The sequence below is a fragment of the Clostridium lamae genome (assembly GCF_033043255.1).
Lineage (GTDB): Bacteria > Bacillota > Clostridia > Clostridiales > Clostridiaceae > Clostridium > Clostridium lamae.
This window is the reverse complement of record NZ_JASCQJ010000003.1, coordinates 115,343-173,013: the sequence shown is the minus strand read 5'-3', so window position 1 is coordinate 173,013 and position 57,671 is coordinate 115,343. Positions and strand designations below refer to the sequence as shown.

Genomic DNA, 57,671 nt, shown 5'->3' with positions numbered 1-57,671 from the left:
GAGGGGTAAAATTAACAGGATTATTTTATGGTAATTCCAGTAAAGCTCAAGAAATATTAAAACCACTGATAGATATAACTGAAAAGATTGAAGTAAATATTGAAGATAAAAGCATTTTAGAATGTAATAGATGGATTCAAGATAGTCATCCAGATTATGAAAAATATAAGTCAACTGGTAGATTTTTAAATAAAGATTTTAGCAAAGAAGAAATAGAAAAACTTATAGGGATAATAAGTAAACCTGCAGATGGATTTTATTATACTGCAGTATCTTTTTATGGAGCAGGTGGAGCTATTTCTGACATAGACAAGTCATCTACAGCTTATTATTATAGAGATGCAAAATTCATTATAGGAATTCAATCTGTCTGGGAAGAAGATATTTATGCAGAAAATAATAAAGAGTGGGTAAAAGATAATTTTATTACGATAAAGAATATTACGGAAGGCTCTTTTGTTAATTTTCCAATAGATGAATTGGATGATTTTGAAAAGGAGTATTATGGAGATAACTTAAAAAAATTAAGGGGAATAAAAGCTAAATATGATCCTTATAATATTTTTGATTATCCACAAGCTATAAAAGTTAAGAGACAGGAATAAGATTAAAGACATTCTGAATAAATGGTGATATAATTGATAAAGATTATTAAATGAGGTGATAAATTGATTAATATAGCAGGTAAAGGCTGTGAAAGACTTGTTCCTACTGAAGAAAAAAAGCCTTTAGAGGAAATAGAACGTAGCCTTGTTAAGAAATATAGAAAGCATATATGGACTAAGTTCGTTAGAGCTGTTAAGGATTATAATCTTGTAGAAGAAGGAGACAAAATAGCTGTAGCTATTTCTGGAGGAAAGGATTCATTATTAATGGCTAAGTGTTTCCAAGAATTAAAGAAGCATGGTCAAATGAATTTTGAATTAGAGTTTATTGCAATGGATCCAGGATACCATCCGCAAATAAAAGAATTACTTATAGAAAATTGTGAACATCTAGGAATACCAGTACATATCTATGAAGGGAAGGTATTTGAGGTTGTTGATAAGATGGCAAGAGATTATCCATGTTATCTTTGTGCAAGAATGAGAAGAGGATCTTTATATAATAAGGCAAAGGAGCTTGGATGTAATAAGTTAGCCTTAGGTCATCATTATAATGATGTTATAGAAACTACTCTTTTAAATGTTCTTTATGCTGGTAACTTTAAAACTATGTTACCTAAGTTTAAATCAGCGAATTTTACTGAAATGGAACTTATAAGACCATTATATTATATAGAAGAAGATTATATAAAGAGATTCACAAATAACGCAGGTATTTGGCCATTAAATTGTGCATGCATGGTAGCAGCAGAAAAAATTGGGAATAAGAGATATGAAATTAAAGAACTTATTAAGGAACTTAAAAAGAACTTTGATGGTGTAGAAAAGTCTATATTTAAAGCTGCTGAAAATGTTAATTTAGATTCTATTCTAGGGTGGGAAAAGGATGGAATTAAAACAAAATATTTAGAAGTTTACGACGAGGAATAAATAACGCTATATTATTTATACTAATGGTATAGCGGAGGTGATTTTATGGCTAAAAAAGGTCAAGAGGCAACTTGGGAAAATAAGAGATATAAATCTCCTAAAAAAAGCGAAGCTTCTAAAGTACCAGAAGTTAAATAAATAGTGTTTTATATAAAACTGCTTAAAAGATGAATCTTATAAGCAGTTTTTATCAATACTCAGATTTTACCACTTTATTATGATATTTTACTTTTTTTATTAAAAAATATATGTTATATTTTATTTGAGATAAAAGTTATATTTATGCAAAAAGGAGAAATATTATGGATAAGGAACAATATAAATCTATGGATCCTAATATTTTATTTAGTATTGTAAATATGAAGCTTAGGGACTTCTATTCTAATTTAGATTCTTTATGTGATGATATGGAAATTAGTAAAGAAGAACTAATAGAAAAAATGAATAAAATTGGATATAAATACGACGAAACTATTAATCAGTTTAGATAAGTATGTTAGGAGGAATAAAAGTGAAACTAAAAAATTTTGGGAAGTTAGCAGTAGCACTTGCAGCAGGAGCAGCTTTAGTAGCAACTTTGATTAATGATAAGAAGGAAAATGGTAAAGAGGACGAAGAAATAATAGAGGAAAAGCAAAATTAGCTTTAAAGAGGATTTTTATTATGATTAGGGAAAATGATTATAACAAGGATGTTGGTTCCCTTAAGAGAAAAACAAACAATTTTTTTAGTGAGGATAAAGAGGAATTCTTATTAAAATTTAAGAATTCCTTTATAAATTCTATAAAAGGCCTTTTTATTTATGCAAATAAAAAAGAAGACTTAATTATATTTTATGGGAACAATAAAGAGATTATTGGGTACGAAGATAAATTTATAATATTTAATTTTGATGAAGTAAAAAGATTTATACATAAGGACTATTTAGACAATTTTCTTTATGAATTAAAGAATAGTACTGAAGATATAGAGTTAAAGATTATAAATATCTTTAAAGAAGAGGTTTGGATCAAAATAAGTGGGTTTTCTAAAGAAGATAAGGACGGAAATATTTTAGAGTTTGAAGGTTATATACATAATATTACTAATGAAAAGGATTCAAAATTAAAACTAGAGTATATTAGCTTATATGATGAATTGACCGGATTAAATAATAGAAAACATTTTAAGAGTATAATTGAAAATCAACTGAAAGAGCATACTTTACTAGAAAGTAGAGGAGCTTTAATAATAATTGATATAGATAATTTTAAATATATAAATGATTCATATGGTCATAATTGTGGAGATAAGTTTCTTAAAAAGTTTTCGGAGGATTTAAAAAAATATTTAAATTCTAGGGAATTATTATGTAGATTTGGCGGAGATGAATTCATAATATTTATCCCTCATATTTCTAATTTTCGAGATATAAAGGAAGTAGTAAAAAAAATTACTGAAATTTTAAAATCCCCATATAGTATAAATAATAATGAAGTTTTTGCTTCTGCAAGTATAGGAATTGCTGTTTTTCCTGATGATGGGGAAGAATTCGAGGGATTACTTAAAAATGCTGATGCAGCTATGTATGCGGCTAAAAGCAACGGAAAAAACCAATGGGAGATGTTTAACAGCAATATATCAAAAGAAATAAATAGAATATATTCTATTCAAAGAGGTCTTCGTACAGCCTTGGATAATAATGAAATGTTTGTAGTTTTTCAACCAAAGGTTAGATTAACAGATAATGAAATTGATGGTTTTGAAGCTTTACTTAGATGGGAAAGTTCAGAAATTGGTTTCGTAGGTCCTGCAGAGTTTATTCCTGTAGCCGAGAGTACAAGATTAATTATTCCTATAGGGAAATTTGTATTAAGAGAAGTATTTATGAAAATAAAGTATTTGCTATCTCAAGGATATGATGATTTTAAAATTGCAGTTAATCTGTCAGAAATACAGTTAAGAGAAGGGGATTTGCTAGAATACCTAAAACAATTAATTGAAGAATTTGAAGTTTCACCTGAATACATAGAAATCGAGATTACCGAAAGTATGATAATGAAGTCTATAGATAGGAATATAGATTATTTAATGAAAATAAAGGAGTTAGGAGCATCTATTGCATTAGATGACTTCGGAACTGGATATTCATCATTAAACCATTTAACAAAATTGCCTATCGATGTTTTAAAGATAGATAGAAGTTTTGTTGTTGATATGATCAAAAATGATAAAAGTAAGTATATAGTCGAAAAAATTATTCAATTATCACATAAACTAGGGATTACTGTTGTTGCAGAAGGTGTCGAGGAAAAAGAACAAGTAGATTATTTAAAAAGTATAGAATGCGATACTGTGCAAGGATATTATTATAGTAGACCTGAGAATTTTGAAAATGTAATAACGATGTTAAATAAATATATTAATAAATAAAAAGACAAAATTACTTCTTAATTTGAAAAAAAGATTACAGCTATAATATAAATCTTCTAATTATACTGTAACTTTAACTTTCTTGTTTTGAAGTTTTTTTATGATATTTTTAGGGGGTGTAGTATGAAAAAATCAGTAGATTTAGTGTCAGGAAATATAGCTAGTACGTTAATTAAATTGTCACTTCCTATTTTAGGAACTTCATTTATACAGATGGCATATAACATGATAGACATGATTTGGGTAGGAAGAATAGGAAGTAATGCAGTAGCGGCGGTTGGAACTGCTGGATTTTTTACGTGGTTTGGGAGTGCCTTGGTATATATTTCGAGGATAGGAGCAGAAATAGGAGTATCTCAAGCTATAGGAAAAAAAGATATAAAGGAAAAGAATAAATTTATTTATAATAGTTTGTTGATAAATATATCGATAGCTTTATTTTATACAATAATTTTAATAATATTTAGAAATCAATTAGTAGGATTTTTTAATTTAGGAAATTCTGAAATTATTAATATGGCAATAAGCTATTTAATTGTAGTTTCTATTGGAATGATATTTAGTTTCTTAAATTCATTATTCACAGGTATTTTTAATGCTTCAGGAAGCAGTAGAATTCCTTTTTTTATTAATACAGTAGGCTTAATAGTTAATATTGTATTTGATCCAATACTTATTTTTGGTATTTTTGGATTTCCATCCCTTGGTGTAGTGGGTGCAGCTTTAGCTACAGTAGGAGCACAGGCATTAGTAACATTAATTTTTATTATTGCTTTTATTAAAAATGGATATAGCCTGGGAATAAAAAATAAAAAGTACATAGATAAAAAAATAGTTTTTAAGATATGTAAACTTGGAATACCAACAGCTCTTCAAAATTGTTGTTTTTGTTTCTTTGCCATGATTATAGGAAGGATAGTATCCTCATGGGGACCAGTTGCTATTGCAGTGCAAAAAGTAGGTTCTCAAATAGAAGCGATATCATGGATGACTGCAGAAGGATTTGCAGCAGCTTTAACTGCATTTGTTGGGCAAAATTATGGAGCAAATAGATGGGATAGAATATTAAAGGGTTATAAGGTAACTATGATAGTAGCGTCTTGTGTAGGAGTATTTGCTACTATACTATTGATATTTGGGGGTAAAAGTATTTTTTCAATATTTATCCCTGAGGCAGAAGCAATTGAAGCTGGAGCAGTTTACCTTAAAATTCTAGGCTTTTCACAACTTTTTATGTGTATTGAAATAACTACAGCAGGAGCTTTTAATGGACTTGGCAGAACTGTAACTCCTTCATGGGTAAGTATAATATTAACAGGTCTAAGAATACCTTTTGCAATTGCTCTAAGTAGTATAGTTGCATTAGGATTAAATGGGGTTTGGTGGAGTATTAGTGGTACAAGTATAATCAAAGGAATATTATTATTAAATTTATTTATTTTTATGGTTATAATACCAAATAGAAAAAATATTCTGAAAACTATTGACAAATAAATTTTATAGGAATATTATAATAATAAATTAAAAAAGATGAATCCATTGATAAGGAATAGTAGCTATTATGTAATGTTTCAGAGAGCTGAAGGTGGTGAGATTTCAGTACTATAGCAAATAGTGAATGGGCCTTTGAGGAGTGATACGAAATTTATAAAAGTAGTTGATCCGTATGTCCCACGATATAGGGAATAGGGTATGTTAGTACCTGATTAGAGAGGCTTTTTAAAGCAATTTAGGTGGCAACGCGAATAATATCGTCCTATACATTTTGTATAGGGCGTTTTTTATTTTAATAATAAAGATAAAGGAGCTGGTAAATATGTTATGAAAGATAGGCGATGACAAAGTTTAAAAAAATTTTAATAAAAGGAGAATTGTTATGGATAAGAATATGAATGTAAAAAAAATGATATTAAATGCAATACTTATAGCACTAGGAGCTTTATTACATCAAATTACACCAGCTTTAGGATTACCAATGCAACCTGATTTTGCAATTGCTATGTTATTTATTATTATATTAATTAATAAAGATTATAAAACTACTTTAATATCAAGCATAATTATGGGGATTATAACTGCAATGACTACGAAGTTTCCAGGTGGACAACTACCTAATATTATAGACAAGCTAATTACAGCTCATGTAATTTATTTTATCTTTAAAGTAATGGGGAGTAAGGTAAGCGACAATATAAAAATATTAGTAGCACTAAGCTTTGGAACTATAGTTAGTGGGTTAACCTTCTTGGGATCAGCTAGTATAATTGTTGGACTACCTAGTAGTTTTATTACTTTAGTATCTCTAGTTGTATTGCCAGCAGTGCTGATGAATATCATTCTTGGCACGATATTATATAAATCAATAGTAGTAGCGATGAAAGCTACAAGGACCCTGGTTAGTAAATAAAATATTTTGCCCATTAATATATTTTAAATATGAAAGGTACAAGTTTTACTATTAAAAATTATACCTTTCTTTTTTATTTTTTAGAAATTTATAAAACGATTATCCTATGAATAACATCGATAATTCCGAATGAAATGATGAATTATTACCTTCAGTATAGAAGGATATAAATATCATATGATGGCGACTTGGAGTTTACGACGGAGCAAAGAATATGATATTTATATCCTTTTTTTATTTTTTAATAACCTTATAAATTTCAGGAGTAGTTTCGTCAATAGCTTTAAATACATATCCATTATTTTTATAGTATTTAATTATAGAAGGTAGAGCTTTAGCAGAAGTTTTATTTATAGAAGCACAATGCATTAAAACAACTACTGTATCTTCATTTTTGCAGGCTTTTCTAATAATACTTTCTGGAGAAGAGTTATAGTTAGCTCCATCCCCAGTATCTGCAGTCCAATCATAGATTTTAAAGTTATTATTGTGCAAAGAATCAACTAAGGCTTGAGTTAGCCTATAAGTACTATTATTACAGCCAAAAGGAAATCTTAGAATATTATATTTTTCTCCTGTGACATCATAAATGGCCTCTTGTGATTTTATCATTTCATTTAAAAAATTTTCATTACTGCAATAGAGTTTATTTCTATCATGAGTAAAACTATGAACTCCTATGCTATGTCCTTCATCCTTCATTCGTAGTAAGATATCTTCTTGTCCTTTTATTGATGATCCTATGACAAAAAATGTAGCTGGAACATCTTCTTTTTTTAAGGTATCTAAAATGGATTTTGTTACTTCGCCTCCTGGACCATCATCAAAGGTTAGATAAACAACCTTTTGTTTCATATTTTCTGAGGATGAATCCTCATTAATATCTGTAGCTAAAACGTTGTTTGATGATAGTAATAAACTCAAAAATATAAATATTATTAATTTTGATATCCTATTTGATTTAATCTTAATCACCTCCAGATTTCTTTATAATAGTAGTATTTCTAAAACTTAATTAAATAAATTATATATTATATAATTTTAATAAAAATTTTTATTGAAATTATAGTATAAAAATGATATAATTCCATAAAAAGAGATTCTTTAAATTAGTCCAGAGAGGCTTAAAAGAAGTTAATTTATAGGATAGCTATATACTTCTTTGGGTTTCCAAAGAAGTTTTTTATTTATTTTTATTAAAATCTTTAAAACTATGAGTAAATAACTTTAGTTATCGTATATACCTTTTAAAATAACCTTTTAAGTTAGTCCAGAGAGACTAAAAAGGGAGAAATTAAGGTTTCTCCTTATAAAAAATAAGGAGGTCATTGTATGACAGAATATGTAGAATCAAAACAAATTAAATCTTTAGGTAGCGTAAAAAAGAGCTTTATTAAAAGTGTTCTAGCACTTCAACATCTAATAGCAATGTTTGGAGCAACAGTTTTAGTACCAATAATAACTGGGATGGATCCATCAGTTGCATTATTATCAGCAGGAATTGGAACTCTAATATTTCATTTTTGTACTAAAGGAAAGGTTCCAGTATTCTTAGGTTCATCTTTTGCGTTTATACCTGTAATTGGGGTTGTTGCAAGTCAATATGGGGATTTAAGATATGCACAAGGTGGAATTTTTGTAGCTGGTATTGTTTACGTTATAGTATCATTCTTAGTAAAGAAAATAGGAGTTTCTAATATAAGAAAGGTTTTACCTGCACAAGTTGTTGGACCTATGATAATTGTAATAGGAGTAAATCTTATTCCAACAGCATTGGATATGGCTGGACTTAATTCATTTATAGCAGGAGAAGCTAATTCTACTATATCAATGTTAATTGCAATAATAACATTATCACTTGCTTTAGGCATTAAAAAGTTTTGTAATGGTCTTATATCACAATTATCAATTATAATTGCTGTTTTAATAGGATATGGTTTAAGTTTGGTCTTAGGGCTTGTAGATATTGCGGTAATTCAAGAAGCTAAAGTTTTAGCAATACCAAATTTTACATTGCCTAAGTTTGATTTTGGAGCAGTTATGGTAATAGTACCAGTAGTACTTGCTGTTTTTATGGAGCATGTAGGAGATATAACTACTAATGGAACAGTTGTTGGTGAAAATTTTATAGAAGATCCAGGTTTAAATAGGACTTTATTAGGTGATGGACTTGCTACTATAGCAGCATCATTAATAGGAGGTCCTGCAAACACAACATATGGAGAAAACACAGGTGTATTAGCAATTACTAAAAACTATGATCCATCAATTTTGAGATTGACTGCAATATTTGCAATAATGTTAGGATTTATAGATAAGTTTGGAGCTATTATTAGAACTATACCTGAAGCTGTTATGGGGGGAATTAGTGTAATGTTATTCTCAATGATAGCTATAGTAGGGGTTAATACGATTAAAAATGAAGGCGTTAAGTTTAATATAAAGAATATAATAGTAATGGGAGCAATTTTATTTATAGGATTATCAGGATTATTTATGAAAGAACCATTAGGTATTAATATAGTTGAAGGAGTAGCTATTTCAGGATTAAGTTTATCAGCAATAGTTGGAGTAATTTTAAATATATTATTAACTAAGATATCAAATATAATAAATAAATAATTTTTAAAGCAGGTAGAAGATTAATAGTTTTCTATCTGTTTTTTTAGTATATTTCAATAAAAAATATGTTAATAAGTGGAAGAGTGTGATAAAATGTTTATATTATATGACATTTAAGAAGGTATTGGTGATTAAGTTGAAAAAAAAGTATTTAACAAATATTTTATTGTTTTTTGCACCTGCTTTGGCTGTATTAATTATATCATCTAAATTTAATGGAATAAATATTATATTAATTATTATGTTATTAATAATTTTGATGCTAACAATAAATTTAGCTTATAAAAATAAAAAATATAAGAAGCTCTATAACTTAGCAGAGTCTAATAAAAGAAGATATAGAATGGCAATAGAAGCATTAGATGGTGCTATTTGGGAATGGAGTAGTGAAAATAATAAACTATTTATCTCTAAAAAAATTAAAGGAATACTTAAAATAAATAGAGATATAAATAATTTTGATGAATGGATATCATATATTTTAGAAGAAGAAAGAGAAGATATAAGAGTTTTTATTGAAAATATAATAAATAAAAGAATATTAGATAATTTTATTTTAGAACATAGTGTTATAGATACTAAAGGGAATAGATTATTTCTTAGTTTTCAAGGTAAAGGTAATGTTAAGGATAATATTTTTTATTTATCAGGATTTATTACGGATAATACCGAAAAAAGAATGATTGAGAATATTAATAAAGCTAATGAAAATAATACTAAGCTTGCTTTACAGGGATCTAAAGATATTGTATTCTGGTGGAACATAAATGAGAATATTATGTCTATAGGAAGTGATATAAAGAAATATTTAAATTTATCAGGGACAGGAGACATATTAATCCCAACGTCAACTTGGGAAAGCTACATAGTAAATGAAGATTTAAAAGAATATAAGAAGAATATAAATAATATCATTAAATCAGATAAAAATGAATTTTATACTCTTGAATACAGAATTTTAGGTAAAAATAATAAGGAATTCTGGGTTGAAAGTAAGGGGAAGAAAACTGTAGAGAAGAATGGTAGTATTTTTATTCATGGTGCAATATCAGAAATAACTAATAGAAAGAAAAGAGAACTAGAAATAAACTATTTAAGTTTTTATGATGAAGTAATAGGGATTCCTAATAGAAGATATTTTATGAAAGAAGCTAGTAGATTAATAAGAGAATCTTCTAATAAAAAGATAGCTTTTATTTTTATTGACTTAGATAATTTTAAATATGTAAATGATACGTATGGTCATGATTCAGGTGATGCGCTCTTATGTGAATTTTCAAGAATAATTTTAGATATGCAAATTGAAAATTCATTCTTATCTAGGTATGGTGGAGATGAATTTGTAATTGTTAAGAGTAATATTGAAGGTAATAATGAAATTAAAGTTATATTAGATAATATAATCAAAAAACTTAGCAATCCATTAATTATCAATAATAGAGAAATATATTGCACACTTAGCATAGGAGTTAGTATTTATCCTTTTGATGGAAAAGAACTTGGAGTATTATTAAAAAGATCTGATATGGCAATGTATTTAGCTAAAATTAATGGGAAAAATAGATACGAGTTCTTTGATTTGAAATTACTTGAAGTTTTAGATAGAGAATTTGAAATAGAAAAAGGGTTAAGAATAGCAATAGATAATGAGGAAATAAAGCTCGTATATCAACCTAAAATTAATATTAATACAGGCAAGGTAATAGGCTTTGAATCATTAGTAAGATGGCATAGTAAAACTCTTGGAATAGTATCTCCAAAGGAGTTTATACCTATTGCTGAAAGTTCTGGTTTAATAATTACTATTGGAAAATATATTATAGATGATAGCTTTAAAAAATGTAAAGAACTTTCTTTAAAGACTGATAAAAAATTTAAGATGGCTATAAATTTATCAGAAGTTCAGATTAGAGATGACGAAATAGTTGAATATATGGCAAAAAGTTTAAAAAAGTACAAGTTGGATGCTAGTTATATTGAACTGGAAATAACTGAAAGTATAATTATGAAGTCTGCAGAAAAAAATATTAAAACTTTAGAAAAGCTAAAAAAATTAGGAGTTACTTTAGCTTTAGATGACTTTGGAACTGGTTATTCATCTTTAAGTTATTTAAGAACCTTACCAATAGATGTTTTGAAAATTGATAAGAGTTTTATAGATGGAATTCTAATTGAAGAAAAGAGTGAATATATAATAAATAGTATAATAGATCTTTCGCATTATCTCAATTTATTGGTAGTTGCAGAGGGAGTAGAAACGAATGAACAATTGGAATACTTAAAAAAGAGTAAGTGTGACATAATACAAGGTTATTATTTTAGTAAACCTGTGGAATTTGAAGAAATTTGTAATATGATTATAGGGTAAAAGAAGTGTTATAAAGCACTTCTTTTTTATTACAATAATTTTTAAATAAATTTATATAAAATAATCACCAAGTAGAAGTTGAAATCGTATTATGTAACTATACTGCATTTTGGAGGGTGAAATGAAAATCGTAATAGATGACCAATATCATAGTGATGAAAATAAGAAATTTACAGTAGATCAAAATAAACAATTTACAGTAGATGAAAATGGCAATATTGACCTATTAATCAATATAGGTGAAACTTTAGGTGACAGTAACACTTTAGAAAGTAATAATAACATAAATTATACTGAAGGTGAAAATGTTATAGAAAGTGATTTTACTGAAATGGAAGACAAAATTAATAATATTGTCAAAAATAACAATGAAGAAATAATAAATAATTGTATTAAAGAAAATGATGAAGAAACAATAAGTAGTGGCACAGTAAAAATTGATCTAGAGGAACCAGGTGTAGGCAGCACTATTAATAGTGAAAATCCTTGGAAAGAAGAGAAATTTTCAAGAGATTATAATAGTATTTATGCAGAAATAGAAAGCAGCCTAGAAAAAAAATATGCAAATCAAAACGAAGTAGTAGATAGAGATGATACTAATTTAAGACCTATGCATATTAGATATGAAGAAAATAAAGGTTCAGAAGAAAAGGGTTCTATAAATGTATTTTCAAGGCTTGGTAATAAAGAGGGTGTAGAACTTAAAGGAGCTAGAATTAACTTATATTTATTAAATGGAGTTTCTCCAAAGCTATATGATTCAAAATTTACAGATGCATCAGGAAAGGTAGAATTCAACAATTTACCTAACGGATGCTATAGAATAATTGCAATTGTAGATAGAAGATTTTTTGAAAAACCAGTGTATTATAATTGGAACGAAGTAACAATAGACTCAAATAATAAAAATGCAAATGTCTTAGTAGTAAATAAAATAAAACCTGGATATTATAAAAGATAATTTTTTAAATTATAATATAATTTAAAAATAAAGCTCATAGCTTTTAATTAATAAACAGCTGTAAGCTTTATTTTTATTTGGAAGTAATTTAAAATAGTATTAGTGATTATAACTTTAATAGCAGTAGAAGGGAAGGTACATATGAAAATTAGAATAAAATATTTCGAAGGTGCTACAAAATTAAAAAAGATTTCCAAGGGAAATTGGATTGATGTTTATGCAAATGCAGATATTTTTGTACAGCAGGGGGAAAGAGCTATGATACCGCTAGGGTTTGCTTTAGAACTGCCAAGGGGATGGGAAGGACATCTAGCACCTAGAAGTTCAACATTTAAGACTTGGGGTATAATCCAAACAAATTCATTAGGAGTAGTAGATGATACTTACATAGGAGATAATGATCAATGGCATATGCCTGTATTTTGCTTAAAGGGTATGGATGAAGAAGCTCAAGGAACATGGATTAGAAGAGGTGATAAAATAGGTCAATTTAGAATAATGGAGGTTATGCCTGAGATAGAGTTTGAAGAAGTAGAGGCCTTCGGGAACATTGATAGAGGAGGATTTGGAACTACTGGAAAAAGATAAGAAGGAGATAGATATTATATTCTTTGCGACATCTTGGGTTCCAAGTCGCCAGAACATAAAAAATGGGGAAGCTATGCTAAGCTTTCCCATTCTTCATATAAAGAAGAAAGTTTTTCTTCTAAACTTTTAATTTCCTTACTAACTCTTTCGCTTTCTATTGGATTAGAGTACACTTCTTCAAGACAAAGTTGTTCTTGAAGAGAAACTAATGTATCTTCACTTTGAGAAATATCTTCTTCAATTTTTTTGATTCTAAGCTTTAAAGCTTTTTCTTCTTTCTCTTGTTCTTTCTTTTTCTTTTTCTCTTCCTTTAGCTGAGTTTTAGTTTTGCCATTGGCTAATTCTTCAAGCATTTCAAATCTATTTGGATTTATTTTCTTTTCTTGATAATAGCTATAGTTACCTAAGAATTCTTTAACACCATCCTCATTAAGTTCAAGTATTCTATTTATAACTTTATTTAAGAAATATCTATCATGGGATATAACCATTAGAGTACCATCATAAGTTAATAATGCATCTTCTAAGGCTTCTCTAGACATTATGTCTAAATGGTTTGTAGGTTCATCAAGTAAAAGTAAATTTGATCTAGAAAGCATTAGTTTTAATAAATTTATTCTGCATTTTTCTCCACCGCTTAATGTATTAATTACTTTGAAAACATCGTCACCAGTAAAAAGAAATGAAGCAAGTACACCTCTTAATTTAGATGTAGTTAATGTAGGGAATTCATCCCAAACTTCATCTATTATAGTTTTATCTAGATTTAGGTCTGATTGTTCTTGATCATAATATCCAACATTCACATTTGTTCCTAAAATTGTTTTACCAGAATCAGCTTCTATACTATTTAATATTATTTTTAGTAAAGTAGTCTTACCACGGCCATTTTCACCAATTAATGCAACTTTCTCACCTCTCTTTAGGTCAAAGTTAAGATTAGTAAATAATTTATTATCACCGTAGCTTTTAGATAAATTTTCAATATGAAGAACATCATGTCCGCTCTTTACTGAAGTTTCAAAATTAATCTTAGAAGCCTCTTTTTCTCTATCAGGAGCATCTATTTTTTCCATTTTTTCTAGAGCCTTTTCTCTACTTTCAGCAGCTCTTATACTTTTTTCTCTATTAAAGCTTCTAAACTTTTCTATTATAGCTTCTTGTCTTTTTATTTCAGCTTGTTGCAAATTATAAGCTTTTAATTGATTTTCATAATTTTTTTTCCTTAGTTCAAAGAATTTAGTATAAGCAACATTGTAGCAATTAACATGACCGTTGATTACTTCGAAAGTATTGTTAGTTACAGAATCTAAGAAAAATCTATCATGGGAAATTACTAAAACAGTTCCTTTATAGTTCTTTAAATACTCTTCAAGCCATTCAATAGCTTCTAAATCTAAATGGTTAGTAGGTTCGTCTAATAGAAGAATATCGGGATTTTTTAATAATAGCTTACAAAGTGAAACTCTAGTTTTTTGGCCACCACTTAATGTATGTATAGTTTTATTAAAATCTTCTTCTAAGAAACCAAGGCCTTTTAATACTCTAGATATCTCTCCCTTATATGTATATCCACCTTTATGAGAATAAAGATCTTGAAGTGTGGTATAATCTTTAATTACTTTTTCATGATAACTAGCATTACTTTCATCATATGGTTCTGCCATCTTCAATTCCAAAGTATGAAGCCTATTTTCAATATCTAATAGATCTTTAAAAACTAAGTTCATTTCGGAATATATATTATTATCTAAATCTAAGTCCACATGTTGAGATAAATAACCTATAGTTTTATTTTTATCAATAAAAATTTCTCCATCATCTTGAGTAATTTCCTTGGATATAATTTTGAATAGGGTAGATTTACCTTCACCATTACCACCGATGATACCAACTTTATCACCCTCATTTATAGAAAAAGTAACTTTTTTTAATACTTCTTGGATTCCATAACTTTTCGATATATCTTTACAACTTAAAACTACCATTTTTCCTCCTATACTAAAATAAGGTAATATATAAACTTACTTATTTACATAATTTCAAAATTAACAACTTTATTATACTCTATGGGGGTTATCTAAGCAAATATAGAAAAATGAAAGAATGAAAAAATGAAGGAATGGTTTAGAATGTAAAATGAAAAGTGAAAAATGTAGAATTAAGGAAAAAAACTCCTTACGGAGTTTTTAATAATTAATATATTTTTAGTAATTTAGAACAAATTACATCAATAATTCTACATTATTAATTTATAGCTGTTAAGACAGTTGGTTTTATTTATTTTTCTATAGTTTTAAATTTTGGTAAGTTATTTTCTATTACTAAGGATGGAGAACCTGAAATAAGTGGTAAGAAGTATTCTAATGCTTCTTCCTTAATATGATTTCCTTTCTCATTTATTAATTCCTTAGGAAAATATTTAACGTTATTTGCTATTTTGCAAGCTTCCACTAATGCATGAGATGTTTTATATGGTGAATTTGAATCTCTATTAATAGCAACCATATATCCACTATGGCCTTCTAAAGCAAATTTTAACGCTGAATATCCTACATCAAAGGCTTCTTGTAAATCTGTGTCTGAAGCACAGTGAATTGCACATCTTTGTAATACACCAAGCTCTAAAGATTTAACTCTGTTTGTTATTCCAGAACTAATTATTAAGTTCTTAAGGAAAGATCCAACTCCCCCTAACTGAGCATGACCAAATTTATCATGGGCTTGCCCCTTAACTTCTGTAATAAATTTGCCTTCAGAATTTCTAAGGCCTTCAGATACTACTATAAAAACTTTATTATTTTCTTGAAATTTCTTTCTTACATCTAAAAGAAAATCTTCTATACTAAATGCAACTTCAGGTAAATATATAAAATCTGCTACTGGTTGTTCGTTAATTCTAGCAACGCAAGCAGATGCTGCTAACCATCCAGTATCTCTGCCCATAGTCTCTAATATAAAAATACCGTTATTTATGTAAACTGAAGAATCCAAATATGTTTCAAGAGCTGTAGTTGCTATGAACTTTGCAGCACTACCAAAGCCAGGTGTATGATCTGTATACATTAAATCATTATCTATTGTCTTTGGAATTCCTATAAATTTAATATCAATATTGTTTTCTTTAGCATATTTTCCAAGCTTTGCAATAGTATCCATGGAGTCATTTCCACCAACATAGAAAAATGCTTTTATGTCATTTGATTTTAAAATATCTAAAAGTTTATCATATTCTTCAGTAGATTCTTCTAAATTTTTCATCTTATATCTACAAGAACCTAGTCCTGAGGATGGTGTGTATCTAAATGTATTAATATCATTGTCAGAAAAAGAAGATAAGTCTATAATGTTCCCATTTAAAATACCTTCTATCCCATTTAAACCTGCATATACTTTATTAAAGGCCTTAATATCTTTATTAGCATGTAGTAAACCTACTACGCTAGAGTTAATTACAGATGTTGGACCACCAGATTGTGCTACTATACAATTTGCCATTAAGTTACTCCCCTTTATAAAAAAATACGTAATGTGATATACAATTTAAAATATAACATACTCTATTTAATAATATACAATAAATTTGCTTTTAATGAAAGTACTAATTTATAAAAAAAATTACATAAATACTATACTTTATAAATATGTATAGGAAATAATTAAATATTTTGGAGGCGTTACAATAAAATGGAATTAAAAGATGTAATATTAATAGGGATAGCGATGTCCATGGATGCTTTAGGTCTTACAATTAGTTTGGGTATAAATCCCTATTTAGTTAAAAGAAATAAAATAAGATTTATATTATCTTTTTCTTTTTTTCAATTCTTATTTTTGTTTCTTGGGGGGGTAACTGGTAGATTTTTTGATACATATGTAGTTTCCATACCAAGTATGATAGGAGGAATTATAATCGCCCTAATAGGGCTAATTATGATAATATCAGCATTTAATAATAGTGATAAGGATGATTCACTGTTAATTAGTAAATCCATGCATATAATTTTAGGAATGTCAGTTAGTATTGATGCTTTAGTAGTAGGATTCACAGCTTTTTATCAAGTAAATCCAATCTTAACATTTATTGACTCAATATTAGTTGGTTTAATAACGTTATTTTTATGTACAACAGGATTCTTCCTATGTAGGTATGCAAGAAGAGTAGATTTTATATGTAAATATGCAGATATAATAGGCGGATTAATATTATTAGGACTTGGATTGGAAATGATAGTCTTTTAATTCTTTATAATTTTATATAATTAAAATCTGTTGAAACTATTTTCTTATTTAATAACCAACATAATAGTGCTATAATTATATAAAGATTATAACGTTAGGAGAAGAACATGATCTGGGAAAATTATTTAAAGGAAAAAGGAATTAGGATTACAGCAGGAAGAATTTCTATTTTAAATATAATATCATCTTCAGATAAGGGACTTTCTGCAGAGTGTATATATACTGAGTGTAAAAAACAAAATAATAACTTAAATTTAAGTACTATATATAGAACTTTAGATACATTAGAAGAAAAAGATGTAATAAAGAAAATAAATATAGATGGACCTGCAATATATGTTCTAAAAAAAGAAAATCATAAGCATATTTTAGAGTGCGATGTCTGTCATAAGTGCGTTGAAATTCCATGTCCAATGGAGGAAATTGAGGAAGCTATTAAAGCAAAGGTTGGCTTTAGTTTAACAAAGCATAAGTTAGAGTTAAATGGTATATGTGATGATTGTAAAAAATTCGAATAGAGCTGAAAAAAAATAAAGTATATTTTCTACATATAGAAAATATACTTTATTTTTTATAATTCCGAATGAAATGAGGAATTATTACCTTTAGCTAGTAAGAGAAAAAATATGATGCTAGTGTGACTTGGAGCATGCGACGGAACAGCTAGCATCATATTTTTTCTCTATTTTATTTGGAAGTAATAAATCTTTCTAGAATTATTACTATTATTAAAGTAAATACTGATGTTAGAGCTATTGTACCTCCAGGGGCACTATTAACATAGTAGGATAAAACTAACCCCATCATAATATCAAATATTCCAAAACCTATAGCGGTTAAAAGCGTAGTTTTGAAGCCTTTTTTTAACTGCATAGCTGTAGCTACTGGGACTATCATAATAGATGAAATTACTAAAATCCCCATAACTCTAATTGACATTGAAATAGTTGCACCAACTAATATTGTAAAAATATAATTAATAAGTTTCACTTTTATCCCAGAAGTTTTAGCACCTTCTTCATCAAATGTTATGTATATAAGCTTGTTGTACAAGAATATTAAAGCAATTAAGCAAATTATACCTACTATTAATATTAAAAGTATGTCTTCAGAAGATACTGTTAGTATGCTACCGAATAAAAATGAATTAACTTTGGCAGAAGCCTTTCCGCTACTAATTAGTACAATGGCTATACCTAAGCTGAAAGTTAATACTAAAGACATAACTAGTTCAGCGTATTTCTTATAATATTCTCTTAATAATTCTATAATAATTGCACAGAAAGTAGTAAATAAAAATGCTGTTATTAAAGGGTTAACCCCAATAACTAATCCTATAGCAACTCCTGCAAAGGAAGAGTGGGATAGTGTATCTCCTATCATAGAGTATCGCCTAAGTACTAAAAAAAGACCTATAAAAGGGCAGAGAATAGATATAATAAAGCCGGCTATAAAAGCATTTTGCATAAAATCTAATTGTAACATGTAATCTACCTTTCTTAATAATTAATCATTAAAACTATTTTTTTGATATTCTTTGAATTCACTTACAGTAAATAATTTTATATCTGCATTTTCAATTTTAAGAATATGAGTTGAATTATTTATGGCTATATCTAAATTATGTTCTATTGATATTATAGTTTTTTTATCTTCTTTATTTAATCTTCTTAAAATATTATATATTTCTTTTTGATTATTTTCATCAACACCCGTTGAAGGTTCATCTAATATTATTATATCAGGATTGCCCATTAAAGCACGAGCAATTAAAACTCTTTGTTGCTGCCCACCAGATAACATTCCTAAAAGTCTATTTTTAAAATCTAACATATTAACATCTTTTAGAATTGAATCTATATTAATTAAATTATTTTTTAAAGTTTTTTTATGGCACGATAAAACCTCTTTAACTGTAATTGGAAACTGAGAGTTAAAAGAATCTAACCTTTGAGGTACATAGCCGATAGATTTTGAGTCGATTTCTATACTTCCAGATGAAGGTTTTAATAAACCTAAAATTAATTTTATTAATGTTGTTTTGCAACTACCATTTTCACCAACTATAGATAAATAAATTCCTTGAGGTAAACTTAAATTAATATCATTAAGTATGTATGGTGCTTTATTTGTATATGAAAAACATAGGTTCTTTATATCAATCATTAAATCATCTCCTAAATATTCTAAAATAATTATATATGATAATGCAAATGATTTGCAACAATTACTTTTTTGTATTAATTAATTTATATTAAGTATTTTTTGCTAAATAATTCATTTTCAATCATAGAATAAATACATATATTGCTATATAATATGGATAAAACATATAATATATATAAGAATACAAAAGTGAAGAGTTGGAGGAAATATAAATGGATTTTTCAAGCTTAGTTTTAATGGAAAAAGATAAGGATACAGGATTTATAACAAAAGAGTTAGGAAGCTTTCAAGTTTCTGAGGGAGCTTTATTTGTAAAAAAACTATTTGTAATAAATGGAGAAGTTAATTTAATCTTTGATACAAATAAAGATGTAGAAGAATGGGAATACTCAGCTATATACGACTTATTTAATTACGAATGTTTTGTTAAAGAAGAATTCGAGATAGAGGACGTATTAGATGAATATAATCCAACATTTTTAATAAAATTTAATTATGTAGATGATTATGAGGTTATGAAAGAAAGAATAACTGAGTGTGTAAATCTAATAGAATCATCAATGGAAGATGTATTCAAAGACATTGAAGGAAAGGAAGAAGAATATATATAGAAAGGAGAGCCTAATTTAGGCGGAGGTTATGAGTGATTTAAAGGTATTGAAAAAAAGAGACGAAATAGATGATAAATACAAATGGAAATTAGATAAGATATTTAATAGTGATAATGAATGGGAGGAAGCTTTTAAAAATTTAAAAAAAGAGGCTCCATCACTTAAAGATTTCGAAGGTAAATTAAATAATAAAGAAAATATAAAGGCATTTTTAGATAAATATGTAGATTTAGGAGTTAGAGCTGAAAGCGTATATATTTATGCTCATTTAAAATGTGATGAAGATACTTCAAACTCTAAATATCAAGCCATGATGAATAAAGTTGATGCATATATGGCTGAATATGCTTCTTATACAGCTTACTTTGTTCCCGAAATACTTAGCCAAGATGAAAGTCTTATAAGAGATATAATTAATAATAATGAAGAACTTCAAACTTATAAGTTTATGTTTGAAGATATTTTGAAAGAAAAACCACATATACTAAGTAAATCAGAGGAAGAGCTTTTAGCTTCAGTTTCAGATTGCTTAGATGCACCATCATCTATTCATAATATGTTAACTAATGCAGATATGAAATTTGGAGATATCATAGATGAAGATGGTGAAAAGGTAGAACTTACAGAAGGAAACTATTCTTCATTTATAAAGAGTAAGGATAGAAAGGTAAGAAAAGAAGCTTTTAATACATTATTTGGAAAATATAAAGACTTAGAAAATACTTTTGCAACAACTCTAAGTAGTTCAATTAAAAACTTTAATTTTGGTGCAAAAATAAGAAAGTATAATTCTGCTCTTGAATCATCTTTAAAGCCAAATGATATACCTGTAGAAGTATATAAAAATGCTGTTAAAACTATTGATGATAATTTGAAGTCTCTTCATAGATATGTATCATTAAAGAAAAAATTATTGGGCTTAGATGAAATGCATATGTATGATTTATATGTTCCTGTTATAGAAATACCTAAGGAACACATTGAGTTTAATGAGGCTGTTAATATAGTACTTGAAGGATTACAACCTTTAGGAAAAGAGTATTTAGACATATTTAAATCTGGAGTTCAAGACGGCTGGATAGATATATATCAAAACAAAGGAAAAAGAGGTGGAGCATATTCTTGGGGTGGATACAAAACTATGCCATATGTGCTTTTAAACTATAATTATGAATTGCATGATGTTTCAACATTAGCTCATGAAATGGGTCATTCAATACATTCTTATTACTCAAGAAAAGAACAACCATATATTTATGCAGGTTATACATTGTTCTGTGCAGAAGTAGCATCAACTACGAATGAAGCTTTATTAATTCATCATTTAATAAATAAAGAAGAAGATAAGAATAAAAAATTATATTTAATTAATCAGGAATTAGAGCAAATAAGAACTACAGTATTTAGGCAATTAATGTTTGCAGAATTTGAACTTTATACTCATGAATCATTAGAGAAGGGAATACCATTAACTGCAGAAGATTATAATAAAGCTTGGCATGATCTTAATGTTAAGTACTTTGGTCCAGATATGGTTGTTGATAATGAAATAGATATAGAATGGGCAAGAATACCACATTTCTATTCAGATTTTTATGTTTATCAATATGCAACAGGTTATGCAGCAGCTTCTGCATTTGCTAAAGCAATTCTTGAAGGAAAGGAAGACGATGTTAATAAATATATTGCATTCTTAAAGAGTGGTGGAAGTGACTATCCTATAGAAATTCTAAAAAATGCAGGCGTTGATATGACTACTTCAAAACCTTTAGAAGCTACTATAGAAAGATTTAATGAATTATTAGATATGCTAGATAAAGAGATAAATTAATTATATAAAAAGGGAGATAAATATCATATTCTTTGCGACCTCGTAAACTCCAAGTCGGCATCATATGATATTTATCTCCCTCTAAACTAAAGGAAGGAATTTATAAAAAGTTCACCCTATAAATAACTTTTTATAAATTCCTATTACATTGTGTGAATGCATATTAATTTTTAGGAATGGGGGATATTATTGGAAAAGTTTGAGAAGATATTTTTTAATGTTTTGACTAAAGAAATGAAGTTTTTCATGAAGGATTATTATAGTAATTATAATAATGAAGAAAAGTGGTTAGCCCTTCTAGAGCTTGATAGTGCTTATATTGCTGTTTTAGTTGTGAACGATTCCGAAGAGGATGTAATATATAACGAAGCTAGAGAATATTTGTCAGATACCTTAAATAAACCATTTATAATTAATTTAATAGTACTTACCTCAGGTGATTATATAAGTTACGGAGAAAATTATTATAATAAATTGGTCTTTTCATTAAAGGAAAGAAATGTTATTTATTGTAGTGAAGGTTCAAAAGCTTTTATACCAGTAATAGATTATATATTAAAGGTGGATAATAATAAGAGGAAAGGAATAAAGGAATATAAATACACATATACTATTATTCTAATAAACATAATAATTTTTTTAGTTGAAATAATTAAATCGAGAAATTTTATAGATATAGATATTTATACTTTAGCAGAAATGGGTGCTAAGATAAACTTGTTTATAAATAATGGACAATTCTATAGATTGCTTACTGCAGCTTTCCTACATGGAGGGATAGTACATATATTATTTAATATGAGTGCACTTAATATTATAGGGAGACAAGTTGAAAATGTATATGGAGGTAAGAGATTCTTAATTATTTATTTATTATCAGCACTAGGTGGAAATGTTTTTAGTTACTTATTTAAGCCTGAAAGTATATCAGTTGGTGCATCAGGAGCGGTTTTTGGACTTTTAGGTGCTATGCTTGTATTTGGAATTAAAGAAAGAAAAAAAATAGGTAAGGGTTATGCGAAAAATATATTAGAGACTATAGGTCTAAATGTAATAATAGGAATAACAATACCTAATATAGATAATTTTGCTCATATTGGAGGATTATTAATAGGTTTTGTGATTGCATTTATTTTATTTAATAAGAAATCTTTAATAAGTTAATATTAATTAATCATAAAGAGAGAAAAAAACAAATATTAAATTTAAGTTATAATAGAATAATATAGAGACTTATATTTTAGGAGTGATTATTGTGAAAGAGAAACTTAAAAATAAAGAATTTATTGTTGCAGTAGTATTTACGATAGTATTAATTTTTACTGCAATCTATGCTCTCTATATAGGGAATGGAGAAAAATTATTTAGAATTGCTCTAACTTTTGTAACTATAATATTAGTATATTTATTATATATAAAAAGCTTTCTTAAAGGTTCAAGCATAATTTATTATATTAATATGACTTTTATTTTTTTATCAATGTATTTAGCAAGTGTTTGGAATTTTTATGGAATACCTAATTATGATAAGTTCCTACACCTATTATCTGGAGCTGTAATAGCGATAATTGGATATGTATTATTTATATATTTAACTAATGACATATCTAGAAAGGAAATGAAACCATTAACTTCAGTTATATTTGTAATTCTTTTTGCAACGGCAGCTGCTGGAGTTTGGGAGATTTGGGAATTTACAACTGATTCCCTATTTGGCTTATCTGCACAGAATAACAGCTTACATGACACAATGTGGGATATTATTTGTGGAACCATTGTTGGAATTATCACTGCTATTCCAATTTATATAAATAGTAAAGGTCATAATATAAAATTAATTAATAGGATAATTGATGAAATAGAAAAAAACAGAAAGTAAATTCGAGTTTAGGTGGAAGTCTTATGATTTCCATCATTTTTATATAAATATTTTAAATTTTCTATTTGCAAAAAGTTATAAAAAGCTTTATAATTTTAATAAATTAACAAGAATTTTGAATATTTTAAAAAAATATATCAAAAAATAAACTAATATTGTATCATATACTATATAAATAAAGAGGTGGCAATGTTGTCAGGAAAAGAATATGTTAGCAAAGTAATTAATGAAGTTGAAAAAAGAAACTGTGGAGAAAAAGAATTTCTAGATGCTATTAAGGAGGTTTTAAATTCTCTTGTTCCCGTATTTGACAAGCATCCTGAATATATAGAAGAAGGGATATTAGAAAGATTGGTGGAACCTGAAAGACAAATATTTTTTAGAGTTCCATGGATTGATGATTCAGGCAAAGTGCAAGTGAATAGGGGATTCAGAGTCCAATTTAATAGTGCAATAGGACCATATAAAGGTGGATTAAGATTTCATCCTTCAGTAAATCAAAGTATAATAAAGTTTTTGGGCTTTGAACAAATTTTTAAGAATTCATTAACTGGACTACCTATTGGTGGTGGTAAAGGAGGTTCTGATTTTGATCCGAAAGGAAAATCAGATAGAGAGGTAATGAGATTTTGTCAAAGTTTTATGGCTGAGTTATGTAAGCATATAGGTTTAGATACTGATGTCCCAGCAGGTGATATTGGGGTTGGTGGAAGAGAAATTGGCTATATGTATGGTTATTATAAAAAAATTAGAAATTCGAATGATCAAGGTGTATTAACAGGCAAAGGACTAACATATGGTGGAAGTCTGACAAGAACAGAAGCTACTGGATATGGATTAGTATATTTTACTGAAGAAATGTTAAATGATAATAATTCAAGTTTTAAAGATAAAAAAGTAGTTATTTCAGGATCAGGTAATGTTGCAATATATGCTTGCCAGAAAGCAACAGAATTAGGAGCTAAAGTCGTAGCGCTAAGTGATTCTGATGGATATATATATGATGAAAATGGAATTAATTTAGATATAGTGAAAGAAATTAAAGAAGTTAAAAGAGGAAGAATTAGTGAATACTTAGATAAAGTTCCTAATGCAAAATTTGTAGAAGGATACAGAAGGATATGGGAAGAAAAATGCGATATAGCCCTACCTTGTGCAACACAAGGAGAAATAGATATAGAAGCTGCTAAAATTTTAATAAAAAATGGAGTTCAAGTAGTTTCAGAAGGGGCTAATATGCCAACTAATTTAGATGCTATTGAAGAATTACAAAAGGCTGGAGTTATGTTTGGACCAGCTAAGGCAGCTAATGCAGGTGGTGTTGCTTGTTCAGCACTTGAAATGTCACAAAATAGTATGAGATTATCATGGACATTTGAAGAAGTAGATGCAAAACTTAAGGAAATTATGGTTAATATTTATAAGAATTCTAAAAAAGCTGCTGAGGAATATGGTGATTCAGGAAACATATTAATGGGAGCAAATATTTCAGGATTCTTAAAGGTTGCAGAAGCGATGATGTCTCAAGGAATAGTATAATAATATTGTGTAAATCTCTAAAATAGCAACCCCTATTTTGAGTTTATATTAGAAGCTTTTTATATTAAATTTTAATATAAAAAGCTTCTTCATTTTTTTGTAGGAATTTATTACCGAAATAAGTTTATTATATCTTTAATTATGTAGGATAAAATAATATTAAGAAGCGATTAAAAACGTTGCCAAGATAATATTAATTAAATTTTAAGATTTGTACACTTGATTTTTTACTAGTATTGGAATATATTTAATTTGATGTTAGAGGGAAATTATAAGTAGTAATTTTAGAAGAATACCCTTTATTTTAAGGAGTGGATTAAATGGGAGAAATTGTTTTTGCTGCAACTGCTGTATTTCAATTGGTTGTATTTGCATTAATGATGTATTATTTTATATTAGCTTTCTTCGGATTGAAAAGAAAAAAAGAAAAGAAAAATTATACACCAACTAAAAAATTTGCAATGATAGTAGCTGCTCACAATGAAGAAGTAGTAATTGGTAAATTAATTGAAAGTATGCTGAATCAGAACTATCCAAGGGAACTTTTTGATATTTTTGTAATTGCAGACAATTGTACTGACAATACTGCAAAGATAGCAAGAAAGTATGGTGTGTATGTTTATGAAAGGTTCAATAGTGAACAAAAAGGTAAGGGATATGCACTAGAGTGGATGTTTGATAAAATCTTTAATATGAAAAAGAAATATGATGCAGTAGCAATTTTTGATGCTGATAACTTAGTTTCAAAAAATTGGTGCAGAGAAATAAACTCTAAAATGTTAGAGGGATATAAAGTTGTACAAGGCTACATAGATAGTAAAAATCCTAATGATTCATGGATATCAACCTCATACTCTATAGCATTTTGGACTCAAAATAGAATGTTCCAATTAGCTAGAGCAAATGTTGGACTATCTAACCAAATAGGAGGCACAGGTTTTGCAATAGATTTAGATGTATTGAAAGAATTTGGCTGGGGAGCAACTTGCTTAACTGAAGACTTAGAATTTAGTTGTAAGTTGATACTAAATGATGAAAAAGTAGGTTGGGCTCATGATGCAATTATTTATGACGAAAAGCCATTGTTATTAAAGCAATCTTGGATACAAAGAAGAAGATGGATGCAAGGATTTACAGATGTAGCATCAAGATATTTCTTTAAATTGTTTAAAAAAGGAATTAAGGAAAGAAAATGGTTTGTTTTAGACTGTGCTTTATATGTAATACAACCTTTCTTTACATTAATGATTGGTATATCAACAGTTTTAAGTTTTATCCAAAGTATGATACCAAGTAATATATTTATGATAAATTACATTACTGGAGATTTTATGTTTAAATTTATTTGTGTTACTCAATTTCTAGTTACTCCATTAATGTTAAGATTAGATAAAAAGATATCAGCTGGACTATTCTGGATGATGGCTTTCTATTCATCTAATGTGTTTATATTACCATTATTTACAGCATATACAGATAACTATATGCAAGTATTGTTAATAGATATTATATTTAATGTAGCATTTATATTAGCAACAGCATTATTCTTAGGCAAAAAGAAACTTATAATGTTCTTTAGATTCTTACTATATTCTTTATATACATTAACTTGGATACCAATAACAATTGAAGGTATGCTTAGAAAAAATAATAAAGAATGGAATCCGACAAAGCATGTAAGAAATATTGAAATATGTGATGTTTAATATAAAAGACATAGCCATTTTGCTATGTCTTTTTTTACTTTCAATATATTTTAAATATACTATTTACTTAATTGCGAACATTAGTTTGACTTTTTGAGAATAAAGATTTATATTTTTATTTGTAGTTTAATTATGATAAAATTAAAAAGATTATATTGAGTAGGGATGGTTAAACTAAGCAAAGAACCTTAGTTTATTAATAAAATTATTTTGGAGGTTTGTATGAGCACAGAGTTAGTGAAGGGATATGACGTTACAGATTTAACTTCCTTAGAAAAATTAGAACCGGTTAGAGTAAGACCGGGGATGTATATTGGTTCAACAGGAACAAAGGGGTTACATCATTGTATATGGGAAATTTTAGATAATTCAATAGATGAAATTTCTAATGGCTATGGTAATAAGGCCACCATTATAATAAATAAAGATAAGAGTATAACAATAATAGATAATGGAAGAGGAATTCCAACAGGCATCCATCCAATTAAGAAAAAATCTGGAGTAGAAATGGTCTTTACTGAACTTCATACTGGGGGGAAGTTCAATAATAAAAATTATAAAACTTCTGGTGGATTACATGGTGTAGGAGCGGCAGTAGTAAATGCTCTATCGTCTTGGCTAGAAGTTGAAGTGTGTCAAAATGGGAATATATATAAGCAAAGATTTGAATATGCTTATGATAAAGGACTAAAGAAAGAAATGCCAGGGACTCCTGTAACAAAATTGGAGATAGTAGGCAAAAGTAAAGAGACAGGCACGAAGGTAACCTTTATGCCTGATAAAGAAGTATTTTCTACTATTGATTTTAAAGTTGACATAATAGATGAAAGATTACAAGAATTAGCTTTTCAAAATAAGGGAATTCATTTAGAATTAGTAGATTTAAGAAAAGAAGAAGAATTTAGAAAAGAATATTACTCTGAAAGAGGACTTTTAGATTTTATAGAATATTTAAATGAAAGTAAAACTGCTCTTCATCAAGTGCCAATTTACTTTGAGGGAGAGAAAACAGTTAATAATATTCAGATGTTTGGAGAAGTATGTATTCAATTTACTGATTCAACAACAGAGAATATAGCAAGTTATGTTAATAACATACCTACTACTGAAGCAGGAACTCATGAAACAGGGTTTAAAACAGGGATGACTAGAGCTTTTAAAGAAGGAGCTAAAAAACTTGGACTTATAAAAGAAAAAGATAAAGAGTTCGAGGGTGATGATTTAAGAGAAGGTATGACTGCTATAGTAAGAATAAAAATTACTAATCCAATCTTCGAAGGGCAAACAAAAACTAAGCTTGGATCTGCAGAAGCCTATACTATGATGAATGACTTAACTTATACTAAGTTTATCGAATGGATAGAAGATAATAAAGAAGTAGCTAGTATGATAATTAATAATGCTCTTCAAGCAGCTCAAAGAAGAGAAAAAATTAAAAAAATTAATGAGGCAGAAAAGAAGAAGATAGGTAAAGGAGCAGCGCCACTTGCTGGAAAAGTAGCAGTTTGTACATTGAAGGATAATACTGTTAATGAATTTATAGTGGTTGAGGGAGATTCTGCAGGAGGTTCTGCAAAACAAGCAAGAGATAGAAGATTCCAAACTATTATGCCATCAAAGGGTAAGATAATGAATACAGAAAAGCAAAAGCTTGAAAATGTATTAGCTTCTGAGGAGTTGAAAATATTTAATACTGCCTTAGGTACTGGAACGTTAGATAATTATAAGGAAGAAGACTTAAAGTACGATAAAATTATAATTATGAGTGATGCTGATGTTGATGGATATCATATTAGAACTTTATGGATGACTTATATTTATAGATATATGAGACCATTAATTGCAAATGGACATCTTTATTTAGCACAGCCGCCTTTATATAAGGTTTATAAAAATGTTAAAGGTAAAGAAGTGCACAAGTATGCATATAGTGATGAAGAACTTGAACAGGTTAAGAAGGAAATTGGAAAAGGTGCTCTAATTCAAAGATATAAAGGTCTTGGTGAAATGAATCCAGATCAATTGTGGGAAACTACTTTAAATCCAGAAACTAGAACACTTCTTCAAGTAACTATAGAAGATGCAGCAAAAGCTGAAAAAATGGTTTCTTTATTAATGGGAGATATAGTGGAACCGAGAAAAGCTTATATATATAAATATGGAGAATTTTAGTAAAGAATTGGAGAAGAGATATGGCGAAGAAAGTTAATGAAATACCAAGGGATAATAATATAGTTACAGTTCTTTTAGAAGAAGCAATGCCTGATAACTTTTTGCCTTATGCTATTGAAGTTGCAAAGGATAGAGCTTTACCTGATGTAAGAGATGGACTTAAACCTGTTCATAGAAGAATATTATATGGAGCTTATCAATTAAAGGCTTTCCCAGATAAACCTTATTATAAATCTGCAAGAATAGTTGGTGATATTTTAGGTAAGTTTCATCCTCATGGAGATACATCAGTATATGACGCAATGGTTATTATGGCACAAGACTTTTCTACAAAAGAAACTTTAATAGATGGTCATGGTAACTGGGGTTCAATGGATGGTGATGGCGCTGCTGCAATGAGGTACACTGAGGCTAGACTTGCACCAATTGCTATGGAAATGTTAAGAGATATAGATAAAGATACAGTAGATATGGTACCTAACTATTCTGATAGCGAATTAGAGCCTAAGGTATTACCAAGTAGATATCCAAATCTTTTAGTTAATGGAACTTTTGGAATAGCAGTAGGACTTGCAACTAATATACCACCTCATAACTTAGGAGAAGTTGTTGAAGGGGTACTAGCTTATATTGATAATAATGAAATAACTACAAGAGAATTAATGAATTATATAAAAGGGCCTGATTTGCCTACAGGTGGTATACTTATTGGTGAAAATTCTCTTTTATCAGCATATGAGACTGGAGAGGGAAAGGTAACATTAAGAGCTAAGACAGCAATTGAGAAACTTGAAAATGGAAGACTAGGTATAGTTATTACAGAGTTCCCGTTTAGAAGAAATAAGGCAAGACTTTTACAAACTATTTCAGAAATGACTGGAGATAAAAGGCATGCTAAGGCTTTAGAGTCAATAACAGATATAAGAGATGAATCTGATAGAAGTGGTGTAAGAGCTGTTATAGAATTCAGAAAATCAGCAGATGAGGAATTAGTTGATAAAGTATTAAAATATTTATATAAGAGAACTGATCTTCAATGTAATTTAAGCTTTAATATGGTAGCTTTAGCAGATGGTAAGCCACAAACTATGGGGCTAAAAACTATAATAAAGCATTATGTTAACCACCAAAAGGAAATTGTTACTAGAAGAACTAGAAGAGAATTAGAAATTGCAGAGAAGAGATTCCATATTGTTGAAGGATTTATAAAGGCTATAGATATATTAGATGAGGTAATTAAAACTATAAGAGAATCTAAATCTAAAAAAGATGCTGGAATTAATCTTATAAATAATTTTGGATTCACAGAATTACAAGCAGAAGCGATATTGGAATTAATGTTATACAGATTAACTGGCCTTGAAATTAAGGTGTTCCAAAAAGAACATGCTGAACTTGAGAAAACAATAAAAAGACTTAAGAAGATTCTATCTGAAGAAAAGGAATTATTAAAGGTAGTTAAGAGTGAATTAAATGAAGTAGTCGAAAAGTATGGATCTCTTAGAAAAACACAAATAATAAAAGATGATAGCGAAGCTAAAATTGATGTGGAAGAGTTAATTATTATAGAAGATGTAATGATTACTTTATCAAAAGATGGATTTATTAAGAGAATACCATTAAAGACATACAATAGATTAAATGCAAATCCTGATGATATAGATTATAGAGAAGGTGATGAATTAAAATTATTATTTAGTTCGAACACTGCAGAAACTATAGTCTTATTCACAAATAAAGGAAATATGTATCAAACAAAAGGTATAAATATTCCAGAAGGAAAATGGAAAGATAAGGGTGAGTGGATAGATAGCATTATAAAATCACTTAAGCTAGAGGAAGAGAGTATAGTATATGCAACATCCTTAGCTAGCTTTATGCCAAATAAATATATTCAATTTGTAACTTCAAAAGGTGGAATTAAGAGAAGTTCTTTAGATAAATTCCAAACTAATTACTCTAAACTTCAAGCTTTAAAATTAAAAGATAGTGAAGAAGTAATAGATGTAATTATATTAAATGAAGATGAAAATAAAGAATTTATAAACTTTGAAACTAAAGAAGGGTTAAGTTTTAATATTCAAATACCTTATATTGAAGATTCTCCAAGAAATATATTACCTGTATCGATGTTTAATTTACCTTCAAGAGATGAAGTTATTAAAGTTGAATATATAGAAACTATGGAGTTTAGAGAATTCAATATAGGAATAACTTCAAAAGGAAACATAAAAGCCTTTAATTCAATTAAGAAAAGTGATAGCTTAAAGGTAAGCACAAACTCTTTAAGTGACATATTACTATTCACAAATATGGCAAAGGTGTTTAAGGTTTCTGCATTCATATTATCAGGGGTAGATAAGGGAGAAATTCCTTTAAATAAGATAATTGATAATCTAGAAAAAGGTGAAAAAATTATAAAATTAATGTCTATTAATTCTTATAATGATAATGAATTTATATATTTCTTTACTAAAAAAGGAATGGTAAAAAAGACTTATTTAAAAGAATTTGAAGGTAATTATTTATTACAACCTTCATATAAATTTAAATATGATAGTGATGAGTTAATTTCTATAGAAAAATATAATGAAAATGATGTAGAAATGATAATAATAACTAAAAAGGGAATGGGAATTAAGTTTTTATCAAATAACATAAATCCAATGGGTAAAATAGCTTCAGGTGTAACTGGAATTAGCTTAAGAGAAGGTGATGAAGTTATTTTTGGAAAATTAATAGGTAGTGTTGATTCTAGTGCTATGAATGAAGTAGCTATTACATCTAGTGATATAATAACTTTAGTTAGTAAGAATAAAGAAAGAAAAGAAGTATCACTAGATGAAATTAAACTTCAAAATAGAGCAGGTAAGGGTAGTAGTATAATGACAATAGTATTAGATGACGAAATTAAAGATATAATATAAGAATAATAAAGTTTGGGAGGTAATTTAAATGAAGGTTGCTGTTTTATTAGCAAATGGTTTTGAAACCTTAGAAGGTTTAACAGTAGTTGATATCTTAAGAAGAGCAGAAGTAGAGTGTTATACTTTTGCATTAGAAGGCAATGAAGTAACTACATCTCATAATATAAAAATTAAAGCTGATAAAAATATTATGGATGAAGAAATTGAAAATTATGATTTTATAGTTTTACCTGGAGGTATGCCTGGTTCAACAAACTTAAGAGATAGTGAAAGAGTTATTGAATTAGTTAAAGAATTTAATAACGATGGGAAATGGGTTTGTGCAATTTGTGCAGGGCCAATTGCTTTAGGAAAAGCAGGAATAAGTGAGGGGAAAAAAGTAACTTGTTATCCTGGCTTTGAAGATGAGTTAGGGAATTGTGATTATAAAGAAGAGTTAGTTGTTGTAGATGGTAATATTATTACAGGAAGAGGTCCAGCAGCGGCCATCCCTTTTGCTTTTGAGATATTGTCTAAGATTTCAGAGGAAAAAGCTGATAAAGTTAAGAAGGCAATGTTATTTAAATAATAGGTGTAATATGAAAGAAAATTGGATATTAGTAAATAAAAAAGAGAGCTTTTTAAAGCTCTCTGAATTTTTAGATGAAAACCCATTAGTTCTTAGATTATTAGCTAATAGAGGAATAGATGATATAAATTTAGCTAAAAGATTTTTAACGGGAACTATAGAAGACCTTTATGATGGATATCTTATGAAGGATATGAAGAAGGGCGTAAGCATTATAAAGAAAGCGATTTTAAATAATAAGAAAATTATTATTTATGGAGATTATGATTGTGATGGAGTAAATAGTACAACTATTTTATATAAAGCTCTAAAAGCTGTTGGAGCAAATTATAGCTATTACATTCCTAATAGAGAAGAAGAAGGCTATGGTATGCATAGTGGAAGAATAGAAAAGCTTCACGAAGAAGGTTATGAAGTCATATTGACTTGTGATAATGGTATCTCAGCTTTTGAACAGGTAGAACTTGCTAAGAGTCTTGGGATGGAGGTTGTAATTACTGACCATCATGATATACCAATTAGAGAAGATGAAAATGGAGTTTTAAAAGAGCAAGCGCCTAAGGCTGATGCTGTGATAAATCCTAAACAAAAAGATTGTTATTACCCTTTTAAAATGTTATGTGGAGCAGGGATTACTTTAAAGTTTTCAAAATGCTTGTTTGATGAATTTAATATAGATGATGATAAATTCTTAGATTTATTTCAATTTGCAGCCATTGCTACAGTATGTGATGTAGTTGATTTAGTGGATGAAAATAGAATTATAGTTAAAAAAGGATTAGAGCTATTAAATGAAAGTAAAAACTATGGAATTGAAGAGTTAAAAAAGGCTACTTTATTAAATAACAAGAAAATAGAAGAGTATCATTTAGGTTTTGTTATAGGACCTTGTATCAATGCTACTGGAAGATTAGAAACAGCAGATTTATCAGTTGAATTATTAATTACAGAAGATAGAGAACGAGCTAAAGTTTTAGCAAATCAATTAAGTGAACTAAATACAATAAGACAGGATCTGACTAAGGATAGTACTGAGAGAATAATTAACAGAATAGAAGTAGAAAAGGATAAATCTGATAAAGTTATAGTAGTATATGATGAAAATGTTCATGAAAGTATTGCAGGGATAGTCGCAGGAAGAGTTAAGGAAAAATATAATATGCCTTGTATAGTTTTAACCAAAGGTAAGGAAATGCCTAAGGGATCAGCAAGATCAATAGAAGGCTATAATATAACTCAAGAGCTTAGTAAGTGTTCTCGTCTAATTGAAAAGTTTGGTGGCCATCCAATGGCGGCAGGATTATCAATAAAAGAGGAAAATATAAATGAATTAAGAAGAGAATTAAATGAAAATTGTATTTTGACTGATGAAGATTTAGTACCAGTTGTAAAAATAGATTTGCCTCTAAGTTTAAATTATTTAGATGAGGAGTTAATAGATACAATAGAGGCTCTAAGGCCTTTCGGGAAAGGAAACCCTAGTCCACTATTTGCTGTTAAAGATCTTTTAATAGAGAGAATGTGGTTATTAGGAAAAGAGAAGAACTTTTTAAAGCTTAGGTTTAGTTTTGATATAAATGGTAGCAAGATATTTATAGATGGAATAAGTTTTGATAAGTTTGAGAGCTTTAAAGAAGAAGTAATTAATAAATTTGGTGAAGATAAATTTATAGAAGCTTGCAATACTAGTTACTTAAATTTAAGGGCAGATCTTATTTATTATCCAAGTATAAATGAATTTAACGGAAATAGAAATATTCAACTAAACATCAAAAATATTAGATTAAAATAGTAAATAATATTAAAAGAAGAGTTGCCTTAATATGATTAAATCATATTAGGGCAACTCTATTTATGAATTTAATGGTCTAATAATATAAGACTATTTTATAGTATTTTCATATTGTTCAACCATTCTCTTAACCATTTCTCCACCAACGCTTCCGCATTGCTTTGAAGTAAGGTCTCCATTATAATCAGTGAAAGGAACTCCCATTTCACTAGCTACTTCATTTTTGAATTTAGCTAAACCATTTTTTGCTTCTGGAACTAACTTTGTTGCCATATTATTTACACCTCCTTTTCATCTTTGTAACTATAGCTTGTGCATTTTTTTTAGAAATATAATATGAAAGTTTAGGAAATAGGACATAATAGTGGTAGGATAATTTTAATATAAAATTTTAAAATAACATTAAATTGAAAATGATTATATGATATATTGAAATAGTATTTATGTTTTGAAAGGAGTGGTTCTATGAGTAAATATAAAATAATAATGACCGGAGGGGGAACTGCTGGACATGTTACTCCTAATTTAGCTTTAGTGCCAGGGCTAAAAGAAAAAGGTTTTGATATAAAGTATATTGGAAGTAAGGATGGAATTGAAAAAGAAATCATAGGTGATGCAAAGATACCTTACTATGAAATATCGTCTGGTAAATTAAGAAGGTATTTTGATATAAAGAATTTTTCTGATCCATTTAAAGTAATGAAGGGCGTCATAGAGGCTAAAAAAATATTAAAAAAAGAAAAGCCAGATGTGATATTTTCAAAGGGTGGTTTTGTAGCTGTTCCTGTAGTTATAGCAGCATCAATGAAGAAGATACCAGTGATTTCTCATGAATCAGACTTAACACCTGGACTTGCAAATAAGTTATCTGCGCCATTTTGTACTAAACTATGCGTTACTTTTAGAGAAAGTTTAAAGTATATAAAAGAGGATAAAGGGATTCTAACTGGAACTCCTATTAGAGAAGAAATATTAAATGGAAGTAAAGAAAAGGGAATATCACTATGTGGTTTTAAAGATAATAAAGAAATACTACTTGTTATAGGAGGAAGTTTAGGAGCTAAAAGCATTAATGAAGCTGTTAGAAACAATTTAAATGAACTTCTTAAGTCTTATAATATAATTCATATATGTGGCAAAAATAACTTAGATAAGAAATTGATTGGTACAAGTGGTTATCTTCAATTCGAATATGTAAAGGAGGATTTACCGCATTTATTAAAAGCTTGTGACTATGTAGTATCAAGAGCAGGTGCAAATGTTATTTTTGAATTATTAGCATTAAATAAACCAACTTTATTAATTCCTTTATCTAAGAAAATAAGTAGAGGGGATCAGATATTAAATGCAAATTCATTTAATAAAGAAGGATATTCACTTGTATTAGATGAAGATGAAATGATAGAGGATGAAAAAAGGCTAATTATAAAACTTAAAGAACTTAAAAATAAAAAAAATATTTTACTTGAAAATATGAGAAAAAGTAATGTTAAAAATGGCGTTGAGTCAATCATAGAAGTAATAATAAATAGTATTAAGTAAATAAAATGAAAATTTATTAAATTGATAGTATAATATTGTAGCAATATGGGACATAGAAAACTTGCAAAAAAAAAATAGTGTTATATAATAAAAGGGTAAGTGTAAAAATAGGTAATATATATCCAAAAGATGACTTTTTTAGTCAAGGATGAGGTGATGTATTAATGAAAAAAATTTCTATTATTTATTGGAGCAATGGGGGGAATGTTGAAGTTCTTGCAAATTCAATAGCTGAAGGTTCTAAAATCAATAATGCAGCAGTAAACATTAAATATGTTAGTGATGCAACACTTGAAGATGTTACTGAAGCAGATGTGGTTGCCTTTGGAAGCCCTTCAATGGATAATAATAGGATTGAGCAACATGAGATGGAACCATTCATAAACCAATTTAAATTGCTACCAAATAATCAAAAGAAAATAATATTATTTGGATCATTTGGATGGGATGATGGTAAATTCATGACAGATTGGGTTCAACGCATGAAAGATTATGACTTTGATGTTGTTGGAAGCATCGCCGTTAAGGAATCTCCAAGTGATGAAGATTTGAAAAAAGCTAAAGAACTTGGCGAGGAATTGACAAAATAAATAATTCTTTTAGGGTATAAAGACTTTTAAGTAGTACTTATATAGGGGTTAAGTACTTAGACTTCGATGAAAGAATTTAATCTTTTCTTACTAATAATTCATTCTTAAATTTTAAATACAGTTAAAAAGCTGTATTTACGTATTAAATTTTATATATAAGGAAGAGAGGTCAAATACGATGAGAAAAATGAAAACTATGGATGGTAATACGGCTGCGGCTCATATATCTTATGCATTTACTGAAGTAGCTGCAATATTCCCGATAACACCATCTTCACCTATGGCAGAACATGTTGATGAATGGTCTGCACAAGGAAGAAAAAACATATTTGGTCAACCAGTTAAGGTTATGGAAATGCAATCAGAAGCAGGAGCAGCTGGTGCAGTTCATGGATCTTTACAAGCTGGTGCGTTAACAACAACATATACAGCATCTCAAGGCTTACTATTAATGATTCCAAATATGTACAAAATTGCTGGTGAAATGCTTCCAACAGTATTCCATGTATCAGCAAGAGCTTTGGCAACATCTTCATTAAGTATATTTGGAGATCACCAAGACGTTATGGCTGCAAGACAAACTGGTTTTGCTATGCTAGCAGAAGGATCAGTACAAGAAGTTATGGATTTAGCTGCAGTTGCACACTTAACTTCAATAAAGACTAGAATACCTTTCATGAATTTCTTTGATGGATTTAGAACATCACATGAAATCCAAAAGATAGAAGTTTTAGAATATGATGAATTAGCTAAATTAGTTGATAATGATGCTTTAGATGGATTTAGAAAGAGAGCATTAAACCCTAATAGCCCAGTTACTAGAGGTACAGCTCAAAATCCAGATATCTATTTCCAAACTAGAGAATCTGTAAATAGATTCTACGACGATATTCCAGAAGTAGTAGAAAGCTACATGGCTGAAATTACTAAATTAACAGGAAGAGAATATCACTGCTTCGATTACTATGGAGCACCAGATGCTGATAGAATAATTGTTACAATGGGTTCTTCAACTGATGTTACTGAAGAAACAGTTGATTACTTAAATGGAAGAGGAGAAAAGGTTGGTTTAGTTAAAGTAAGACTATATAGACCATTCTCTGCAGAAAGATTATTAAAGGTTATACCAGCTACAGTTAAAAAGATAGCTGTTTTAGATAGAACTAAGGAACCAGGTTCAATAGGTGAACCATTATACCTAGATGTTAAGAGTGCATTCTATGGAAGAGAAAATGCTCCAGTTATAGTTGGTGGAAGATATGGACTAGGTTCAAAAGATCCAAACCCAACAGATATTGCTTCAGTATTTGCTAATCTTTCTAAGGAAACTCCAAAAGATGGATTTACAATTTCTATAGTTGATGACGTGACTAACACTTCATTAGAAATAGTAGAAGATATTGATGCATCTACAGAAGGTACAAAAGCATGTAAGTTCTGGGGATTAGGATCAGACGGTACAGTTGGTGCTAATAAGAGTGCTATTAAGATTATCGGAGACCATACTGATATGTATGCTCAAGGATATTTCTCATATGACTCAAAGAAATCTGGTGGTATAACTGTATCACACTTAAGATTTGGTAAGAAGCCAATTAAGTCACCATACTTAGTTGATAAAGCTGATTTTGTTGCTTGCCACAACCAAGCTTATGTATATAAATATGATGTATTAGAAGGCTTAAAGAAGAATGGTAAATTCTTATTAAATACAATCTGGACACCAGAAGAACTAAATGAAAAATTACCAGCTGAAATGAAGAGATATATTGCAGAAAACAATATTGAATTCTATACATTAAATGCTGTTAAGATAGCACAAGAAATTGGACTTGGTGGAAGAATCAACATGATAATGCAAGCTGCATTCTTTAAGATTGCTAACATTATACCAGTTGAAGATGCTGTTAAGTACTTAAAAGATGCTGTTGTATCATCATATGGTAAAAAAGGTGAAAAAGTTGTTAATATGAACTTTGCGGCTATAGATAAAGGTGTTGAAGCTATAGTTAGAGTTGAAGTTCCAGCTGATTGGAAAGATGCTAAGGAAGAAGCGAAAGAAGATAGAAGCGATATTCCAGCATTCATAAAGAACATTGTTGAACCTATAAATGCTCAAAAGGGATTTGATCTTCCTGTATCAGCATTTACTGGAATGGAAGATGGTACATTTATGCCAGGTACTGCTGCTTATGAAAAGAGAGGTATCGCAATCAATGTTCCAGAATGGCAACAAGACAAGTGTATTCAATGTAACCAATGTGCATATGTTTGTCCACACGCAGTTATAAGACCATTCTTATTAAATGAAGAAGAAAAGACAAATGCACCAGAATCATTTAAAGTTGTACCTGCGAAGGCATTAAGAACAGAAGAACCAACATTCTACAGTATTAGTGTTACTCCATTAGACTGTACAGGATGTGGAAACTGTGCTCAAGTATGTCCAGCACCAGGTAAGGCATTAATAATGAAACCAATAGAAACTCAAGAAGAGCAAATTGAAGCTTGGGAATATGCTGTTAATGATGTAAAACCTAAGAAGAACCCAATGAACAAGAATACTGTTAAAGGTAGCCAATTTGAGAAACCATTATTCGAATTCTCAGGAGCATGTGCTGGTTGTGGAGAAACTCCATATGCTAAGCTTGTAACTCAATTATTTGGAGATAGAATGATGATAGCTAATGCTACTGGATGTTCATCAATCTGGGGAGGTTCAGTACCAGCAACTCCATATACAGTAAACGATGAAGGACATGGTCCAGCTTGGGCAAATTCATTATTTGAAGATAATGCTGAATTTGGATTAGGTATGTTCTTAGGAGTTAAGGCTATAAGAGAAAGAATAGCTGATAACATGACTAAGGCTTTAGAAACAGAAGTTTCAGAAGATATTAGAATAGTACTTCAAGACTGGTTAGATCACATGAACAGTGGAGAAGGTACTAGAGATAGAGCAGATAGAGTAATAGCAGTATTACAAAATGTTGATGCTGACTTTGCTAGAGAAATCTTAAAGGATAAAGAATTCTTAGTTAAGAGATCTCAATGGATATTCGGAGGAGACGGATGGGCATATGACATCGGATACGGTGGATTAGACCACGTTCTAGCTTCTGGTGAAGATGTAAATGTACTTGTATTTGATACTGAAATTTATTCAAATACAGGAGGACAATCTTCTAAGTCAACTCCAACTGCTGCAATAGCTAAATTTGCTGCATCAGGTAAGAAGACTAAGAAGAAAGACCTTGGAATGATGGCTATGACATATGGTTATGTTTATGTAGCACAAATTTCAATGGGAGCTGATAAGAATCAAACTCTAAAAGCAATAGCTGAAGCTGAAGCTTATGATGGTCCATCATTAATCATTGCTTATGCTCCATGTATAAGCCATGGTATTAAGAATGGTATGGCAAACAGCCAAGATGAAGCTAAGAGAGCTGTTGAAAGTGGATATTGGGGATTATACAGATATAACCCAAGCCTAATTGGAACTAAGAATCCATTCTCATTAGATTCTAAAGAACCAAAATTAAGCTTTAGAGAATTCTTAATGGGAGAAGTAAGATATGCTTCACTTGCAAAAGCATTCCCAGAACAAGCAGAAGCTTTATTTGAAAAGACAGAAAAAGATGCTATGGAAAGATTAGCAAACTACAAGAGATTATCACAACAACAATAGTTTAAAATAAGGAGCTATTTAGCTCCTTATTTTTTTATTTAAGTAAATAAATGGAGAGATTTTAAACAATCTAGCCTTAAATTAGATAATATATATAATGAAATATTATTTATTATAAAAATTAATAAGAAATTTAAATGTTTTACTTTTAATTTTTATTAATTAAGGGTAGAATTAAATAGAGTAATAATCTCATTAAAGGAGGATTATAAAATGGATAATGAAAATAAATGTGGATTAAATGAAGAAGAAACTACATGTGGATGTGGTCATGATCATGATCATGTACATACTGATGAATGTGGATGCGGAGAAGATCATCACGAACATTTCGTAGTAGATTTAGAAGATGAAAATGGAAATGTAATCTCTTGTTCTATAATAGATGCATTTGAATTTGAAGAAAATGAATATATTTTAGCTCAAGATCCTAATGAGGATTCAGTATACTTATTTAGATCATTAGAAGATGGAGAACTAATAATTCCAGAAGAAGATGAATTTGAGAGAGTATCAAAATTCTACAGTGAAGAATTAGGAGAATAAGAATTATAAAAGGCACGATAGTGTCTTTTTTTATTTTCCATCAAAATAAAAAGTTAATATTACATATAATTTTTAGCATTCTTGCTTTAGTTTTGAAGTGTCAATATGTAATTTTACTGCGACTTGGAGTGAAGCGACTGAGTAAATAAGAAGAAAATTATAGTGATAGATTATATGATTACAGATAATATTTTTAATTCTGAATGAAATGAAGAATTATTTCCTTTAGGTAGAGGGTGATAAATGTTATGTGAACTGCGACTTGGAGCCTGCGAGGTCGCAAGGAACATAATATTTATCTCCTTTTTTATTTAGGAATTTATAAAAAGATTACCCTGTGAATAGCTTTTTATAAATTCCTTCCTTCAGCTTTGAAGTGTGATATATAAGGTTGCGATGACTTGGAGCGAAGCGACAAAATGAATAATAAGAAAATTTATAGAGAAAAGGATATATAACATAAAGAGTAACTATTATAATTCCGAATGAAATGAGGAATTATTACCTTTAGTGTAGAATGAGATAAATAATATATGAACTGCGACTTGGAGCTTGCGACGGAGCGAGGAATATATTATTTATCTCATAATTATTGTCATTTTATATTAATAATGATATATTTTTAGTATAAACTTAAGAAATAGGGTGTTAATATGAAGTATGCAGATTTACATATTCATTCTAATTATTCAGACGGCACTTTATCACCAGAAGAAATCATTAAGAATGCTATAAATTTAGGTGTTAAAAGTATTTCTATAACGGATCATGATTCTATTTCTTCGCAATATATTACCCAAAATAGATATACTGATATTGAAGTTATACCAGGTATAGAATTGAGTACTGAGTTTGAAGAGTTAGAGCTTCACATATTAGGATATTTCATTGATATTAATAATATAGAGTTAATTAAAACTGTAGATAAGTTAAATAAATCGAGAATAGAAAGAATAGAAGAAATACTTCTTAGATTAAGAGAACAGGATATTTATTTAAATCTTGAAGATTTAGAGGTTGATTTAAATTCAACAGTAGGAAGAAGTCATGTTGCTAATGCTATGGTTAGAAAAGGATATTTTGAGACTTATAAGGCAGCTTTCACTAATCATTTAGTTAAGGGAAAGAAAGCTTATGTAAAAGGATATAAATTAGGTTATAAGGAAGCTATACAAGTAATAAATAATGCAGGAGGAATGCCTGTATTAGCACATCCAGGGCAAATTTATAAATCTTTAGAAGTTGAGAAAATAATCAAAAATTTAAAGTTTTTTGGCTTAAAGGGGATTGAAGTATATCATCCAAGTCACTCTAAAGAACAAACTAATAATTTTTACAATCTTGCAAAAAAATATAAACTAGCAATTACTGGCGGTAGTGATTTTCATGGTAAGGAAGGATTAAAGGAAAATTTAATTGGCAGTTATGGTATTAATGAAGAACAATTGAATAAGCTAATAAATTTGAGTAAGTAAATGGGGGAGTAATAATGGATTTATCTAATAAAGCAAAGCAAATTAATCCATCAATAACATTAGAAATTACAGCAAAAGCTAAGGCTTTAAAGGAATCAGGAATAAATGTAGTAAGCTTTAGTGCAGGAGAACCAGATTTTAATACACCTGAGAATATTATAAATGCTGCTATAAGAGCAATGAAAGATGGAAAAACAAAATATACACCTACTAGTGGAGTTTTAGAATTAAGAAATGCCATTTGCGCAAAATTTAAAAATGATAATGGACTAATATATGAGGCAAATCAAATAGTAGTATCTACTGGTGCAAAACAAAGTTTGGCCAATGTATTCTTAGCTATATTAAATAAAGGTGATGAAGTTATAGTTCCTATTCCTTATTGGGTAAGCTACCCAGAGCTTATAAAATTAGCGGATGGAGTCCCTGTTTTTGTAAATAATAAAAAAGATAATGATTATAAATATAGAATTGAAGACTTAAGAGAAGTAGTTACAAATAAAACCAAAGCAATACTTTTAAATAGTCCTAATAATCCAACTGGAAGTATATATTCTAAATCGGAGTTAATAGAAATAGCGGAATTTGCAAAGGAAAATGATTTAATAATAATATCAGATGAGATATACGAGAAGTTAATTTATGATAAAAATAAGCATATAAGTATAGCAACTATATCAGAAGATGCTTATAAAAGAACAGTTGTAATTAATGGGTTATCTAAATCTTATGCTATGACAGGATGGAGAATAGGATATTCTGCTTCGAGTAAAGAAATAGCAGGACTTATGAGTAGTATTCAAAGTCATGTAACTTCAAATATTAATTCTATATCACAATATGCTGCTATAGAAGCATTAAATGGACCTCAAGATGATCTTAATAATATGATAGAAGCATTTGAAAATAGAAGAAATTATATGGTAGATAGGCTTAATAAAATAGAAGGAATTTCTTATATTATGCCTAAGGGTGCTTTTTATGTAATGGTATATGTAGGAGAATATTATGGCAAGTCTATATTAGGGAAGACTATATGTTCATCATTAGATTTTTCAAAAAGTTTGTTAGATGAAGAACAAGTAGCTGTCATACCTGGGATAGCTTTTGGTTTAGACGAATATATAAGATTATCATATGCTACTTCTAAAGAAAATATAGAAGTAGGCTTAAATAGAATTGAGAATTATTTAAAAAAATTACAAAATTAAAAAGAAATTAAGTTTATTTAATTTCAATAATCAGTTTTAAAGGAGATAAATATCACATGAGTACGAATTAGTGTTTATCAGCTCGTAAATAATGGGATATATATATCCTTTTTTGTTTGATAATAGAAAAATTTAGTATATAATTTAATTGTATAACAACGTAGGAGGAATAATGAATGGATAAATTAGCGCTATTTGATGTAGACTATACAATAACAAGAAAAGAAACATTAATGCAATTATATAAATATATGATTTTAAAAGATATTAAGAATATTAGATTTTTGCCTAGAGCTATTTATTCTGGCATTATGTATGCAATTGGTGTTTATGATGAAAAAAGAGTTAAGGAATCATTTCTTAAATTTATTGATAAAATAGATGAAAAAGATTTAGCTATTTTAGTGAAGAATTTTTATAAGGATGTTTTAGAAAAAATTGTATATGAAGATTCAATAAAAATGATGAAAAAATTAAAGGGACAAGGTTATAAGATATATTTGATATCTGCTTCTCCTGAATTTTATTTGAATGAGTTTTATGCGATAAAAGAAATAGATATGATAATTGGGACTAGATTCTTCATAGAGGATGGGAAATTTATTAGAAAAATGAATGGAGCTAATTGTAAAGGCGAAGAAAAGTTAAAGAGATTAAAAGAAGTATTAGAAAAAGAAAATGTTGAAGTTGATTATAAGAATTCTTATATGTTTTCAGATTCTTTATCTGATAAACCTCTCTTGGATTTAGTAGGTAACGCTTATCTAATAAATTATAGAAAGAAAAGCAGTTATAAAAAATTAGAGTGGAAATAAAAAAAGGAGAAAAAAATGGAAGCTATATTAAATTATTATTTAGAGGACGGACATTTAGAACCAATTAAGAATTACACCAATGATTCTCTTGAAAAGGAAAGAGTAATATATGAGGTAATAAGAGTAATTAATAAAGTTCCTTTATTTTATGAAGATCATATCAAAAGATTAGAGTCATCTTTTAAATTGATGGAAAAACCATTTTCCTACAAATACGATAAAATAAGAGAATATCTACTTAAGCTGATTAAAGCTAATAATGTAGAATTTGGAAATATAAAGTTAACTTTTGACATGAAAACAGATACTATGAAGGTGTTTAGCATAAAACATAACTATCCTAAAGAAGAATTATATAGAGTTGGTGTAAAAACTATATTATATCATGGTGAAAGAACAAATCCTAATGCTAAGATTATAGATAGTAATTTTAGAGAGAAAGTTACAAATGAAATTAATAAAGCTTCAGCTTTTGAAGCTATACTTGTAAGTAATGACGGATACATAACAGAAGGAAGTAAATCAAATATATTTATGATTAAAGATGATAAGCTTTATACATCCCCATTAGAAGCTGTGTTACCAGGAGTAACAAGGGGAAGAATTATAGAATTATCAAAATCACTAGGAATAAAGGTTGAAGAAAAGCGAATAAACTATAAAGATATAAAGTCATTTGAAGCAATGTTTATATCAGGTACATCACCTAAAATACTCCCTATTTTTATGATAGATGACATAGAACTAAATGTTAATAATGAAATCCTGCAAAGACTTATTAAGGAATTCAACAAAGAAGTGGATAAATATGTTAAAAAATTTAAAAAATAACAGTTGCTATAAATTATACATTATTCAAAAAGGTATTAAATTATGATATCATTAAATCATAGTAGGGAATTTGGATGGGGGAGTATAGATGTATGAAAATGGAAAAGAAGCTAATGTAGATGGTAAAGTTTATGTTGAAAATAATAAAATAATAGTAAAAGATCCAATTGGACGCGGAGAAACTCCGATTATTATACCGCCCTTAGAAGGAACTATTTATATAGATGGTAAAATTATCAATAAACCTTTTAGAGTTAAAGAGGAAAATGTAATAGAGTTTAAAGAACTTAAAGTTGAATATAAAAGAAATATTAATTTAAGTTGGAATAAAGATAGTACAGAAGGATATATCTCAATAAATTATGAGAATGAAAAAAAATATATCCTAAAGGATATGAAAGAAAGTAAAAGTTTGTCTTTAGAAGTAATAGAAGTGGAGGGAGAAATCCCTCCTAATATTAGTGAAGAAGAAATCATGCTAGAATTAAAAAAAGCAAAAATTATTTATGGTATAAATGAAGAGAATATAAAACAAATAATAAATAGCCAAGAAATAAAGAATGTTTTAATAGCAAAGGGTAAAACCCCTAAACCTCCAATAGAAGATGAAATTAAAATATTATTTAATAGGACTGCTAAAGATTATGAAAAAAATGAAAAAGTTGATCATAGATCATTTAATACAATAACAAGTGTTAAAGCTAATGAGATATTGGCCGAAATTATAAAAGGGGAAGATGGAATTGATGGGATAAATATTTTTAATGATATTATTCCAAGTAAACCCAAAAAGAAAAGTAATTTCTCAGCAGGAAATGGGACAAAGCTAGAGAATAATTTAATAATTTCTACTATTGATGGGAAACCGAACTTTAGTAAAAATAAAGTTTGGATTGAGCCAGTATATGTTTTAAATAAAGATGTGACTATGTCTACAGGTAATATTATTTTCCCAGCTAATGTAGAGATTAATGGTAAAGTTACTGAAGGTATGAAGGTAACTTCTGGAGAAAGTCTTGTAATTAATGGAGGAGTCTTTAGTGGAGAAATAGAAGCAAAAAATTCTACTGAAATAGTAGGGAATGTAATAAACTCAAAGATAAAGATAGGTGGAAATAATTTAGTAAAATCTAATAGGATTAATACATTAAAAGAATTAAGAGAAATTTTAGATTCAATAGTATTAAATCTAGATTATTTAAAAGAAAATAATTTAATTAGAGAAGAAATATCTATAGGGCTTTTAATTAAGTTACTAATAGAAAAGAAGTTTAAAAGTACATCTAAAATACTGATTAAAGTGATTTCAAATTCTGTAAAAGATTACTGTAAAAACTCTGAAGTAGTTAAGTTAGTTAAATCAAAACTTTTAGGAGCTTCAGTGAGTAATATTAAGGAAATATCTGAAATTAAAGAAATAATTTACAAGATAGATGAAGAGCTTTTAGAGTTAGAAGCAGATGTATTAATTGAGGCAACATTAAGAATGGAGTATGCCCAAGAATCAAAAATTGATGTAGTTGGAAATATTGATATATATGGAAAAGGTTTATTCACAAGTGAACTAAATGCGACTAAAAGTATTATATTTACTACAGAAAATGGGATTTGTAGGGGAGGTTATCTTAAGGCTGATGAATTAATAAAGGCTTCAATAGTAGGAAGCGATTCGGGGGTTTTTACAAATTTAGAAGTTGGTAGATATGGTAATATTTATGTTAATATTGCTTATCCTAATACTACCTTCATAATAGGAAATAAAAAATATATTTTGGACAAGGCCTCAAAAAATATTCATGTTTATATTGATAAAGATGGTAGTTTAGAAGTTGAGAAATTAATTCTATAGGAGGAAACGAGAAATGAGTGAGATAAAAATACTAGTTTTTAAGCTAGGAAATGAATTTTATGCAACTGATATTATGGAAGTTGAAAGAATTTTAGGTTATGAAGACCCAACTGTTCTTCCAGATTCTCCAAGCTTCTTGGAGGGGATAATAAACTATGAAAATAATGTTTTACCAATTATTAATCTAGTAGATAAATTTAAACTTAAAATAGAAAATAGTTTAGATAAGAAGATAATAGTTGTAAGAAAAAGTAATGGTAAGTTTGGTATTTTAGTTGACAGTGTTAGTGAAGTGTTAAGTATTTCAAGTGAAGAAATTAAAAATCCAGAGAGTCTTACTACACTAATTTCAAAAAGATATATACATGGTTTAATTAATAAAAATGAAAATATAGTGATTATGCTTGATTTAGAAAAGGTATTGACAGTAGAAGAAGAAGAAATTGTTTTTCAGGGGTGAAATTATTGAATGATGGAAGAGAAGTTAGAGTTGGAATAGCCGATAGTGCAATAGTATCATCTCCAGACAAACTAATTACAATGGGACTTGGATCCTGCATAGGAATAGCCTTATATGATAGAGAAAAAAGGATTGCAGGATTAGTACATATTATGCTACCAGATAGTAGGCAGTTTAAAGAAATAGTAAATCCATTTAAATATGCAGATTTAGGTGTTGAAAAATTATTTAATCAAATGAAATCTTATGGATGTAGAAAAGAGAATATGACTGCTAAAATAGCTGGTGGAGCTTCTATGTTTAATTTTTCAGATAAAAAAATAGTTAGTGATATAGGAAAAAGAAATGGGGAAGCAGTTATTAATACCATAAATAAACTATCTATACCTATTATAGGAGAAGATATTGGCGGCAACAAAGGTAGAACTATGATTTTTGAGAGTGAAGATGGTTCAGTTATTATTAGAAGTATTGGTAATACTATTAAAAATCTCTAAAGGGGGTTACAGTATTGTGGAATGATGCAGTAATGGGAGTTAAAGACGTCGTATTAATAGGAGCTTCAACTGGTGGCCCAAATGCTATAGAAAAGATAATAACTAAATTAACTAGAGAATTAAATGCAGCAGTATTAATTGTTCAACATATGCCAAGTGGTTTTACTAAATCTTTCGCCGAAAGGCTAAATAAAAAGTGCAAATTGGAAGTTTTAGAAGCAAATGAAGGTATGAGAATTGAAAAAAACAAAGTATATATAGCCCCAGGAGGGTATCATATGGTAGTTAGAGATTCTGGATTTATAGGATTAACTATGGAAAATCCAATCTGGGGAGTTAGACCAGCTGTAGATAAATTATTTATATCGGCTTCATCAGTTTATGGTAATAGAATTATTTCTGTAGTACTTACTGGTATGGGGAAAGATGGAGCGGAAGGGACTATTGTAGTAAAAATGAATAAAGGTATAACAATTGCTCAAGACGAAAACAGTTCTGTTATTTATGGAATGCCTAAATGTTCATTTGAAACTGGTTGTGTAGATTATGTCCTTCCATTAGATGAGATAGCTTTCAAAATAAATAAAATAATTATGAAGAATTAGGAGGAGCTATGGAGTTTACGGAATTTCATAATTGGATTTATAAGGAATTTAATATTAACCTGAATGCATATAAGCCAGAACAGTTAAACAGAAGAATATCGAGCTTGATGTCAAGGTTAGGAATAGCATCATTAGATGATTATAAAAAAGTTTTGATGGTTAATAAAGAACAAAGAGAAAGATTTTTGGATTTTATAACTATAAATGTGACAGAATTTTTTAGAAATCCAGAATTGTTTTACGAATTGCAGGGTGTTATTAGAGAGTATTGTAAGGAAAAATCTAGATTGAAAATTTGGAGTGCTGCTTGCTCAATGGGGTGTGAACCTTATAGTATTGCGATATTAATTAATGATATGAATTTAAATATCAAAGCAGATATATTAGCGACAGATATAGATAAGAATATATTGAAAAAAGCGGAAGCTGGAGAATATCTATCTGTAGAAATGAAAAATGTAAGTGAAGGCTTTAAAAGAAAATATTTCAATATATCAAATGATAGATATATAATAGATCAAAAAATTAAATCTATGGTTACTTTTAAAAAACACGATTTAATATTAGATAGCTATGATAATAATTTTGATTTAATTGTATGCAGAAATGTGATTATTTATTTTAGAAATGATATTAAGAATGAGATATTTAAAAAGTTCTGTAATTCATTAAAAAAAGGTGGAATGCTATTTGTAGGGGCAACAGAAAGTATATACAGTTATAAGGATTTTAATTTAGAAAAAGTATCTACTTTTATTTATAAGAAAGTATAAAGGGGTGAACAACATGGATGTATCTCAATATATGGCTATGTTTTTAGAGGAATCAATGGAAAATTTGCAGACTCTAAACGAAGCATTATTAGATTTGGAGCAAGAACCAAATAATATAGGCAAACTAAATGAAATATTTAGAGTTGCTCATACTATTAAAGGGATGGCTGCAACTATGGGGTATGGTAACATAGCTGTATTAACTCATAGGATGGAAGATGTATTATCTGAATTTAGGGAAGGAAAACTTAAAGTAACTAGAAATGTTGTTACTGTATTATTCGATTGCCTAGATACATTAGAAAGAATGGTAAGTAACATTGAAAAAGAAAATAATGACGAAATTGAATATTCTAGTATTATTGAGTCCTTAGAAAAAATAGTTAAGATGGATGTTGTAGATTATATTGAAAAGAATGAAGAAATTGAAAATCAAAATTCAATTAATGATCTTTTAAATGAGTATGACATATCTGTCATTAAACAAGCTAAGAATAATGATTACAATGGAATTAATATAAAAATTTCATTAAGAAAAGATACTTTATTAAAGTCAGCAAGAGCATTTTTAATCGTTCAAGAATTAGAAGGACAAGGGGAAATAATTAAATCATTTCCATCCACTGAAGATATTGAAAACGAGCAATTTGATACAGAGTTATTATTTGTATTATTAACTAAAAAATCTAAAGAGGAAATAGAAAGCTTAATAAGTAATGTATCTGAAGTAGAGAAAGTATTAACATCTTATGTTTCAATTGACGAGTTACATGAAGCTGCAGTGAGTAATGAAGACATTTTAGATGAAGCAAAATCTTTAATTAGTAGTGAAAAACTTAATGTTAATTTGATAGAGCCTAAAGAAATAAAAAAAGAAAATAATAACGGGTCTAAAAGAACTCATCAATCTGTAAGAGTTGATTTACAAAGAATAGATAAACTTATGAATATGGTATCTGAGCTGGTAATATATAGAACTAGATTAGAACAAATAGTTATAGATAATAAATCACAAGAATTAATTGAAACATTAGAGCAGGTAGAAAGAACTACTTCAGATCTTCAAGACTTAGTTATGAAGATAAGAATGTTACCATTAGAAGTAGTATTTAATAGATTCCCTAGAATGATTAGAGATTTATCTGTAGAACTTAAAAAGGAAATTAATTTTGAAATAAAAGGTTCTGAAACAGAATTGGATAGGACTGTTATAGATGAAATAGGCGAACCATTGATACATCTTTTAAGAAACGCAGCAGATCATGGTATCGAAAATAAAGAAGACAGAATAAAAAATGGCAAAAATCCTGTTGGTACAATTAAGCTTGTAGCTTATCAAGAAGGAACTAAGGCATTAATAAAAGTTAGTGATGATGGAGCTGGAATTAATCTTAATAAAATTAAAGAAAAAGCAGAGAAAATCGGAATAAGTACAGAAGGATTAAGTGATAATGATATAAGGAATCTTATATTTGCACAAGGCTTTAGTACTAATAATGTAGTTACAGACATTTCAGGAAGAGGAGTTGGAATGGATGTAGTAAAAACTAAAATTTCATCACTTGGAGGCACTGTTGATGTAGTAAGTGAAGATGGAAAGGGATCTAGTTTTATTATTAAATTACCACTTACACTTCAAATAATTCAAGCTCTATTGGTTAAGATAGGTGATGAAACACTAGCTATTTCATTAGGTTTTATAGATAGGGTTATAGATTACAAAGAGGAAAATATTAAAAAGACTAATGGAGAAGAGGTAATAATTTATAGAGATAATATTATTCCATTAGTAAGATTAAATGAGAGATTAAATATAGAAAGTAGAGAAACTAAGAAAAAATTTATTATTATAGTTAAGGTAGGCGAAAAAACAGTAGGACTACTTGTAGATTCTCTCTTTGGACAGCAGGAAATAGTAATTAAGCCTTTAGGAAAGACATTAAAATTCTTAAAAGAATATATTGGAGCTACCATTTTAGGTAATGGATTAGTGACCTTAATACTTGATGTTGCAGCATTGATATAGAAGGGAAGGATTTTATGGAATATAAACATTTAACCTCATTTCAATTAGATGCTTTAAAAGAAGTTTCTAATATAGGAGCAGGAAATGCAGCAACTTCATTATCTATACTTTTAGGAAGTAAAATAGATATGTCAGTACCAAATATGAATTTAATAGCTTTTGATGAACTATTAAATAACTATAAGGAAAATGAAGTAGTGGCAGTATTAGTAAAAGTTTTAGATGATATAGAGGGGAGCATATTATATGTACTAGATGAAAAAGTAGCTCTTAATATAATATCAAAAATGACACTAGTGAAGGAAAGTAATTTAACAGAGATGGGATTCTCTGTTATAGGTGAAATAGGAAATATTATATCATCATCATTTATGAATTCTATCGCTGATTTTACTGGTTTAAAGGCAACAGCATCAGTACCTGCAGTTGTAAATGATATGATAAGCGCTATACTTGTTTCAACTTTTGTGGAAACAGGTCAATATCAAGAAAATGTTTTAGATATAGAAACACTTTTTATGGGAGAGGAAGAAAATAATATAGAAGGACATCTTTATTTTGTTCCAGCACCAGGCTCATTAGAAAAAATATTAGAATCATTAGGAATAAAATAATTTGGAGGTTTTAGAAATGACAAAAGTTTTAATAGTTGATGACGCTGCTTTTATGAGAATGATGATAAAGGATATATTACAAAAGAATGGCTTTAACGTAATAGGTGAGGCTAGCAATGGAGTAGAAGCTGTTAATTTATACAAAAAAGAAAGACCAGATGTTGTAACTATGGATATAACTATGCCAGATATGGATGGAATAGAAGCTGTAAAAGAAATAAGAGCCTTTGATCCATCAGCAAAAATAATTATGTGCTCTGCTATGGGACAACAATCTATGGTAATGGATGCTATAAAGTCAGGAGCAAAAGATTTTATAGTAAAGCCTTTCCAAGCAGATAGAGTATTAGAAGCAATCAGGAAGGTTATAGGTTAAATAAAATTAGGAGGCAGAATGGATGCAATTTGTAATATTTAAATTAGGAGAAGAGCATTTTGCAGTTGAAACAGATAAAGTGTTAAGTATTAATGATATGATGACTATTACAAAGGTTTCGAAAGCTCCTGCTTATATAAAGGGGTTAATTAATTTAAGAGGAAGTATAAAATCATTAGTAGATATAAATTTATTACTTAATATCAATTCTAACAAAAAACAAGGCAATATAATTATACTTAAAGTTGATGATGAAGAATTAGGTGTAACTGTAGATGAAGTAGAAGAAGTTATTGAGATAGATGAGCAATATATTCAAAGGCTTGAAACTCATAATACTGAAAATTATATTAAAGGAGTAATTGATTTAGAAGATAGATTACTAACAATAATAAATATTGAGAAATTACTTTATCAATGAGAAGTGAGGGATAGAAATGGCAGAGGTACTTAGCCAAAGTGAAATTGATGCTCTTCTTTCTGCCTTATCTACAGGGGATGTCGAGCCAGAACAATTGAAAGAAAAAGATGAAAAGCATAAGATTAAAAAATATGACTTTAGAAGTCCACAAAAGTTTTCTAAAGATCATATAAGAACTTTAGAAATGGTTCATGATTCTTTTGCAAGAATAGTAAGTAATTATCTTTCAGGGCAGCTTAGAAAACATGTTAAAATAGAAATTCAAAGCGTGGAGCAAATTACTTATGAGGAATTTATCCATTCTATTCCCAATCCAACTATAATTACAATGTTTAAGATGCCACCGCTACAAGGAAATATATTACTTGAAATGAATCCACAGTTTTCATTTCAAATATTGGATATACTCTTAGGTGGTACAGGAGAAAGATATGGGAAGTCTAAGGAATTTTCAGAAATAGAAAAAAATATATTATCAAATATAACATCAGAGATGATAAAGTCTATGGTGTTAGCTTGGGATGGTATATTAGAAGTAAAGCCAGAGTTTGAGTTATTAGAAACTAATCCTTCTGTAAATCAAACTTTAGCTCCTAATGAACCAGTTGCTTTACTTAGTTTTTTAGTAGAGTTAGGCAAAAGTTCTACATATATGAATTTATGTATTCCTTACTTAAGTATTGAAAAAGTACTAGATAAACTTGTTGTTCAATATTGGTTTAAAAGTGATGAAGATGAGATTATAGGTGAAGTGCAAGAAAAACTTAAAAAGGGAATCGAGCCTGTAGAAGTAAATATGCATGTAGAGTTAGGTAAAACAGAGGTAACAATAGATAGTTTTTTAAAGCTAGTTAAAGGAGATGTTTTAATATTAAATTCTCAATGCAGTGATCCAGTAAATGTATTTATAGAAGAAGAGGAATGCTTTATTGCTAAGCCTGGATCTATTGGAAGAAATATGGGAGTTGAGATTTTAGATATTTTAAATAAGGATGTGATTGAGAATGAGTAATAGTTTTTTATCTCAAGAAGAAATAGATTCATTGTTAAAGGGCACTATAGAGGATACTAATACAGAATTGATAAGTGATGTAGAAAAAGATTTATTAGGTGAAATAGGTAATATTTCAATGGGTACAGCATCTACAGCCCTTTATCAACTAATAAATAAACAAGTAAATATTACAACACCAAAAGTGACCATAACTACTTTAAAAAAGATTAAAGAGTGCTTTGATTATCCTAATATAATATTAGATGTAGAATATGTTTCCGGAATTACAGGTAGAAATTTATTAATAATGCAAACAAATGATGCAGCTGTAATTGCGAACTTAATGATGGGGGGAGATGGACAAGTATCTACTTCAGAGTTATCAGAGATAGAAGTAAGTGCAGTACAAGAAGCTATGAATCAAATGATAGGCTCTGCTGCTACTTCAATGGCAACTATGTTTGATAGGGAAGTTAATATATCTCCACCAAAATCAAAAATATGGAAGGAAATGAATGAAACAATTTCTGAAAGTATTCCAGAGGATGAGTCAATAGTAGAAATTTGTTTTGATTTAACTATAGAAGGATTACTTCAATCAAATATGATGCAAATCCTACCTATAGATACCGCTAAAAAAGTTGTGTCTATTATGATGGGTGAAGAAAATAGTCAAAATGAGGAACAGGTTATAGATATTAAGGATCAAGATCATAAAACTTATAAAGAAGATAGAGTATCTGAAAAAGTAGCTTCATATGAATATAGTGAGGCTGCAATAACTTCAAATCATACTGATAAGATAGATGAATATGTAAAAGAAAAACCTATTGAGGTACATGAGGCTAGTTTTGAATCTTTAGCTCAAGGTAAGATGGGAGAGTCCCATAGAAATATAGACTTGATATTAGATGTTCCATTAGAGGTTTCTGTAGTTCTTGGAAGAACTAAAAAATCAATTAAGGATATTTTAAATTTGAGCACAGGTTCATTAATTGAATTAGATAAATTGGCAGAGGAACCAGTAGAAATACTTGTTAATGGCAAAAAGATAGCATACGGCGAAGTAGTCGTTGTTGATGAGAACTTTGGAGTTAGAATAACAAATATAGTTAGTGGTGCAGAAAGAATAAAGTCTTTAAGATAGAAGTATATAAGTTGTCATGATATATATAATAAAAACTTCTTATAAGGTTTGGAAATTATATATTAGTAGTTAGCTTTATTACATAAATAATCCTTCATTTTTAATTTGGAACTGTTTGAGACAGTTCCTTTTTTATTGCAGATATTATTTTTATTCATTTTTTAATTATAGTAACTAAACTTTTAAATAAAAATAACGATAAATAATATATAAGAAAAGTGTTGGAGGGAATTATGAATATAAAAGGAGTCAACTACACAAATGGAATTAATTATTATAACAAAGTTACTTCTAATAAAACAAATAAAGTTGAAAAAGAAAAAACTTACGATAGAATAGAAATTTCAGAAGCATCCAAAGCTTTAAAGGAATATTCAATAAATAGTACTTATAATAATGAACAAAGAGTTATGGAAGTTAAAAATGAAATTTCAAATGGAACATATTCTTATGATGCTAGGCTAATAGCAAGAGGAATGTTAGATGCAATGAGAGGTAAGGAATAGCATGAGCGACAAGTTAAAGGATGTTCTTATATTTGAAGAAGAAAAATTGAAGGAACTTTTATCTTTACTTGATAAGCAACATAAACTTATTTTAAATAAAGATATTTTTGGGATGGAATCAGTAGCTGAAGAAATAAGAGTAAAAAACAAAGAGGTTGCTGAAGCGGAAGTAGATAGAAGAAGGTACTTGGGTAATACTTCAATAAGGGATTATATTACAAATTCAAATAATAATGATTTAGATAATATATATAGAAGGATTCAAAAATTATTAAATGAAATGATAATTCAAAAAGATACAAATGAATTATTAATAAAGCAGCAATTAAGCTTTACTAACAAACTATTAAACTTAATAAATCCAAAGAAAGATGTAACTACCTATAACTCTTATGGAAACATAAGAAGGTAAGTGGAACTGGAGGATACTATATGTCAGGATTATTTTCTACATTTAATATTGCAAAAAGAGGTATGAATGTACAACAAAAAAGTATAGATGTAACATCTCATAATATTGCTAACTCTAATACAGTTGGTTATTCAAGACAAAGAGCTAAAATAGAGACTACTAGACCTTTTGGTGGAACGTCTATGGGCTCATCAGTTCAAGCAGGACAACTTGGTACAGGTGCCCAAGTCCAAGCGATTGAAAGAGTAAGAGATAGTTTTTTAGATTATCAAGTTAGAGGTGAAAATGCAGTATTAGGTAAGTATGATATGAGAAGCAACTTTTTATATGAGGTTGAAAGTGTATTTAATGAACCTTCAGAAACAGGTCTATCAACACTTATGGGTAAGTTTTTTGATTCTTTTCAGGAACTTTCAAAACAACCTAATAGTTCAAATTCTAGAACTGTAGTTGCACAACAATCAGCTGCTTTAGCAGATGCATTAAATGCAACTTATACAAAGCTAGAGGGACTTCAAACAAATGCACAAGATATGCTTAAAAGTACAGTCACAGAAGTAAACAGTATATTAGAACAAGTAGATAGAGTTAATCAAGAAATAATAAGTGTTACTGTATCTGGGAATTCACCTAATGATTTAATGGATAAAAGAGATGTATTATTAGATCAGTTGAGTTATAAATTTGGAATTCAAGTAGATAAGAGAGAGTTTAATGGAATAGATGTTAAACCTACTGATTTAGGAAGTATGAAGGCTCCTCTATTAGTTAATGCTAGTCCTAATGGAGATGTATCTAGGTTTTCTTATGTAACAAATGTAGAGCTTGATGAAAGTGACTTATCAAGAAATACATATATAGTTACATATTATAAAAATGGTAATATGGATAGCGAATCTAATAAGCAGACATTAAAGATTACAGGCATAACAAAAGAACAAGCTAAAGAAATTAAAGATAATAGAATAATTTGGGCTGATAAAAATGGGCAAGCTGTTAAAGGTGATGGATATCCAATTAGAAATGGAGATGCTATAAGTTATTCACAACTTATGATGTTTAAACCTGAAACAGGAAGTGTGAGTGGAGTAGTTTCAGTTCAAAAAGATATAGCAGATTATATGGATCAATTGAATAAGTTAGCAAAATCTTTGGCTTTTTCAGTTAATGCCATTCATAGTGGAATAGAAAATCCACTAAATAATACTGGTGGACCGGATAAAGATTATTTACCTTTCTTTGTAAATAAGGATGTGGCTAAGTATAGAACAAATGGATTATTAGTGAATTTAGATGAAACTTTAAGTGGTGAAGAAGAGATAACAGCTAAAAATATTTCAATGAATAAAGAGATACTTGAAGATGTAATGAAGATAAAAACTAAGACTCATGATGATTTGTTTGCATATACACATGAAAATAACTTGGATGGAGATGGTGATGGATCAAGAGCATTGTCAATTGCTAAGCTAAGAGATTCATTAATAAGAATACAAGATATAAATGAAACAGTAGTATCTAGAGAAGACATGTTTAATAAGTTTAAGGGCGGAAGTACTTTATCGAATAACGGATTAACTTTAGAAAATAGTACTTCAGGTATGAAGATGGATTCATATTTTAAAGATACAATAGACAGACTTGGAGTGCAATCTCAAGAAGCACAAAGAATGGTAACAAATCAGGAAGATCTATTATACAGTATTGAAGAAAGTAGAGCTTCAGTTTCAGGGGTTTCCTTAGATGAAGAAATGGCAAATTTAGTGCAATTCCAACATGCATATAATGCTAATGCAAAGATAATATCAACTGTAGATGAGTTACTAGATGTTATTATTAATGGACTTAAGAGATAGGGGGAAGGTAAATGAGAATTACAAATCAAATGGCTAGTAAAAGCTTCTTAAGAGACCTTGGTAGAAATCAAAGTTATATGAAGAAAATTAATGATCAGCTTACTTCTG

52 protein-coding genes and 1 other annotated feature (2 of these 53 running past the window's edge) are annotated in these 57,671 nt (G+C 28.6%); of the genes, 46 read left to right on the top strand and 6 right to left on the bottom strand.

Annotated elements, in window-relative coordinates; all coding sequences use genetic code 11:
- The 7 genes from QK892_RS02910 to QK892_RS02880 form a co-directional block, all read left to right on the top strand.
- A protein-coding gene (locus tag QK892_RS02910; protein ID WP_317272024.1) for an FAD-dependent oxidoreductase crosses the window boundary here: on the top strand, positions 1–605 show its 3' end. The gene continues 760 nt to the left of window position 1, outside the view; only the last 605 of its 1,365 coding nucleotides appear in the window; the start codon falls outside the window, past its left edge; its stop codon occupies positions 603–605.
- Between the two features lie 63 nt (positions 606–668).
- On the top strand, positions 669–1,535 hold the full coding sequence (locus QK892_RS02905; RefSeq protein WP_317272023.1) for a tRNA 2-thiocytidine biosynthesis TtcA family protein: 867 nt from the start codon (positions 669–671) through the stop codon (positions 1,533–1,535).
- 302 nt (positions 1,536–1,837) lie between these two features.
- Positions 1,838–2,026 carry a DUF4250 domain-containing protein gene (locus QK892_RS02900; RefSeq protein ID WP_317272022.1) on the top strand — a complete coding sequence of 63 codons (189 nt, stop codon included), beginning with the start codon at positions 1,838–1,840 and terminating at the stop codon, positions 2,024–2,026.
- 20 nt (positions 2,027–2,046) lie between these two features.
- Positions 2,047–2,178, top strand: a complete 132-nt coding sequence (locus QK892_RS02895; protein WP_317272021.1) for a hypothetical protein — start codon at positions 2,047–2,049, stop codon at positions 2,176–2,178.
- 20 nt (positions 2,179–2,198) lie between these two features.
- On the top strand, positions 2,199–3,947 hold the full coding sequence (locus QK892_RS02890; RefSeq protein WP_317272020.1) for a putative bifunctional diguanylate cyclase/phosphodiesterase: 1,749 nt from the start codon (positions 2,199–2,201) through the stop codon (positions 3,945–3,947).
- Positions 3,948–4,070: 123 nt separating this feature from the next.
- A complete protein-coding gene (locus tag QK892_RS02885; RefSeq protein ID WP_317272019.1) occupies positions 4,071–5,441 on the top strand; it encodes an MATE family efflux transporter in 1,371 nt (456 codons plus the stop codon).
- 36 nt (positions 5,442–5,477) lie between these two features.
- Positions 5,478–5,709 (top strand) — a binding site (T-box leader).
- 114 nt (positions 5,710–5,823) lie between these two features.
- The gene (locus QK892_RS02880) at positions 5,824–6,354 is read left to right on the top strand and encodes a tryptophan transporter (protein WP_317272018.1); all 531 of its coding nucleotides are present in this window, start codon (positions 5,824–5,826) and stop codon (positions 6,352–6,354) included.
- A gap of 234 nt (positions 6,355–6,588) precedes the next feature.
- On the opposite strand, the gene QK892_RS02875 is transcribed toward QK892_RS02880, so the two are convergent.
- Positions 6,589–7,320 (bottom strand): polysaccharide deacetylase family protein, encoded by a 732-nt coding sequence (locus QK892_RS02875; protein ID WP_317272060.1) that lies wholly within the window; start codon positions 7,318–7,320, stop codon positions 6,589–6,591.
- Between the two features lie 366 nt (positions 7,321–7,686).
- Here QK892_RS02875 and QK892_RS02870 point away from each other — a divergent pair, with 366 nt between their 5' ends.
- From QK892_RS02870 to QK892_RS02855, 4 genes are all read left to right on the top strand, one after another.
- On the top strand, positions 7,687–8,976 hold the full coding sequence (locus tag QK892_RS02870; RefSeq protein ID WP_317272017.1) for a uracil-xanthine permease family protein: 1,290 nt from the start codon (positions 7,687–7,689) through the stop codon (positions 8,974–8,976).
- Positions 8,977–9,103: 127 nt separating this feature from the next.
- Positions 9,104–11,344 (top strand): sensor domain-containing protein, encoded by a 2,241-nt coding sequence (locus QK892_RS02865; protein ID WP_317272016.1) that lies wholly within the window; start codon positions 9,104–9,106, stop codon positions 11,342–11,344.
- Between the two features lie 121 nt (positions 11,345–11,465).
- Positions 11,466–12,305 carry a SpaA isopeptide-forming pilin-related protein gene (locus tag QK892_RS02860; protein ID WP_317272015.1) on the top strand — a complete coding sequence of 280 codons (840 nt, stop codon included), beginning with the start codon at positions 11,466–11,468 and terminating at the stop codon, positions 12,303–12,305.
- 141 nt (positions 12,306–12,446) lie between these two features.
- Positions 12,447–12,893 carry a dUTP diphosphatase gene (locus QK892_RS02855; RefSeq protein ID WP_317272014.1) on the top strand — a complete coding sequence of 149 codons (447 nt, stop codon included), beginning with the start codon at positions 12,447–12,449 and terminating at the stop codon, positions 12,891–12,893.
- Between the two features lie 71 nt (positions 12,894–12,964).
- Here QK892_RS02855 and abc-f read toward each other — a convergent pair whose 3' ends face one another.
- Positions 12,965–14,881 (bottom strand): ribosomal protection-like ABC-F family protein, encoded by a 1,917-nt coding sequence (gene abc-f, locus QK892_RS02850; protein ID WP_317272013.1) that lies wholly within the window; start codon positions 14,879–14,881, stop codon positions 12,965–12,967.
- Between the two features lie 292 nt (positions 14,882–15,173).
- Positions 15,174–16,391: a 6-phosphofructokinase gene (locus tag QK892_RS02845; protein WP_317272012.1), complete on the bottom strand. Its 1,218-nt coding sequence runs from the start codon at positions 16,389–16,391 to the stop codon at positions 15,174–15,176.
- A gap of 189 nt (positions 16,392–16,580) precedes the next feature.
- On the opposite strand from QK892_RS02845, the gene QK892_RS02840 reads away from it, so the two are divergent.
- Positions 16,581–17,135 carry a manganese efflux pump gene (locus tag QK892_RS02840; protein ID WP_317272011.1) on the top strand — a complete coding sequence of 185 codons (555 nt, stop codon included), beginning with the start codon at positions 16,581–16,583 and terminating at the stop codon, positions 17,133–17,135.
- Positions 17,136–17,242: 107 nt separating this feature from the next.
- Complete coding sequence (locus tag QK892_RS02835; RefSeq protein ID WP_317272010.1) at positions 17,243–17,653, top strand: Fur family transcriptional regulator; 411 nt, start codon at positions 17,243–17,245, stop codon at positions 17,651–17,653.
- A 169-nt stretch (positions 17,654–17,822) separates the two neighbouring features.
- Here QK892_RS02835 and QK892_RS02830 read toward each other — a convergent pair whose 3' ends face one another.
- Together QK892_RS02830 and QK892_RS02825 are read right to left on the bottom strand one after the other, a co-directional pair.
- Positions 17,823–18,620 (bottom strand): metal ABC transporter permease, encoded by a 798-nt coding sequence (locus QK892_RS02830; RefSeq protein ID WP_317272009.1) that lies wholly within the window; start codon positions 18,618–18,620, stop codon positions 17,823–17,825.
- 21 nt (positions 18,621–18,641) lie between these two features.
- A complete protein-coding gene (locus tag QK892_RS02825; RefSeq protein WP_317272008.1) occupies positions 18,642–19,301 on the bottom strand; it encodes a metal ABC transporter ATP-binding protein in 660 nt (219 codons plus the stop codon).
- A 212-nt stretch (positions 19,302–19,513) separates the two neighbouring features.
- On the opposite strand from QK892_RS02825, the gene QK892_RS02820 reads away from it, so the two are divergent.
- From QK892_RS02820 to recJ, 10 genes are all read left to right on the top strand, one after another.
- A complete protein-coding gene (locus tag QK892_RS02820; protein ID WP_317272007.1) occupies positions 19,514–19,912 on the top strand; it encodes a DUF6762 family protein in 399 nt (132 codons plus the stop codon).
- 28 nt (positions 19,913–19,940) lie between these two features.
- Positions 19,941–21,743 carry an oligoendopeptidase F gene (pepF, locus tag QK892_RS02815; protein ID WP_317272006.1) on the top strand — a complete coding sequence of 601 codons (1,803 nt, stop codon included), beginning with the start codon at positions 19,941–19,943 and terminating at the stop codon, positions 21,741–21,743.
- Positions 21,744–21,932: 189 nt separating this feature from the next.
- Entirely contained in the window at positions 21,933–22,907 is a 975-nt protein-coding gene (locus tag QK892_RS02810; protein ID WP_317272005.1) for a rhomboid family intramembrane serine protease, read from the top strand.
- A gap of 91 nt (positions 22,908–22,998) precedes the next feature.
- Positions 22,999–23,622, top strand: coding sequence for a hypothetical protein (locus tag QK892_RS02805; protein ID WP_317272004.1), 624 nt, complete (start codon positions 22,999–23,001; stop codon positions 23,620–23,622).
- A 192-nt stretch (positions 23,623–23,814) separates the two neighbouring features.
- Positions 23,815–25,161, top strand: coding sequence for an NADP-specific glutamate dehydrogenase (gdhA, locus tag QK892_RS02800; RefSeq protein WP_317272059.1), 1,347 nt, complete (start codon positions 23,815–23,817; stop codon positions 25,159–25,161).
- Positions 25,162–25,481: 320 nt separating this feature from the next.
- Positions 25,482–26,867, top strand: a complete 1,386-nt coding sequence (locus QK892_RS02795; RefSeq protein ID WP_317272003.1) for a glycosyltransferase family 2 protein — start codon at positions 25,482–25,484, stop codon at positions 26,865–26,867.
- Between the two features lie 222 nt (positions 26,868–27,089).
- Positions 27,090–29,039 (top strand): DNA gyrase/topoisomerase IV subunit B, encoded by a 1,950-nt coding sequence (locus QK892_RS02790; protein ID WP_317272002.1) that lies wholly within the window; start codon positions 27,090–27,092, stop codon positions 29,037–29,039.
- A gap of 20 nt (positions 29,040–29,059) precedes the next feature.
- Positions 29,060–31,966: a DNA topoisomerase IV subunit A gene (locus tag QK892_RS02785; RefSeq protein ID WP_317272001.1), complete on the top strand. Its 2,907-nt coding sequence runs from the start codon at positions 29,060–29,062 to the stop codon at positions 31,964–31,966.
- Between the two features lie 28 nt (positions 31,967–31,994).
- The gene (locus tag QK892_RS02780) at positions 31,995–32,534 is read left to right on the top strand and encodes a DJ-1 family glyoxalase III (protein WP_317272000.1); all 540 of its coding nucleotides are present in this window, start codon (positions 31,995–31,997) and stop codon (positions 32,532–32,534) included.
- Positions 32,535–32,544: 10 nt separating this feature from the next.
- Complete coding sequence (recJ, locus tag QK892_RS02775) at positions 32,545–34,326, top strand: single-stranded-DNA-specific exonuclease RecJ (RefSeq protein WP_317271999.1); 1,782 nt, start codon at positions 32,545–32,547, stop codon at positions 34,324–34,326.
- Positions 34,327–34,416: 90 nt separating this feature from the next.
- Here recJ and QK892_RS02770 read toward each other — a convergent pair whose 3' ends face one another.
- Positions 34,417–34,599 carry an alpha/beta-type small acid-soluble spore protein gene (locus QK892_RS02770; protein WP_317271998.1) on the bottom strand — a complete coding sequence of 61 codons (183 nt, stop codon included), beginning with the start codon at positions 34,597–34,599 and terminating at the stop codon, positions 34,417–34,419.
- 192 nt (positions 34,600–34,791) lie between these two features.
- Here QK892_RS02770 and QK892_RS02765 point away from each other — a divergent pair, with 192 nt between their 5' ends.
- The 23 genes from QK892_RS02765 to flgL all read left to right on the top strand — a co-directional run.
- Positions 34,792–35,868 carry an undecaprenyldiphospho-muramoylpentapeptide beta-N-acetylglucosaminyltransferase gene (locus QK892_RS02765; RefSeq protein ID WP_317271997.1) on the top strand — a complete coding sequence of 359 codons (1,077 nt, stop codon included), beginning with the start codon at positions 34,792–34,794 and terminating at the stop codon, positions 35,866–35,868.
- Positions 35,869–36,032: 164 nt separating this feature from the next.
- Positions 36,033–36,458: a flavodoxin gene (locus QK892_RS02760; RefSeq protein WP_317271996.1), complete on the top strand. Its 426-nt coding sequence runs from the start codon at positions 36,033–36,035 to the stop codon at positions 36,456–36,458.
- A 178-nt stretch (positions 36,459–36,636) separates the two neighbouring features.
- On the top strand, positions 36,637–40,149 hold the full coding sequence (nifJ, locus tag QK892_RS02755) for a pyruvate:ferredoxin (flavodoxin) oxidoreductase (protein ID WP_317271995.1): 3,513 nt from the start codon (positions 36,637–36,639) through the stop codon (positions 40,147–40,149).
- Positions 40,150–40,362: 213 nt separating this feature from the next.
- Positions 40,363–40,695: a DUF1292 domain-containing protein gene (locus QK892_RS02750; RefSeq protein WP_317271994.1), complete on the top strand. Its 333-nt coding sequence runs from the start codon at positions 40,363–40,365 to the stop codon at positions 40,693–40,695.
- Between the two features lie 653 nt (positions 40,696–41,348).
- A complete protein-coding gene (locus QK892_RS02745) occupies positions 41,349–42,170 on the top strand; it encodes a PHP domain-containing protein (RefSeq protein WP_317271993.1) in 822 nt (273 codons plus the stop codon).
- A 14-nt stretch (positions 42,171–42,184) separates the two neighbouring features.
- Positions 42,185–43,381 (top strand): pyridoxal phosphate-dependent aminotransferase, encoded by a 1,197-nt coding sequence (locus QK892_RS02740; RefSeq protein ID WP_317271992.1) that lies wholly within the window; start codon positions 42,185–42,187, stop codon positions 43,379–43,381.
- Positions 43,382–43,557: 176 nt separating this feature from the next.
- Positions 43,558–44,196 carry an HAD-IB family hydrolase gene (locus tag QK892_RS02735; protein WP_317271991.1) on the top strand — a complete coding sequence of 213 codons (639 nt, stop codon included), beginning with the start codon at positions 43,558–43,560 and terminating at the stop codon, positions 44,194–44,196.
- Positions 44,197–44,211: 15 nt separating this feature from the next.
- Positions 44,212–45,027: an aminotransferase class IV gene (locus tag QK892_RS02730; RefSeq protein WP_317271990.1), complete on the top strand. Its 816-nt coding sequence runs from the start codon at positions 44,212–44,214 to the stop codon at positions 45,025–45,027.
- Between the two features lie 88 nt (positions 45,028–45,115).
- On the top strand, positions 45,116–46,876 hold the full coding sequence (locus tag QK892_RS02725) for a DUF342 domain-containing protein (protein WP_317271989.1): 1,761 nt from the start codon (positions 45,116–45,118) through the stop codon (positions 46,874–46,876).
- Between the two features lie 13 nt (positions 46,877–46,889).
- The gene (locus QK892_RS02720; RefSeq protein ID WP_317271988.1) at positions 46,890–47,336 is read left to right on the top strand and encodes a chemotaxis protein CheW; all 447 of its coding nucleotides are present in this window, start codon (positions 46,890–46,892) and stop codon (positions 47,334–47,336) included.
- A 5-nt stretch (positions 47,337–47,341) separates the two neighbouring features.
- Positions 47,342–47,833, top strand: a complete 492-nt coding sequence (locus QK892_RS02715; RefSeq protein WP_317271987.1) for a chemotaxis protein CheD — start codon at positions 47,342–47,344, stop codon at positions 47,831–47,833.
- 14 nt (positions 47,834–47,847) lie between these two features.
- The gene (locus QK892_RS02710; RefSeq protein ID WP_317271986.1) at positions 47,848–48,438 is read left to right on the top strand and encodes a CheB methylesterase domain-containing protein; all 591 of its coding nucleotides are present in this window, start codon (positions 47,848–47,850) and stop codon (positions 48,436–48,438) included.
- 8 nt (positions 48,439–48,446) lie between these two features.
- Positions 48,447–49,211: a CheR family methyltransferase gene (locus tag QK892_RS02705; protein ID WP_317271985.1), complete on the top strand. Its 765-nt coding sequence runs from the start codon at positions 48,447–48,449 to the stop codon at positions 49,209–49,211.
- Positions 49,212–49,224: 13 nt separating this feature from the next.
- Positions 49,225–51,237, top strand: coding sequence for a chemotaxis protein CheA (locus tag QK892_RS02700; RefSeq protein WP_317271984.1), 2,013 nt, complete (start codon positions 49,225–49,227; stop codon positions 51,235–51,237).
- Between the two features lie 14 nt (positions 51,238–51,251).
- Positions 51,252–51,851 carry a chemotaxis protein CheC gene (locus tag QK892_RS02695; protein ID WP_317271983.1) on the top strand — a complete coding sequence of 200 codons (600 nt, stop codon included), beginning with the start codon at positions 51,252–51,254 and terminating at the stop codon, positions 51,849–51,851.
- A gap of 16 nt (positions 51,852–51,867) precedes the next feature.
- On the top strand, positions 51,868–52,227 hold the full coding sequence (locus QK892_RS02690) for a response regulator (protein ID WP_317271982.1): 360 nt from the start codon (positions 51,868–51,870) through the stop codon (positions 52,225–52,227).
- 22 nt (positions 52,228–52,249) lie between these two features.
- On the top strand, positions 52,250–52,648 hold the full coding sequence (locus QK892_RS02685; protein WP_317271981.1) for a chemotaxis protein CheW: 399 nt from the start codon (positions 52,250–52,252) through the stop codon (positions 52,646–52,648).
- Between the two features lie 16 nt (positions 52,649–52,664).
- Positions 52,665–53,660, top strand: a complete 996-nt coding sequence (fliM, locus tag QK892_RS02680) for a flagellar motor switch protein FliM (protein ID WP_317271980.1) — start codon at positions 52,665–52,667, stop codon at positions 53,658–53,660.
- Positions 53,653–54,789 carry a flagellar motor switch phosphatase FliY gene (gene fliY, locus QK892_RS02675; RefSeq protein WP_317271979.1) on the top strand — a complete coding sequence of 379 codons (1,137 nt, stop codon included), beginning with the start codon at positions 53,653–53,655 and terminating at the stop codon, positions 54,787–54,789. The genes fliM and fliY overlap by 8 nt, the downstream gene beginning before the upstream one ends.
- Before the next feature lie 233 nt (positions 54,790–55,022).
- A complete protein-coding gene (gene flgM, locus QK892_RS02670) occupies positions 55,023–55,295 on the top strand; it encodes a flagellar biosynthesis anti-sigma factor FlgM (RefSeq protein WP_317271978.1) in 273 nt (90 codons plus the stop codon).
- A 1-nt stretch (position 55,296) separates the two neighbouring features.
- The gene (gene flgN / locus QK892_RS02665) at positions 55,297–55,707 is read left to right on the top strand and encodes a flagellar export chaperone FlgN (protein WP_317271977.1); all 411 of its coding nucleotides are present in this window, start codon (positions 55,297–55,299) and stop codon (positions 55,705–55,707) included.
- 20 nt (positions 55,708–55,727) lie between these two features.
- A complete protein-coding gene (gene flgK / locus QK892_RS02660) occupies positions 55,728–57,563 on the top strand; it encodes a flagellar hook-associated protein FlgK (RefSeq protein WP_317271976.1) in 1,836 nt (611 codons plus the stop codon).
- Positions 57,564–57,574: 11 nt separating this feature from the next.
- A protein-coding gene (gene flgL / locus QK892_RS02655; RefSeq protein WP_317271975.1) for a flagellar hook-associated protein FlgL crosses the window boundary here: on the top strand, positions 57,575–57,671 show its beginning. 899 nt of this gene lie beyond the right edge of the window; only the first 97 of its 996 coding nucleotides appear in the window; it begins with the start codon at positions 57,575–57,577; its stop codon lies off the right edge, out of view.

Excerpts from the sequence above, each read along its gene's own strand:
- QK892_RS02900 (WP_317272022.1), top strand. The coding sequence starts at position 1,838 with ATGGATAAGGAACAATATAAATCTATGGATCCTAATATTTTATTTAGT.
- QK892_RS02890 (WP_317272020.1), top strand. The coding sequence starts at position 2,199 with ATGATTAGGGAAAATGATTATAACAAGGATGTTGGTTCCCTTAAGAGA.
- QK892_RS02885 (WP_317272019.1), top strand. The coding sequence starts at position 4,071 with ATGAAAAAATCAGTAGATTTAGTGTCAGGAAATATAGCTAGTACGTTA.
- QK892_RS02880 (WP_317272018.1), top strand. The coding sequence starts at position 5,824 with ATGGATAAGAATATGAATGTAAAAAAAATGATATTAAATGCAATACTT.
- QK892_RS02870 (WP_317272017.1), top strand. The coding sequence starts at position 7,687 with ATGACAGAATATGTAGAATCAAAACAAATTAAATCTTTAGGTAGCGTA.
- QK892_RS02860 (WP_317272015.1), top strand. The coding sequence starts at position 11,466 with ATGAAAATCGTAATAGATGACCAATATCATAGTGATGAAAATAAGAAA.
- QK892_RS02855 (WP_317272014.1), top strand. The coding sequence starts at position 12,447 with ATGAAAATTAGAATAAAATATTTCGAAGGTGCTACAAAATTAAAAAAG.
- abc-f (WP_317272013.1), bottom strand. The coding sequence starts at position 14,881 with ATGGTAGTTTTAAGTTGTAAAGATATATCGAAAAGTTATGGAATCCAA.
- QK892_RS02845 (WP_317272012.1), bottom strand. The coding sequence starts at position 16,391 with ATGGCAAATTGTATAGTAGCACAATCTGGTGGTCCAACATCTGTAATT.
- QK892_RS02840 (WP_317272011.1), top strand. The coding sequence starts at position 16,581 with ATGGAATTAAAAGATGTAATATTAATAGGGATAGCGATGTCCATGGAT.
- QK892_RS02835 (WP_317272010.1), top strand. The coding sequence starts at position 17,243 with ATGATCTGGGAAAATTATTTAAAGGAAAAAGGAATTAGGATTACAGCA.
- QK892_RS02830 (WP_317272009.1), bottom strand. The coding sequence starts at position 18,620 with ATGTTACAATTAGATTTTATGCAAAATGCTTTTATAGCCGGCTTTATT.
- QK892_RS02825 (WP_317272008.1), bottom strand. The coding sequence starts at position 19,301 with ATGATTGATATAAAGAACCTATGTTTTTCATATACAAATAAAGCACCA.
- QK892_RS02820 (WP_317272007.1), top strand. The coding sequence starts at position 19,514 with ATGGATTTTTCAAGCTTAGTTTTAATGGAAAAAGATAAGGATACAGGA.
- pepF (WP_317272006.1), top strand. The coding sequence starts at position 19,941 with ATGAGTGATTTAAAGGTATTGAAAAAAAGAGACGAAATAGATGATAAA.
- QK892_RS02795 (WP_317272003.1), top strand. The coding sequence starts at position 25,482 with ATGGGAGAAATTGTTTTTGCTGCAACTGCTGTATTTCAATTGGTTGTA.
- QK892_RS02790 (WP_317272002.1), top strand. The coding sequence starts at position 27,090 with ATGAGCACAGAGTTAGTGAAGGGATATGACGTTACAGATTTAACTTCC.
- QK892_RS02785 (WP_317272001.1), top strand. The coding sequence starts at position 29,060 with ATGGCGAAGAAAGTTAATGAAATACCAAGGGATAATAATATAGTTACA.
- QK892_RS02780 (WP_317272000.1), top strand. The coding sequence starts at position 31,995 with ATGAAGGTTGCTGTTTTATTAGCAAATGGTTTTGAAACCTTAGAAGGT.
- recJ (WP_317271999.1), top strand. The coding sequence starts at position 32,545 with ATGAAAGAAAATTGGATATTAGTAAATAAAAAAGAGAGCTTTTTAAAG.
- QK892_RS02770 (WP_317271998.1), bottom strand. The coding sequence starts at position 34,599 with ATGGCAACAAAGTTAGTTCCAGAAGCAAAAAATGGTTTAGCTAAATTC.
- QK892_RS02765 (WP_317271997.1), top strand. The coding sequence starts at position 34,792 with ATGAGTAAATATAAAATAATAATGACCGGAGGGGGAACTGCTGGACAT.
- QK892_RS02760 (WP_317271996.1), top strand. The coding sequence starts at position 36,033 with ATGAAAAAAATTTCTATTATTTATTGGAGCAATGGGGGGAATGTTGAA.
- nifJ (WP_317271995.1), top strand. The coding sequence starts at position 36,637 with ATGAGAAAAATGAAAACTATGGATGGTAATACGGCTGCGGCTCATATA.
- QK892_RS02750 (WP_317271994.1), top strand. The coding sequence starts at position 40,363 with ATGGATAATGAAAATAAATGTGGATTAAATGAAGAAGAAACTACATGT.
- QK892_RS02745 (WP_317271993.1), top strand. The coding sequence starts at position 41,349 with ATGAAGTATGCAGATTTACATATTCATTCTAATTATTCAGACGGCACT.
- QK892_RS02740 (WP_317271992.1), top strand. The coding sequence starts at position 42,185 with ATGGATTTATCTAATAAAGCAAAGCAAATTAATCCATCAATAACATTA.
- QK892_RS02735 (WP_317271991.1), top strand. The coding sequence starts at position 43,558 with ATGGATAAATTAGCGCTATTTGATGTAGACTATACAATAACAAGAAAA.
- QK892_RS02730 (WP_317271990.1), top strand. The coding sequence starts at position 44,212 with ATGGAAGCTATATTAAATTATTATTTAGAGGACGGACATTTAGAACCA.
- QK892_RS02725 (WP_317271989.1), top strand. The coding sequence starts at position 45,116 with ATGTATGAAAATGGAAAAGAAGCTAATGTAGATGGTAAAGTTTATGTT.
- QK892_RS02720 (WP_317271988.1), top strand. The coding sequence starts at position 46,890 with ATGAGTGAGATAAAAATACTAGTTTTTAAGCTAGGAAATGAATTTTAT.
- QK892_RS02705 (WP_317271985.1), top strand. The coding sequence starts at position 48,447 with ATGGAGTTTACGGAATTTCATAATTGGATTTATAAGGAATTTAATATT.
- QK892_RS02700 (WP_317271984.1), top strand. The coding sequence starts at position 49,225 with ATGGATGTATCTCAATATATGGCTATGTTTTTAGAGGAATCAATGGAA.
- QK892_RS02695 (WP_317271983.1), top strand. The coding sequence starts at position 51,252 with ATGGAATATAAACATTTAACCTCATTTCAATTAGATGCTTTAAAAGAA.
- QK892_RS02690 (WP_317271982.1), top strand. The coding sequence starts at position 51,868 with ATGACAAAAGTTTTAATAGTTGATGACGCTGCTTTTATGAGAATGATG.
- QK892_RS02685 (WP_317271981.1), top strand. The coding sequence starts at position 52,250 with ATGCAATTTGTAATATTTAAATTAGGAGAAGAGCATTTTGCAGTTGAA.
- fliM (WP_317271980.1), top strand. The coding sequence starts at position 52,665 with ATGGCAGAGGTACTTAGCCAAAGTGAAATTGATGCTCTTCTTTCTGCC.
- fliY (WP_317271979.1), top strand. The coding sequence starts at position 53,653 with ATGAGTAATAGTTTTTTATCTCAAGAAGAAATAGATTCATTGTTAAAG.
- flgM (WP_317271978.1), top strand. The coding sequence starts at position 55,023 with ATGAATATAAAAGGAGTCAACTACACAAATGGAATTAATTATTATAAC.
- flgN (WP_317271977.1), top strand. The coding sequence starts at position 55,297 with ATGAGCGACAAGTTAAAGGATGTTCTTATATTTGAAGAAGAAAAATTG.
- flgK (WP_317271976.1), top strand. The coding sequence starts at position 55,728 with ATGTCAGGATTATTTTCTACATTTAATATTGCAAAAAGAGGTATGAAT.